The 57671-nt window shown below is 41.0% G+C and carries 55 protein-coding genes and 1 pseudogene (2 of these 56 only partly in view); 6 read left to right on the forward strand and 50 right to left on the reverse strand.

The features are described 5' to 3' along the window. From secA2 to AB1I63_04900, 34 genes are all read right to left on the reverse strand, one after another. Positions 1–789, reverse strand: the 5' portion of a protein-coding gene (gene secA2 / locus AB1I63_04735) for an accessory Sec system translocase SecA2 (protein MEW4354190.1). It extends 1611 nt beyond the left edge of the window; only the first 789 of its 2400 coding nucleotides appear in the window; the start codon lies at positions 787–789; its stop codon lies beyond the left edge, outside the window. Between the two features lie 18 nt (positions 790–807). Further along, a complete protein-coding gene (asp3, locus tag AB1I63_04740) occupies positions 808–1716 on the reverse strand; it encodes an accessory Sec system protein Asp3 (GenBank protein MEW4354191.1) in 909 nt (302 codons plus the stop codon). Next, positions 1706–3310: an accessory Sec system protein Asp2 gene (asp2, locus tag AB1I63_04745; GenBank protein MEW4354192.1), complete on the reverse strand. Its 1605-nt coding sequence runs from the start codon at positions 3308–3310 to the stop codon at positions 1706–1708. Before asp2 ends, asp3 begins: the two co-directional genes overlap by 11 nt. Beyond that, a complete protein-coding gene (gene asp1, locus AB1I63_04750; GenBank protein MEW4354193.1) occupies positions 3303–4853 on the reverse strand; it encodes an accessory Sec system protein Asp1 in 1551 nt (516 codons plus the stop codon). The genes asp2 and asp1 overlap by 8 nt, the downstream gene beginning before the upstream one ends. Positions 4854–4863: 10 nt before the next feature. Further along, a complete protein-coding gene (secY2, locus tag AB1I63_04755) occupies positions 4864–6087 on the reverse strand; it encodes an accessory Sec system protein translocase subunit SecY2 (GenBank protein MEW4354194.1) in 1224 nt (407 codons plus the stop codon). A gap of 170 nt (positions 6088–6257) precedes the next feature. Then, positions 6258–6437: a hypothetical protein gene (locus tag AB1I63_04760; GenBank protein ID MEW4354195.1), complete on the reverse strand. Its 180-nt coding sequence runs from the start codon at positions 6435–6437 to the stop codon at positions 6258–6260. 47 nt (positions 6438–6484) lie between these two features. After that, positions 6485–7177 (reverse strand): 5'-methylthioadenosine/adenosylhomocysteine nucleosidase, encoded by a 693-nt coding sequence (locus AB1I63_04765; GenBank protein ID MEW4354196.1) that lies wholly within the window; start codon positions 7175–7177, stop codon positions 6485–6487. 15 nt (positions 7178–7192) lie between these two features. Next, on the reverse strand, positions 7193–7501 hold the full coding sequence (gene macP, locus AB1I63_04770; protein ID MEW4354197.1) for a cell wall synthase accessory phosphoprotein MacP: 309 nt from the start codon (positions 7499–7501) through the stop codon (positions 7193–7195). Between the two features lie 12 nt (positions 7502–7513). Continuing rightward, on the reverse strand, positions 7514–8065 hold the full coding sequence (locus AB1I63_04775; GenBank protein MEW4354198.1) for an NUDIX hydrolase: 552 nt from the start codon (positions 8063–8065) through the stop codon (positions 7514–7516). A 6-nt stretch (positions 8066–8071) separates the two neighbouring features. Next, positions 8072–9451 (reverse strand): bifunctional UDP-N-acetylglucosamine diphosphorylase/glucosamine-1-phosphate N-acetyltransferase GlmU, encoded by a 1380-nt coding sequence (glmU, locus tag AB1I63_04780; GenBank protein ID MEW4354199.1) that lies wholly within the window; start codon positions 9449–9451, stop codon positions 8072–8074. A 220-nt stretch (positions 9452–9671) separates the two neighbouring features. After that, positions 9672–11219, reverse strand: coding sequence for a transporter (locus AB1I63_04785; GenBank protein MEW4354200.1), 1548 nt, complete (start codon positions 11217–11219; stop codon positions 9672–9674). After that, complete coding sequence (locus tag AB1I63_04790; GenBank protein MEW4354201.1) at positions 11209–12075, reverse strand: glycosyltransferase family 8 protein; 867 nt, start codon at positions 12073–12075, stop codon at positions 11209–11211. Before AB1I63_04790 ends, AB1I63_04785 begins: the two co-directional genes overlap by 11 nt. Continuing rightward, positions 12056–12916 (reverse strand): glycosyltransferase family 8 protein, encoded by an 861-nt coding sequence (locus AB1I63_04795; GenBank protein MEW4354202.1) that lies wholly within the window; start codon positions 12914–12916, stop codon positions 12056–12058. The genes AB1I63_04790 and AB1I63_04795 overlap by 20 nt, the downstream gene beginning before the upstream one ends. A gap of 24 nt (positions 12917–12940) precedes the next feature. Further along, entirely contained in the window at positions 12941–14050 is a 1110-nt protein-coding gene (locus AB1I63_04800; protein MEW4354203.1) for a glycosyltransferase family 1 protein, read from the reverse strand. Then, positions 14043–14456: a glycerol-3-phosphate cytidylyltransferase gene (tagD, locus tag AB1I63_04805; protein MEW4354204.1), complete on the reverse strand. Its 414-nt coding sequence runs from the start codon at positions 14454–14456 to the stop codon at positions 14043–14045. The genes AB1I63_04800 and tagD overlap by 8 nt, the downstream gene beginning before the upstream one ends. A gap of 19 nt (positions 14457–14475) precedes the next feature. Next, entirely contained in the window at positions 14476–15300 is an 825-nt protein-coding gene (locus AB1I63_04810) for a LicD family protein (GenBank protein ID MEW4354205.1), read from the reverse strand. Between the two features lie 44 nt (positions 15301–15344). After that, the gene (locus tag AB1I63_04815) at positions 15345–16355 is read right to left on the reverse strand and encodes an EpsG family protein (protein ID MEW4354206.1); all 1011 of its coding nucleotides are present in this window, start codon (positions 16353–16355) and stop codon (positions 15345–15347) included. Positions 16356–16446: 91 nt separating this feature from the next. Continuing rightward, complete coding sequence (locus tag AB1I63_04820) at positions 16447–17544, reverse strand: glycosyltransferase (protein ID MEW4354207.1); 1098 nt, start codon at positions 17542–17544, stop codon at positions 16447–16449. A 48-nt stretch (positions 17545–17592) separates the two neighbouring features. Then, entirely contained in the window at positions 17593–18414 is an 822-nt protein-coding gene (locus AB1I63_04825) for a glycosyltransferase (GenBank protein MEW4354208.1), read from the reverse strand. 17 nt (positions 18415–18431) lie between these two features. Beyond that, a complete protein-coding gene (locus tag AB1I63_04830) occupies positions 18432–19286 on the reverse strand; it encodes an NAD-dependent epimerase/dehydratase family protein (protein ID MEW4354209.1) in 855 nt (284 codons plus the stop codon). Next, positions 19283–19882 (reverse strand): sugar transferase, encoded by a 600-nt coding sequence (locus AB1I63_04835; protein ID MEW4354210.1) that lies wholly within the window; start codon positions 19880–19882, stop codon positions 19283–19285. Before AB1I63_04835 ends, AB1I63_04830 begins: the two co-directional genes overlap by 4 nt. Before the next feature lie 2 nt (positions 19883–19884). Further along, complete coding sequence (locus AB1I63_04840; protein ID MEW4354211.1) at positions 19885–21684, reverse strand: nucleoside-diphosphate sugar epimerase/dehydratase; 1800 nt, start codon at positions 21682–21684, stop codon at positions 19885–19887. Positions 21685–21989: 305 nt separating this feature from the next. Beyond that, on the reverse strand, positions 21990–22430 hold the full coding sequence (locus AB1I63_04845; GenBank protein ID MEW4354212.1) for an ASCH domain-containing protein: 441 nt from the start codon (positions 22428–22430) through the stop codon (positions 21990–21992). A gap of 9 nt (positions 22431–22439) precedes the next feature. After that, entirely contained in the window at positions 22440–23165 is a 726-nt protein-coding gene (locus AB1I63_04850; GenBank protein ID MEW4354213.1) for a pseudouridine synthase, read from the reverse strand. A 3-nt stretch (positions 23166–23168) separates the two neighbouring features. Next, on the reverse strand, positions 23169–23924 hold the full coding sequence (locus AB1I63_04855; GenBank protein ID MEW4354214.1) for a GNAT family N-acetyltransferase: 756 nt from the start codon (positions 23922–23924) through the stop codon (positions 23169–23171). Further along, positions 23921–24835, reverse strand: a complete 915-nt coding sequence (locus AB1I63_04860) for an alpha/beta hydrolase (GenBank protein ID MEW4354215.1) — start codon at positions 24833–24835, stop codon at positions 23921–23923. Before AB1I63_04860 ends, AB1I63_04855 begins: the two co-directional genes overlap by 4 nt. A 19-nt stretch (positions 24836–24854) precedes the next feature. Further along, positions 24855–25553, reverse strand: a complete 699-nt coding sequence (locus AB1I63_04865) for a 3-oxoacyl-ACP reductase (protein MEW4354216.1) — start codon at positions 25551–25553, stop codon at positions 24855–24857. Continuing rightward, complete coding sequence (locus tag AB1I63_04870; protein MEW4354217.1) at positions 25546–25782, reverse strand: DUF2829 domain-containing protein; 237 nt, start codon at positions 25780–25782, stop codon at positions 25546–25548. The genes AB1I63_04865 and AB1I63_04870 overlap by 8 nt, the downstream gene beginning before the upstream one ends. Then, positions 25779–26417, reverse strand: a complete 639-nt coding sequence (locus AB1I63_04875; GenBank protein ID MEW4354218.1) for an RpiB/LacA/LacB family sugar-phosphate isomerase — start codon at positions 26415–26417, stop codon at positions 25779–25781. Before AB1I63_04875 ends, AB1I63_04870 begins: the two co-directional genes overlap by 4 nt. Next, complete coding sequence (locus AB1I63_04880) at positions 26386–26850, reverse strand: GNAT family N-acetyltransferase (GenBank protein MEW4354219.1); 465 nt, start codon at positions 26848–26850, stop codon at positions 26386–26388. The genes AB1I63_04875 and AB1I63_04880 overlap by 32 nt, the downstream gene beginning before the upstream one ends. 80 nt (positions 26851–26930) lie before the next feature. Continuing rightward, the gene (locus AB1I63_04885; protein MEW4354220.1) at positions 26931–27896 is read right to left on the reverse strand and encodes a S41 family peptidase; all 966 of its coding nucleotides are present in this window, start codon (positions 27894–27896) and stop codon (positions 26931–26933) included. Positions 27897–28012: 116 nt separating this feature from the next. Further along, positions 28013–29413: an amino acid permease gene (locus AB1I63_04890; GenBank protein MEW4354221.1), complete on the reverse strand. Its 1401-nt coding sequence runs from the start codon at positions 29411–29413 to the stop codon at positions 28013–28015. Positions 29414–29625: 212 nt separating this feature from the next. Next, entirely contained in the window at positions 29626–30075 is a 450-nt protein-coding gene (locus tag AB1I63_04895) for a DUF2798 domain-containing protein (protein MEW4354222.1), read from the reverse strand. Between the two features lie 277 nt (positions 30076–30352). After that, on the reverse strand, positions 30353–31372 hold the full coding sequence (locus AB1I63_04900; GenBank protein MEW4354223.1) for an IS30 family transposase: 1020 nt from the start codon (positions 31370–31372) through the stop codon (positions 30353–30355). 193 nt (positions 31373–31565) lie between these two features. Here AB1I63_04900 and AB1I63_04905 point away from each other — a divergent pair, with 193 nt between their 5' ends. Continuing rightward, entirely contained in the window at positions 31566–31964 is a 399-nt protein-coding gene (locus tag AB1I63_04905; GenBank protein ID MEW4354224.1) for a hypothetical protein, read from the forward strand. Between the two features lie 109 nt (positions 31965–32073). Here the strand turns inward: AB1I63_04905 and AB1I63_04910 are convergent, their stop codons facing one another. From AB1I63_04910 to AB1I63_04935, 6 genes are all read right to left on the reverse strand, one after another. After that, positions 32074–34062 (reverse strand): ABC transporter permease, encoded by a 1989-nt coding sequence (locus tag AB1I63_04910; GenBank protein MEW4354225.1) that lies wholly within the window; start codon positions 34060–34062, stop codon positions 32074–32076. Continuing rightward, positions 34055–34822, reverse strand: a complete 768-nt coding sequence (locus AB1I63_04915; protein ID MEW4354226.1) for an ABC transporter ATP-binding protein — start codon at positions 34820–34822, stop codon at positions 34055–34057. Before AB1I63_04915 ends, AB1I63_04910 begins: the two co-directional genes overlap by 8 nt. 267 nt (positions 34823–35089) lie before the next feature. After that, positions 35090–37060 (reverse strand): FtsX-like permease family protein, encoded by a 1971-nt coding sequence (locus AB1I63_04920; GenBank protein ID MEW4354227.1) that lies wholly within the window; start codon positions 37058–37060, stop codon positions 35090–35092. A gap of 127 nt (positions 37061–37187) precedes the next feature. Next, the gene (locus AB1I63_04925; GenBank protein ID MEW4354228.1) at positions 37188–37916 is read right to left on the reverse strand and encodes a TraX family protein; all 729 of its coding nucleotides are present in this window, start codon (positions 37914–37916) and stop codon (positions 37188–37190) included. A 121-nt stretch (positions 37917–38037) separates the two neighbouring features. Beyond that, positions 38038–39018: a sensor histidine kinase gene (locus AB1I63_04930; GenBank protein ID MEW4354229.1), complete on the reverse strand. Its 981-nt coding sequence runs from the start codon at positions 39016–39018 to the stop codon at positions 38038–38040. Beyond that, the gene (locus AB1I63_04935; protein ID MEW4354230.1) at positions 39011–39688 is read right to left on the reverse strand and encodes a response regulator transcription factor; all 678 of its coding nucleotides are present in this window, start codon (positions 39686–39688) and stop codon (positions 39011–39013) included. The genes AB1I63_04930 and AB1I63_04935 overlap by 8 nt, the downstream gene beginning before the upstream one ends. A gap of 109 nt (positions 39689–39797) precedes the next feature. Here AB1I63_04935 and AB1I63_04940 point away from each other — a divergent pair, with 109 nt between their 5' ends. Then, positions 39798–40943 (forward strand): DUF2974 domain-containing protein, encoded by a 1146-nt coding sequence (locus tag AB1I63_04940; protein MEW4354231.1) that lies wholly within the window; start codon positions 39798–39800, stop codon positions 40941–40943. 78 nt (positions 40944–41021) lie between these two features. Further along, positions 41022–42215, forward strand: coding sequence for a ferric reductase-like transmembrane domain-containing protein (locus tag AB1I63_04945; protein MEW4354232.1), 1194 nt, complete (start codon positions 41022–41024; stop codon positions 42213–42215). A 38-nt stretch (positions 42216–42253) separates the two neighbouring features. Here the strand turns inward: AB1I63_04945 and AB1I63_04950 are convergent, their stop codons facing one another. The 5 genes from AB1I63_04950 to AB1I63_04970 all read right to left on the reverse strand — a co-directional run bounded on the left by AB1I63_04950 (position 42254) and on the right by AB1I63_04970 (position 49785). After that, complete coding sequence (locus AB1I63_04950) at positions 42254–44074, reverse strand: heavy metal translocating P-type ATPase (protein MEW4354233.1); 1821 nt, start codon at positions 44072–44074, stop codon at positions 42254–42256. Between the two features lie 580 nt (positions 44075–44654). Further along, positions 44655–45161, reverse strand: coding sequence for a DUF2785 domain-containing protein (locus AB1I63_04955; protein MEW4354234.1), 507 nt, complete (start codon positions 45159–45161; stop codon positions 44655–44657). Positions 45162–45222: 61 nt separating this feature from the next. Further along, positions 45223–47919, reverse strand: a complete 2697-nt coding sequence (locus tag AB1I63_04960; GenBank protein MEW4354235.1) for a cation-translocating P-type ATPase — start codon at positions 47917–47919, stop codon at positions 45223–45225. Between the two features lie 571 nt (positions 47920–48490). Next, positions 48491–48895: a DUF1934 domain-containing protein gene (locus AB1I63_04965; GenBank protein MEW4354236.1), complete on the reverse strand. Its 405-nt coding sequence runs from the start codon at positions 48893–48895 to the stop codon at positions 48491–48493. Then, positions 48892–49785, reverse strand: coding sequence for a sulfite exporter TauE/SafE family protein (locus AB1I63_04970; GenBank protein MEW4354237.1), 894 nt, complete (start codon positions 49783–49785; stop codon positions 48892–48894). Before AB1I63_04970 ends, AB1I63_04965 begins: the two co-directional genes overlap by 4 nt. Positions 49786–49888: 103 nt before the next feature. Between AB1I63_04970 and AB1I63_04975 the strand changes: the two genes are divergently transcribed. The 3 genes from AB1I63_04975 to AB1I63_04985 are packed head-to-tail and all read left to right on the forward strand — an operon-like array spanning position 49889 to position 53216. Beyond that, positions 49889–51217 (forward strand): HD domain-containing protein, encoded by a 1329-nt coding sequence (locus AB1I63_04975; GenBank protein MEW4354238.1) that lies wholly within the window; start codon positions 49889–49891, stop codon positions 51215–51217. Then, positions 51192–52001, forward strand: a complete 810-nt coding sequence (gene yidA / locus AB1I63_04980; protein MEW4354239.1) for a sugar-phosphatase — start codon at positions 51192–51194, stop codon at positions 51999–52001. The genes AB1I63_04975 and yidA overlap by 26 nt, the downstream gene beginning before the upstream one ends. Further along, positions 52002–53216 carry an aminoacyltransferase gene (locus AB1I63_04985; protein ID MEW4354240.1) on the forward strand — a complete coding sequence of 405 codons (1215 nt, stop codon included), beginning with the start codon at positions 52002–52004 and terminating at the stop codon, positions 53214–53216. 525 nt (positions 53217–53741) lie between these two features. Here the strand turns inward: AB1I63_04985 and tpiA are convergent. The 5 genes and pseudogenes from tpiA to AB1I63_05010 form a co-directional block, all read right to left on the reverse strand. Beyond that, a complete protein-coding gene (gene tpiA, locus AB1I63_04990) occupies positions 53742–54500 on the reverse strand; it encodes a triose-phosphate isomerase (protein MEW4354241.1) in 759 nt (252 codons plus the stop codon). Positions 54501–54674: 174 nt separating this feature from the next. Further along, positions 54675–55871: an elongation factor Tu gene (gene tuf, locus AB1I63_04995; protein ID MEW4354242.1), complete on the reverse strand. Its 1197-nt coding sequence runs from the start codon at positions 55869–55871 to the stop codon at positions 54675–54677. Positions 55872–55993: 122 nt separating this feature from the next. After that, positions 55994–56953 (reverse strand): anti sigma factor C-terminal domain-containing protein, encoded by a 960-nt coding sequence (locus AB1I63_05000; protein ID MEW4354243.1) that lies wholly within the window; start codon positions 56951–56953, stop codon positions 55994–55996. A 3-nt stretch (positions 56954–56956) separates the two neighbouring features. Beyond that, positions 56957–57427, reverse strand: a pseudogene (locus AB1I63_05005) (sigma-70 family RNA polymerase sigma factor). Positions 57428–57538: 111 nt separating this feature from the next. After that, positions 57539–57671, reverse strand: partial view of an anti sigma factor C-terminal domain-containing protein gene (locus tag AB1I63_05010; protein ID MEW4354244.1) — the 3' portion only. It continues 977 nt past the right edge of the window; 133 of the gene's 1110 nt are visible here — the last part of the coding sequence; its start codon lies beyond the right edge, outside the window — the gene reads right to left on this strand; the stop codon is at positions 57539–57541.

Genomic DNA, 57671 nt, shown 5'->3' on the forward strand with positions numbered 1-57671 from the left:
TTCCTTAGTTTCTTTTTCAACCTGATAATCTTCCCCCTGCACAAGACTTAAAATAAAATTGTCTGCAAAGGTATGAAGATTTGACTGCAAACGAGGCGATCCTGAGATAATTAGCGGCGTCTGCGCACTATCAAGAAGAACGCTATCGGCTTCATCTACAATGACATAGTGAAACTCTCGCATGTACTTGCCCTTGGTCGAGGTTGCTAGGTTATCAATCAAATAATCAAATCCTAGCGTTCCATTGGTGGTGTAGATAATGTCTGATTGATAGATTTCTCGTTTTTTCTTGATATTTGGCTTTTTAGGAGCTTTTGATTCTTCCTCTACGGCAATCCCGACAGTCAATCCTAGGAATTTATAGACATCTCCCATCTCTGTCCCATCGCGCTTTGCTAAGTAAGAACTGGTCGTCACTAGCATAGCTCCCTTACCTACCAAGGCATTGAGATACAAAGGCATGGTTGCCGTTAGGGTTTTCCCCTCACCTGTCTTCATCTCGGCTAGATTACCTTCATGAAGGACAATCGCTCCTAGCACTTGCACTTCATACGGAAACATCCCTAAAATGCGCTTATCTGCCTCACGCACAACGGCATAGGCTTCTGGAAGCAGTTGATCCAAGGTCTCTCCATTGTCTAAGCGTTTTTTAAACTCTAAGGTTTTCCCTTGCAATTCTACATCCGATAAGCTCTCCATGTAGGGCGCTAAACTGTTTATTTTTTGATAGATTTTTTTTAGTCTTTTTAAACGATAATAGTCTAACGAAAACCAATTATTCTTCATCATTGTCCGCCATATCTTTCTTTATTCCGTTTCTACTAATTGAAGAGCATAATCAACGCGATTGAGACTTCCTGCAATAAAAGCAAGAGATTCTTTTGTAGCTAGATCATCGTAAAAGCGAACCTTACTAGAATCCTCCGTCAAACCAACAAAGCGACGAATATCAACAGGATGTTGAAATAAATCATCTAGTTTACGCTGATACCAATCTGTTCCATAAAAATCAGTTGTCACATAAGCCTGACTCATGCTGACATAGGTTGCATAATAGACGGCTGCAAAATTACCAATCGGTCCACTTCCAATGAAATAAAGAGGAAAAGGTTCCGCTTGCTGGGCTAAAAACTCTTTAATCTCTTCTAAACACCGATCTGTCAAGTACAAATAGTCAGAGTTATCCGCAAATATCTTGACATTTGGCTGTCTCGCATACATACTTTCTTCCACTTCTTTTTGCTGATTTGGCTCTGCAAAAAAAATCTTTGCCCCTTTTATAGTTGAAACAGTAGGATTTAGTGCTTCTAATTCCAAATACTGAAAATGGAGATATACACATCCTGCATTCACAAGCTCAATATCATAGGAATAGGCGTCTAAAGGATAGGTAAATTGATCGTCAGCTGTTTTTAAAATGGTAAAAGCGATTGATTTTTGAAAACGATTATAAAAGTTAATCCGCACATAAATACTCGCTTGCGGTTTCATCTCTGCCAACAAGCCGATACGATAAGTTGCTCCGCGTGTCAATAATGGTAAAACAGCCTGATCACGCGCCGCTTGGTAATTGCGATTGGAAGACCAAATATGCATCCGTGCACCAGGAGATATGAGACTATTTTCTAAGATCATATCTGCTCCTTGCTTACGCAAACGCGTTCCTGCTAAATAACTATCTCGTCCAAAATTATTCCAATAGATTCTATGATACACGGTCATCTCCTCTTCCAAAGTCTGTGGCAAGGACTTTATAGTACTGGCTTAAAAACCATGGAACGGTTTCATTAGATCCATCCGTATGTCGACCTGTCCAGCCTTTTCCAACCACTTGTACATCCGTATCTGACAACTCATCCATAAGATCAAAAAAAGCTGTATGGTCGTAGTCATCGTTTTTCATATAAGCAACGAAAAATTTTGTATCCGTATATCGACCTGAAATGCACTTCTGCCAAAAACGTCTATCCAAACGTTCTTGTGCATCTTTTGACAAATCCTTCTCAAAATGAAGAAGAATATCAAGAGAAGTCGTAAACCCTTCAGGACGACTGGTCTTTTCAAAAGTTGCAACCCGTCCTAGATTAAAAACTGGCTTTGCCAAAATAATAGCATGAGGATCTAACTCAGCACCATAATAAGTAGCACCAAACGTTCCCATAGACATGCCTGATAAGATCAATTCCTTATTGGTAAAACCAAGAAAATCCAAGCAATGTTGAATCAGCTGCGGAATTTTTTGCTCAAATGCTTCTGTTCCTAGATAAAAAGAACCTCCCTCTAAACGAGGGTCACAGATCAAGAGCATAGGCACACCCATTTTTCTCATCATCCCATATCCCTCAAAGCCTTCGGCTGACCGAAAACCAGAGAAATACACGCATAAAGGTGGTTTAAAATCACCTGGATGAAAGAAATAGTGAAATTCCTGTCGATTGCTATCGCAGAAACGCTGCCCTCCTAAGGTGAATTGTCCAAACCCTCCTCGACTCCAGCGATAATGAAGAGGACCGATTTCAATACGACCTTTCCCTTTAATCAAAAGAGTCACTTGTAAGTTCCCAGAACCTGCACAGTCAATAACGGAAGGCTCAAGCATGTCTTTTTCGTCAAACTCAAACTCCTCAGCAATCTCTGATACCGCTCCCTCTGGTACTCGCTTGACCAGTAGTTTTATCTGGCAGCTATCATCCTTAACATATTCTTGCCAGAGCTCTAGTAAGTGTTGTTTGCGATAGTCAACCCCGTAAGCATAACTTCCTAAAACACGATAGTCCTCTCCAAAATCACCTTCAATGACGAAGGAGTGCTTGCCTTCATACGACATCTCTCCTTCAATATCTGGATTCACTAGAAAATGCTCCACAGCCATCTTCTGCCCAAATTGCCCTTTAAACAAGATTTTAGACAATAAATAGACACTACCTTCTCGGTCTTTGAAATTCATAGGCTGAGCCAAGGTCCGATTTAAAAAATGCTTGAAAAAGGCATCCTCAATCTCCAAATCCTTATCAAAAAAGACATGATAAGGCTCAATGACTTTTTCAAGAAGCGCAATATCAGAAGAATAAGCCTTATCTGTCAATACTACGGCGTCAAAGCTAAGACGCTTACGCTTGATTTTGGTATCCTTATCTGCTTTTTTATTTTTCTCTTGAAATTCATACTCTAATCGCTCCTCTTCTTCTTTGAGATAAGAGGCAATACGATGAGGAGGTAGAAAAATCCATTCTAGTCGACTCGGAATGGCAGTTGTTTCCTGCCAATTAGTCGAGCCGATTTGGATAATTTTCATCTTTTTTTCACTCATATGCTACACTATTCTTAATTTTTTCTACTAAACTTCCACTGGTATAGGCTACAATTTTCTGAGCTGCATACATCACAGACTCATTCCAATGACTAAGACCAGTGAGATAATAATCTAAAGCATCTGGTAAGTCCTTGATATCTGATAGAATATAGCCATTTTTCAAATGCTCAATAAATTCTGTTTCTACACGATTGATCTGAGGAATCCCTGTACTAATCCCTGCAATTTGAGTGTAGAGATCAGGATCATCAGATACATCTACAATAATCCGGCTTGTCTCTAAGGATTCCATAATCGCTAAATCAGAATACAAGAATTCTAAGGAAACTCGTTTTTCAATCCGTTCCTCATCTTCTTCCTCTTCCTCAAAATCGTCCGCTTCCTCTTCTTCTACAAAGTCGAAAAAGAGACTTTCAAATCCTTCTAGTAAAGAAGCTAACCAAGCTTTTTTCTCATCTTGCTGAGCCACATCTGTTTTATAACTAATGAGCTTTAAATGAATATGCTCATTTTCTGTCATGGCATGGAAAAAGATCTCTAAGACCTGGAGCAAGCTCTCCTCAGATAACGGATCAATCAATAAATAGACAAATAGCTCTCGGAAACGCTGGCTCTTTCCTAAACTTAACCGAGCATCAAAGAGGGACAAATGTTCAACTGAACTAGAAGCATGAGGAAGGAGTTTCTCCTGTGTCTTTCTGGTATCCGTCAGTACCAAATCAGCCTGTTTTAAATCTTGTTGAACAGCAGCTAAATCTCCCAATGGATAGCGATTTCCAAAATAAGACAAAATGACTTTTTTTCGTTGCTTTGCTGCTAAAATCAACGAATTGTGCTGTGGATGAGAAGCTGTGATCAAGATGTCTGTTGAAGGGATGCTTGAGACGTATTCCTCCACCTTCTCAGCAATCAATGCCTCCATAGAAGCATACTCGGCTTCTTTAAAACGATGACGAGCATTAGGATTCACTGTAATTTTTTGAGAAGAAATCGTCTCACGAATTTGCCACTCACCGACTAGGTTTAAATAATCTTGATAAGCTTCTCTACCGTCTTTGTCATAATATAAGATGCTGGATAAAAAACCTCTGTCATCAAAGATCAAACGTTTACTGGAGACTCCCTCTTCTAAAAAAGTAATGTGAATTAAATGAGCAGCCTCACCAAATTCAATATAGGCAAACGGCTCATTATTCTTTCTGACAGCTACTAAAAAGGGAGTATAGATAAATTCAACCCCTTTTGGCCACGCAAAAGCCTTGAAATCTAATAATGTTGTCTCAACATTTTCAATCTGTTGAATCTGATCAAACACGGACCATACAGGAACTTCAAACAAATCATAGCGATGTAAAAAATAACGAAGATTAGGCATATAATTCAACAGTACAAGAGAGGTTTGCTCTTCTACTTTTTGAAACATCTGCAACTGATTGATCGTATCATCTAAGGTAAAAGGAGACACACCACGATACCATGGCGTAGTCGCATCATACCATGGACGGTCAGTCTGATACCAAGCTGGAATAAAATGAAACATGGTTTTCTCCTTACTGTTTTATCTCAAAGAGTGGTCGGTATTGCTTTTTCAAGCGAGAAATACCCAGCTCTTCTCGAATCATGACAACCATCCCTACAATCATCATAAAAATACCTGTCAAAGGAGTCAAAGATTGTAACTCTGGCTCTCGCAAAACAAGAAAAAGAGGGGCACTGAGTAACATACTCATCATGAGACCACTAAAAATCCCAAAGAAACGAATATAAGAAGATAAATAATCTTTCGTTGGTTTTCCAGGACGAACACCTTCAATATAGTCACCACTTGCACGAAATGTCTTAGAAATCACAAGCGGATCCACATTCACAAAGGCAAAGCTATAAGAAAGCATGAGGACTAAGATCGTGTAGATCAAAATCCCGATTAAAGTATTTGTCGTAAAATAACTTCCATAAGCTAGAAGGCTTGTATCTTTAAACAAAAATGACAAGAAGATTAACAGATATTGCGGCAGGGCTAAAAACGTAAAGGCATACATAATCGCCATTCCATTGGAAGGATTAACTCGAATAGGAAGATAAGAGTTGTCCAACTCATTATGAATCGAAATCCTCTGAATGGGAATTCGATATTCAGCCTTGTCAAGCAATACAGTTACATACATACTAAAAAGAGTCCAAACCAAAATAAACCAAATATAGCTAGAGCGTGGTCCAGATAACTCTTCTATCAACACTGGGAACAAGGAGAATTGCGAGGCGACAATGCTCACAAACATAATGAGCGTTGGACCTCCAATCCCATAAGTAGCATTTAGATTGCCTAGCCACATCAAAATAAAAGAGCCTACAAGCAAAAGAAGGGTCGTTATCATCATGAGCGATACATGATTAAGCGCTAGTCCATCTTGATAAGTGATACTCAAAGCCAAGCTCAAGCCTTGAATCACCCCAACGATCAGCATGATAAAGAGTTTATTTTTTTCTTGAAGAAAACCTACCTCTGACTTTTGCTGCTGTCCCAATGAAAAGACACGCGATAATATAGAAGCATACATCCACGGTCCTAATCCCAACGAAAATAAACCAATTCGCGCTAAATTTCCACCAGTTAGAGCCGTTGCCACCGTCAAGGAGGAGGAAGTCGATTCACTTAAGGCACTGGTATCCACAGTTGGCAATGGGATATTTCGTCCTAATAAAAACAGGAAAATAATACCAGCTGAAAAAGCTAGTTTTCTCACAATTGGGTGCTTAAATAAAAAACTCCTCATGCTCTATATTCCTCGTTTCTTCCTGCTTGAAACTTGGTGACACTATCATATTCACTTGCAATTAGCATTGCCATTCTTTTTTCTACTTTCCTAAACTTTTTCTTTCTACTAAAAAGACAAGGCAAGGTCTGCCTCCATCTTTTACATTGTTCTGTTGAGTACCGATTTACTTATTTGAGAGCCTGAGATACCAATTGAATCAAGATGGAAATAAGGCCCAACCCCATAGAAAGAACGAGTAATAATTGAATAATGGAGATGGGCTTTTTTTCTTTCTTTTTCTCAGAAACCTGATACCGCTCTGCGGATAAGCGATCATCAATACTTTCCTTCAATGGATTTTTCGTCATTCTCTTCTCCCTTTCTAAACATCATGACGTGTGCATGATTTTTTAAGTTATATCACCTTTTGTAAAAAGGCAATCAACACATCTGCCGAGCGTTTTCCTGCTTCGATGATAAATTCATCAAAGGTGATATTGGCATCACCTTGTGCCGTATCGCTCATGGCACGAATGACCAAAAATGGTAAGCCGATACTATATGCTGCTTGGGCAATAGCTGCCCCTTCCATTTCAACAGCTAGCACATCTGGGAAATGCTTTTTAATAGCTGCAACCTTATCTTGTCCTGCGATAAAGCTATCTCCTGTTGCAATCAAACCAAGGTGAACCATTTGCCCACTCTCTGCTAAAACATCTTTCATCTCTGAAAGTAAATAGCGACTACTTTCAAAATACAAGGGTTGCGCTGCCATTTGACCATAGGCATAGCCAAAGGCTGTCACATCCACATCATGATAAGCTAGACGCTCTGCCACCACAATATCACCGACTGCTAGATCATTTGCCACAGCACCAGCAGAACCTGTATTGATCACGGCATCAACGCGAAAACGACTTGCTAATGTCGCTACGGTCATAGCAGACATGACTTTCCCAATCCCGCTTTCAACTAAGACCACTTCATGACGGCCGATGGTACCTGTGTGATAGACCCGACCCAAATGCAACTCTTTTTGAGCATTTTGAAGTTCTTCTACCAGGCGTTTTAATTCCTCTGGCATCGCAGCGATAATTCCGATTTTCATAATCTTCCTTTTCTATTACAATTTAAAGATAGCCACAAGCAAGGCAGCTAGTAAAAGGACAATCCATAAGAGGATTTTATTAAGTTTTGACTCAAACAATCCTCGCTTGGCATTTTCAATCCTGCGGCTTTTCACAACCGTAGGCTCAACCTTGATATCTAGTGTTTCTTGGCTAAAGCCATGACCGTTATGTGAAGCATAGCCAAAAGGACGATTGGTCTCAATAATCTTTGTTTCCTCATCATCATAGAGTCTAGGCCCTGTGAGCTTTTCACCACGATTGGTACGCTCAATCATCTCATCTGTCAATAAGGGCTTTCCCATAGCATCCACCTCCTAGCGCATCTGTCTTTCTAAAGCCCAATACTCTAAAGCTAAGAGGGTTTTAGCATCACAGATATCTCCACTTTGAACCAAGCTCTTTGCTTCTTCAAAGCTGACTTGATACAATTCCAAGGTTTCATCTTCATCTTGTGGTCTTGGATTTTCCACACGAACAAGATGACTCGCCTTATAGAGCTTGATTTTTTCATTACAAAAGCCAATAGCTGTGTAAAAATCATAGAGCAGCTCTAGCTCGCCTGTATAGCCTGTTTCTTCTTCTAATTCCCGTAATGCTGCCGCTAGCGGGTCTGCATTTTCCCCAATTTCTAGCTTTCCGGCTGGGATTTCGTAGCTAATCGCTTCAATCGCCTTGCGGTACTGCTTCACCAAGATTAACTTATCATCTGCCGTTACGGCAAGAACAGCCACAGCACCATTATGAAAGATAAGCTCACGCTTGGCTTGCCCTTTGCCGTCTGGCAATTCGACATCATCTTCTACCACTGTAATGACACGACCTTTAAAAATGTCTGTGCGCTTAATCGTTTTTTCTTCAAAATTCATGTCGAATTAGCCTTCCTTTGGATAATGCGGTAAACGCTTCGCATAATTTTCTTTATTTTCCTGACGGTTACGACCGATTGCGACTGCATCTTGTGGCACGTTTTTAGTAATGGTCGAGCCAGCCGCTGTTAGTGCATTATCACCAATCTCAAGCGGCGCAATCAAGGTCGAGTTAGACCCAACAAAGACATGATTGCCAATCTTAGTCGTGTATTTTTTCTGTCCGTCATAGTTAACGGTAATCGTTCCAGCACCAAAGTTGACATCACGTCCCACCTCAGCATTTCCAATATAGGTCAAATGACCTGCTTTGGTATTTTCACCGATACTAGAGCCTTTAACCTCGACAAAGTTTCCAATGTGAGCACCTTTTGCTAGGGTAGAGCCTGGACGGATATGAGCGAAAGGTCCCACCGTCACATCTTCTTCGATGCGGGATTCCTCAATCATAGAATTAGTCACAACCACGCGCTCCCCAATTTCTGAATCGACAATGTAAGTACCGTTCGTCAAGATACTTTCAGCACCAATTGAGGTCTTGCCTTTCAAGGTCACGTTGGCTTCAATCTGCACGTCTGGCGCAATCTCTACATCAATATCAATATAGGTCGCTGCTGGATTTGTAAAACTGACACCATTGACCATGTGAGCTTTGTTAATACGCTCACGCATTACTTCTTCTGCTCTTGCCAGTGCCACTCGGTCATTGACCCCAAGACTCTCATCAAAATCACGAAGAACGTAAGCACCGACCTTCTCGCCTGCTTCACGGAAAATGCTAATCACATCTGTTATATAGTATTCTCCTTGAGCATTGTTGGTGTTGATATTTTTCAAAGCCTCAAAAAGACGTGCATTGTCAAAGATATAGGTTCCTGTATTGATTTCCTTGATTTGCTTTTCAAAATCAGAAGCGTCCTTTTCTTCGACAATCTTGGTCACTTCACCGTGCTGATTGCGCACAATACGACCATAGCCAAAAGGATTGTCCGTTTCAGCTGTCAAAATGGTCGCCACATTTTTATGGTTAACGTGAAACTCGACCAAGTCTCTGAGACTGTCACCTGTAATCAAAGGCGTATCACCAGCAATAACCAAAGTCTGCCCACTGCACTCTTGAAGAACAGGCTCAGCCATCATGACTGCATGCCCTGTTCCTAGCTGCTCAGTTTGAGTGACAAAGTCAGTCTTTCCTGCCAACACTTCTTCTACCATTTCTGCCTTGTGTCCTACAACTGTCACCGTTTTTTGAGGAGCAATAGCAGAAACACTGCGAAAAACATGTTCTAGCATCGAAATCCCTGCCACCTTGTGCAAGACTTTCGGAAGATCCGATTTCATTCGAGTACCTTTACCTGCTGCTAAAATAATTGCGTAATTTGTCATTATTCTCATTCCATTCTAGTAGTTTCGTTCTTATTATAGCACATTTTTTAGTTCTAATAAAGTTCTGCTTCTTTCACCCCCCTAAATGTAGACATAAAGAAAAGGACTGCGATTTAATTGATTTCATAGAAATCAATTAAATCACTTCCTTATTGTTTAATCATATTATTTTAACTCTATAAATACCCTACAATCGTCCAACAGATAGATAACCTCTTATCTACCTGCTGACCAGCCGCACTATACTTACAATTTTCGCTGTGAGAAATTTCCACCACCATCGGAACTCAGGCGTTTTAAAAAAAGTAGCAATCAGAAGAAATAATAATGCTATTGTGAGCAACGCTGCCAAAGCAAACCACGACCAGAAAGTACTAGACATCAGTAAGCTATCCTTTAACCCAAAAATAACTGTTAAACTCACCAAAAACAGCCCCCACTGCTTGATATTGATCCATAGGTATTCTCTTATCGAACGCTTCAGACCGTATTTAAAAATGATATAGGGTTCAAACCAGGTATTGGTCAGAAGAGTCGAGCAAATTGTACCTAATAAGATACCTTCAATCCCCCATTTGAAAACAATCAAAAATAGCAAGGAAAAAACTAAGTTTAAAATCGCTTCTGCAATCGGCTTGTAGCGCGACTCCCAGTAGAGACCGTAGGCATTATAAAAGATGAACCCAGCATACCGATACATCTGTATAAACATATAGATACTGAGTAACATGACTGTCCATGAGGACAATAAATACTCTTCTCCCAGCCAAATCCTCAAGAATGGTTGTATTAAAGCATTGACCAACAAAGATAGTAAAAATGCAAGGACAAAATTCAAAAAATTATAGCGCTTGAAGATTTGATAGACCTTGTCACTATCTGCACTATGGACTAGATTTCCAACAGAAGCATTTTGAGAACTCATCAACTGTAACAACAGAGAGTCCAAGTTTTTCGTAATAATCGTATAGTTAGAATAAAGTCCAACTGCTGTCACACTGATAAAAGAGGACATTAAAATATTATCTGTACTAAAGACAATCACGCCCGCAATATTACCTGCCAAATTGCCAATGACATTTTTCTTTAAGCTGGATTTTTCAGCACTCGTCAACCCCTCTATTTTAGCATTTCCCAATGGATGGCGTTTATCCACCACCTGAGCAACAAAAAGATTCGATACAATCGTTGCTAAAACAATCATCACGAGCACCAGCAAATAGTTCTGCGTTCCCCAGAGTACGAGCCATTGCGCTATGCTCGATAGGATAAATATTCCAAAATCAATCCAGGAAATCACATAGTTTTCCTGATAGGCAACCAAGAGACTTCGCTTATAGGAAAATAAAAGATAGCCAATAACTGAATTAAGCAGAAACAGAAGGTAGATGGAAATCAACTCACCGGTTAGCCCTGTTTCTTGTAAAATCGTTGGCAGAAACGGTAAGACAAGTAGGCCCAAGAGGAAGATAACAAAGGCAATCAATCGATAAATCTTCCGATAGAGCTGCATATAAGCTGCAATTTTCCCTTGCCTATTTTCTGCAATCGGTTTATACAAGGCATAGATAATGGAAGTACCAATCCCTAACTCCGCTAGAGACAGCATACCTAAAATACTGGTAAAAATCCCATTTAGTCCCAGATAATAGACACCCAAGAAACGGAGAAAAATCATCCGATTGATAAATTGGAAAATAAAACGAAGAGAAAAAATTCCAATAGTGGAGACAGAATTATACCAAGCCTGTTGTGTTCTAGTTTTCACGGCGATTCTCCTGTACGATTTCATCCCATGATAATTGATGGACCTGATGCCAGTCATCGGCAAAAGGAACTTCATAAATATTTTTCAAATAAGTTTTGAGGGAAATCTCTTTTTTTCGCCAATGTTTGAAACCTGTTCGAATAAATATCCTTGCCTTGGTATAAGGTTTAGCCCTCGTTGTAAAGTGGAGAATCACGCCTCTGTAAAGTCCGTATTTCTTACCAATCCCTGGAAAAACAGCACAAACTTGCACATTATAGGTTGGGTCTAATTCCAGCCAATTATCTTTAAAGAGCATATTCAACACTGTCTGATCGGCATCCGGCAATTCTACCCTTGAATCTTGGTGGATGAGCAGAGCTTTCTCCAATACCCGCTCAGCCTTCCATTTACGATTATTGATGAGAAGGACACCAGCATTAAATTCCTTCTTCCCATGAAAATAACGGACACAGGTATCTGCCACGGCTCCTAGACCGTAATCCTCGATATCTGTTTCATATAATGAATCCAAACTACCCGTTACAATCAAGTCTGAATCAAGATATAAGACCTTGTCATAGGCTATTTCAGCAATATGATAGCGATAAAAGGTTGCTTCGGTTATATAGGAATAGGTTTTAAAATTTTGATAGTCCTTTACAGCAATCTTTTTATCCTCAATCTTGGATTGAAAGGGTAGCAATTCCTGATTGAGTCGGATAAACCACTCAGCAGGATAATCTTTATTGAGCAAGATGAAATGCACATTCTCATGATAGAGCATAATGGACTTAATCGTCGTCTCCACATATTTTCGGTAGTTATAATCAGAAGCCAAAACGATGGGGAGAAGCTTAGTTCTTGTGTGATTCATGCTGACTATTCCTCACTTCCGTCCAAGTCATTTGTGCTACTTGATTCCACTCATCTGCCAATGGAATCTTGTATAAATAGCGGATAAATTCTGATAGGGTAATCTTCCGATGCTTGATCAACAACGACACCATGCCCTTTAGCTTTTTATGAAATTTCGTAAAAGGTTTAACGGAAGTCGTATAGTGGATAATCGGGCTTTTTTTAGCTGGATTGTGCCGTCTAACGTAGGGAAACTCAGCAAAAACCTGATGATTGTAAGCATCTGAAAGCTCTAACCATTCCCCCTCAAATAAGATATTTAAGACGGTTTGGTCAGCATTTAGCAAGGTAATCTGAGAATCCCGATGAATTTCTAACGCTGCTTCTAAGACTTTTTTTTCACGCCATTTTTCTAAATTGATTAGCAATACACCAGCATTAAATTCGTTGATTCCATGCAAAAAAGGTGCCCCGACATCCAAAACGGCAGCTAGTCCGACCTCGCGAATATCTGTATCATAAAAGGGGCGAAGATTTTCAGTCACAATCAAATCCACATCCAAATAGAGAGCTTTTTCGCCCTCAATAAACTCGGGAATATGGTAGCGATAAAAAGTCGCTTCTGTTATATAGGCATTGGTTGAAAATTCTTTGTAGTAATCCGACTTAATTTTACAATCGACAATATCTGAGTCAAAATCTTGCAAATAGCGGTTCATTTCTTCAAACCACTCTGCTGAAAAATCTTTATTTAACAAAAAGAAGTGGATATTTCGATTATGGAGCATAATCGATTTCATCGCAACCTCTAATTGGTCTTTATAGTAAACATCTGCTGCCATAGCAATATTCATTGACATGGTAACTCCTTCTTTTTTTCGCTACTATTGGGCTATCTGTTTCAGAATCTCTTCTACCATTCCTACACTATAACGACTATCATAGCCCGCTTCTCGAATGGCTTGCCTCATATCACAACGTTCATAGGTCTTGAAATCAGCTAGGGCTTCAACCCAGGCTTCCTCTTTTAGAGGGAGAAATGTGGCATGATTCGTAATTTTAGCTTCTTTCGGAACAGTATCTGCTAGCAAACATTTCAGCCCTGCAGCCTGCGCTTCAATCGCTACAATTCCTAAGCCTTCATACAAGGATGGAAGAACAAATACATCCATTGCTTGTAAGAGCTGTGGGATATCTTTTCTCGCTCCTAAAAAGAGAACCTTGTCTGCAATCTTTAGCTCCTTGGCTAAATCCTCCATCTCTTGCTTTAAGTCTCCTTCCCCAACCGCAATGAGACGACTATTGGGACGGACACGCAGCAGTTTTTCAAACATAGATAACATGAAGACGTGGTTTTTTTGCTTATGAAAGCGTGCAATAGAGCCTAGTACAAAGGTATCCTCTGAAATAGACAATTCTGCTCGCATTTGTTTTCGAGTAGAATCATTGTAGACAAACTCTTCTACTTCAATGCCATTTTTGATGTCATGGACACCCGCAGTTGTTCCAAACATCCACAGAGCCGCTTCTTCAGAACAGGCTAATTTTTCAGTCACAAGCAAGGAGGACAACTTTCTACCAACTGCATCAATCCATTTTCGGAGGAAGCTTGGATTAAAGCTTGATGCATTGTGAGAATGAACGACAATCTTTTTCATTCCTGCCAAGCGACAAATCAAGGGATATTTCAGAATCGAAGCAGGTGCATCAAAATTGAAATAAGCAATGTCATACTCTCCACTTTTGGCTAAGCGATATAAGAACTTCATAGCCTGAAACCGATTTTTCCATTTATTCCGACTTCTTTCATAAACCAGAGGAATTTTTTTCCCGCCTAAGCTAGCTAATTCCTGGTCAAAAAATTCTTCTCGTTGTTGAAAGGTCACAATATCCAGATCAATCTCATCTTTATTGATATGTCTATATAAATGAATAGAATAAGCCTCTACTCCACCACTCCCTAGGGAATTTAGGTAATACAAGACCTTAGTCATCCATTTCCTCCTGTCCGCTGTTCAAATCTTCTTTTATCTGAGTGGTACTAATTTCAGGGGTACGTGGCAAATACACAACCTCCACTCCTTCATCTCGTAAAAAATCAAACTGACCTTCCCAGTCATTTCCCATAGCAAAAACATCGACATGGTATTTATGAACATCGCTTCTCTTTTGATCCCACGATTCTTCTGGAATGACCAAGTCAACATAGCGAATCGCTTCGACCAGTTTTTTACGCTGTTCGTAAGAAAAGTAACATGTTTTCTGCTTTTCCTGCCAATTAAAATCATCTGTCGATAGACAGACAATCAGATAGTCTCCTAATTCTTTTGCTCGTTTCAAAAGATTGATATGCCCATAATGCAATAAATCGAATGTTCCGTATGTAATTACTCGTTTCATATTTCCTCTTTCTTATTGCCTATTTGCCTGCTAGCCAAGACTTGTTCAAGTCAAATTCCATAAACTGATGATGGGACACCTGCTTTTCCTTTGGAGGAAGAGTTTTCCAATCTCCAAAAATATGGCTTAAATAAGCATCTGCGTGTTCTGGTCCTTGAACGATTATTCCCTCAAATTGGTAAGGAGTGGGTTTTCCTAAAAGCGTTTTCGGCATAATTTCTCGCTTTCGATAGGTACTGAAACAATTGCATACATAGCTTGAACTGTCAAAGTCTTTTGCTCTACTGAGACGATCCACTTTTCGAGCCAACTCCTTATTATTGACAATAGCAGAGGGAATCAGGTTGGCCAGTAGGATGGCTATATTTTTATACCATTTCCTTCTTGATTCAACCGCACAAAAACGTGTCGCTAGAAACATATGCCAGCGATCAATTTTCGTAAATCGTGACCTTGCTTCTGCTAGACTATCACCAAGTCCGTCTAAAGGAAAAATATCTAAAAAAATTCCTCTGCGACACGGAATCTTTCGCAATTCTGTCAATGTCGTCTCTGTATCGTATAATTTTGCGCACATATACAAGAAATCAGGGGCATCCGAATCAATTGTCTCTAATAGATAGCGCTGCTCTTTCTGCTGTCTTTTGGCAAAAAGGCTCATCAATCGTTCATAATCCGCTCTTGGCATCGCTACATCAATATCATCATCCCAAGGAATAAAACCTTGATGTCGAACGGCACCTAAAAAGGTCCCACCAATGACATAGTATCTCAAATTTTCCTTTTGACAGAAGTCATGAAAATAGGCAAGTATTGCTAATAATTTTTGTTGTAAATCTGTCATAATCTACCTTTCTATGCTTATTTCATATCACAATTCCACACATTCTACCTATCTTCTAACAACACGGTTTTATAGGGGTATATATGATTCCACCCGGGTCGATAAATATTGATGACTAAGAAGTAGGAAATACAAAATGCCATAATCGCTACAAATGTGATGACCTTATTCCTCCAATTTTTTAATAAATTTAAGGTATTTGGTATCAAGGTAATAATAAAGATCCAGTTAAAAGCCTGACAGCGATCTAGTAGACTAAAGCGCATCGAAATAATCATAATCAATAAGGAAATAAAAATCATATTGATTTGATAAATGAAGGTTTCTTGCTCCTTAACAGATAAATCCTTATCATGTGTCTTAAAGACATAGAGGGAGAAAATAAAGAAAATCAAACGAATGAGAATCCCGATAATCGAAGCCAGCTTCGCATCCTCTACCAGGTGCTTATCCGTTAAATAAACCTGAAAATATGGAACAACCATGGCCACAATGGCTAGAATTTTAGGGAGAAATAGCAAAACAGCTAATGACGTCGCGAGCAGAATTGTATAGATTCGTTTATCAATTTTTGGTGGAATAAAAAAGCTCAAAATATAAACAACAGCTATCCTCTGAAAGGAAATCGCAAGAATCATAAACAAGACTGTCTGCAACTTTTTTTTCTTACGAAAAGCGAGAAAAGCAAAAATAGCCATCGCTAGAGCCAGCTGCAAACGCAAAATATTAACCGTATGCCCCCAAAATCCTAGAATGAAAAATAAAAATACTGAGAATGCCGAATTTTCCGAATACTCCTCAATGAATTTATAGTAGGCATAGTAAATAATCGCAGTAACAATCGCTAAGAATACCCAAAAATTATCTGTTATATAGCTAATAGCTTGATTTAACCATAAATACCCTATTTCATAGCGATAAGACAGAGCATGCATATCAGGAGCCCTCGAGCCAGAAATAAAAGAAAACAGACTATAATAAACAATGGTATCATTCCCAATTTCTAAGGTCCGAAAAGTCGCTAAACAATAAAAGACAAATAATTTTAAGCCCATCTGCCATTTGGAGGGGAGTTTTTTAGCCCGATTCAAAGAAAAAGGAAGGAACAATAACACTAGTAAAGAATAAAAAATCATAGCCTCCCTTTCATATATTATTGATTAGTAATTCACGATAATGTTCTATCGTCTCTTTAGCCACCTTATCCCAAGAAAAATGCTCGACAATCATCCGAGCCGCCTGTCTTCCTTTATCAGCATAGCAGGCTTTTTCTTGAATCGCTTGCTCTAAAGTAGCTGCGATGCTCTCAGCATTGGTCTCTGCCTTCCAGCCTGCATTTGCTTGTTGAATCTGTTCTCCCAGAGTTGTTCCTTCTGTCACCAAGCAAGGAATACCATAACTTAGAGCCTCTAAAATCCCCATCGGCATTCCTTCAAATCGTGAGGTCTGAATGAAAAAATCACATTCAAGCATAGCTTTCTCTTTTTCCACTCCTACTATCGCATCTGAATGCTTGATTATATCTTTCACATCAGCCGTTTCTATCAATTTCTTCAAATAAGCTGCACGACCAGCATAATCTGGACCATAAATCTGAATCCTTACCTGATGTTTCCTAAGATAGCTAGCTTTGAGACGAATTGCCTCGACTAGCAAATCCAATCCCTTATGATAAGCATCAAGTCTACCGATATAGAGAATATTGATACCTGCCTTCTCTTTCCGAGAGTAGTCTTTTTGTTTTTTAGAAATATCCATTCCATTTCGGATGACCATCTTATTTGGAATTAGAAATAGAGTGTCCTCTTTTTCTTTCTGAGAGAGACAATGAAGAGCGCTAGCCTGATGGATAAACGAATGGAACAAGAGAAGATTAGCCACTTTTTTCTTGAGCCACTTTTTCCTCTGAGCCTCTCTTGTTAACCCACTGTGCGGAAAGATTATATAGGGAATCGATTTCTCTCGCAACTGCTTTGCAAGCTTGACATACTCTATCCTGTAAACTTCATGAAAAACGACTATATCTGGTATATCAAATGGAGCTTGTAAATCCTCTATTGAAAAATCAGGAGAATAGCTCATCTGATTGGTGACCGTCGGAATCTTTTCATTTCTGATATTTAATAAGCCAACCTCTGCATATTTTTCTTGCTCCTTGATGTGTCTTGGAACAACCACACATACACCTTTAAAAGGATCATCTGTAATACTGGCAATATGCAATATTACTAGATTTTTTCTCATCTACCAAACCTCGATACTCTTTTTGTTTAATATCCGTTATTCCTAACATTAGGAATGCAACTTCTCGTAAATCATTTTTCTTAAACCATTCGGCACTAGACACACAATCGCATGCGGAATAGAGCTAAAAAGATAATCCGACAGTCCTATCCACTTAACTTTAAACATCCACTGGTTAAACCTTAGTAAGTCTTTCGCATATCTCATGCCTCCACGGCGCTGATACAAATCTGCAGGTGTTCGCATCAGGACCAGCACCTCATCTACATTCGAGGCATAATAGCCTGCCTTTAATATCCGAACCCATAAATAATAGTCTTCAAATAAGGGATAGGTCTCATCATAACCACCGACTGCTTCTACAACAGACTTTTTAAACATCACTGCTGGATGATTGAAGGGATTTCTCCGCTTTGAAAAAGAGAGAATCTCCTGATACTCTTGAGGAACTGAGCGTCTTCCCCTAATCACTGACGGATCCTCTAAAAATTCCTCAATCGCACCACTAGACAAGACAAGATTGTCATTCTGATGAAATTGCTGCAACTGTTTTTCAAAGCGCTCATTCTTGCAGATATCATCCGTATCCATTCGACCAACAAGCTCATGTTTACAATGCCTCAAACCATAATTCAAGGCATGGCCCAGCCCTCTATTTTCAGGCAGCTGAAATACCCGAAAAATAGTTGGATAGCGGGTTAAAAAATCATCTATGACAGCCTGCAATTCTTGGGTAATCGGTCCGTCACATACCAAGACAAGATTATCTGTCACCACTGTCTGATGAAAGACACTTTCTAGTGCCTCTCTTAAAAATCGTGGATTTTCTTTGCTATAAACAGACATGAGTACAGAATAATGTGTATTCATTGCTGAATCCTTCCCTTTCAACCTAAATATTCTTCGGACTTTTGAACAGACTCTCGGAAAGAAACAACCTGATAATGGAAATTCTCTTGTGACAAATCTTGGCTATACACAAGGTTTCCAAAGAGTTTTTGAATTGGCTTAATCCCTCTTAAGCAATTGATAACTGGATTAAAAAAGCTAATCAAAAGAATTTCTTTGCCATGTGCTTGTCTAATTTCCTTTACAAGGGTACTCGTAGTGACATAGGCTTCATTTTGCGGAAAATGAAGACCGCCCAGTCGAGTATCGATGGCTTGCCTCACAAACTCTGATAGATTGTCGATATAAATCATACTACGCTGGTTCTTGATATGAGGAAAAATAGGCAAAATCTTAGAGAATTTTGACAAGCGAGTATAATTTCCTGTCGCATGTGGACCATAAACCATAGGCGGCCGAAGAATGGCTACCCTAAAGCTATCCATCTCAAGCCCTCTCAAGCCATGTTCTGCTTCTAGCTTTGAGCGACCATAATGCGTTTGAGGATTCTCAACAGTACGAGCCGTAATCACTTCTTCATCTGCTCCATACACGCTCATGGTACTGAGAAAAATAAACTGTCCGACACCAGCTTCCTTAGCCTTTTTAGCCACTTCAATAGGCAAATCCCTATTAACAGTATCATAAAGATTTGAATCAATCTTCTTTTCATTTTGATGAACAATGGCTGCTACATGAAAAATACTATCAAAAGAAGAAAAATCAGCTGTTCTCCAGCTAGGATCACGCATATCTAAAGTCTGAACCTCATACTCTTCCTCAGACTGCATCAACCATTTTTCCAATGAAGTTCCGATATAAGAATAAGCTCCTGCAATGAGTATTTTTTTCATTTTTTCTTACTCCTTGCTCCACCTTCTACTATCCCATCACCTTTTGCTACGCTGATAAAAGTTCCAAAGAAACACTTAATATCCATTAACAAATTCAGATGCTCTATATAATATCCATCAAGTTCAGCTTTCTCTTCAATTTCCAACTCATCTCGACCATTGATTTGAGCCCAGCCAGTCAAGCCGGGACGAATATCATTTGCATGATATTTATCACGCTCTTCAATCAAATCATATTGATTCCAAAGAGCTGGTCTAGGTCCGACAATCGCCATTTCCCCTTTTAAAATATTAAATAGTTGGGGTAATTCATCTAAGCTCGTCTTTCTCAAAAATGCTCCTACCTTGGTAATCATGACACTTGGATCTTGCAAAAGATGAGTCGGCATATCTGCAGGTGCATCGACGTACATGGATCTATATTTATAAATCATGAAATATTGTTTATCTTTACCGACTCGCTTCTGCTTGAATAAGACCGGACCTTTTGAATCCAGTTTAATTAACATCGCAATCACAAGTAAAACAGGACTTAATAAAAGAATTGCGACTCCTGAAATAAAAAAATCCAAGATTCTTTTTACTGTATGGTACATTCCTACTCCTGTCTCGCAAAATCTACTAATCTTTCTTTTAAGATTTTCGTATCACATTCATCAAGTTGTGAGATGAAGCTCATCACTTCTTCCCAAGGTTTTGTCACAACTTTTCCGACGAAAATTTTCTCATGAATCTGCTCACTCACTCGTTCGTCAGAAGTGAGTAATTCTTCATAGAGCTTTTCTCCCGGACGAATACCTGATTCTACAATCTTAATCTCCTCTTCAGTGTGACCGCTTAAGGTAATAACCTTTTTAGCCAAATCCACAATCTTGACAGGCTCTCCCATATCCAAGATGAAGATTTCCCCACCATGAGCCTGATAACCTGCTTGAATCACCAAGCGACTAGCCTCTGGAATCGTCATAAAATAGCGGGTCATTCGGAAATCTGTCACCGTTAGTGGACCACCTTTTGCGACCTGCTCTTTAAAGACTGGAACAACACTGCCACGACTGCCAAGGACATTCCCAAAACGAACTGCGACAAATTGTGTAGGTCCTTGTCCGTTCAAGCCAGTCACAATCATTTCTGCAATACGCTTAGTTGCGCCCATGACATTTGGCGGGTTGACCGCTTTGTCGGTCGAGATCATGACAAATTTTTCAACATTAGCTCTAGCTGCTGCCTCCGCTACATTTTTCGTTCCAAAAATGTTATTTTTCACTGCTTCACGTGGATTGTACTCCATCAGTGGCACATGCTTGTGCGCCGCTGCATGATAGACAAAGTGGGGGCGATAAGTTGCCGTCACTTCAAAGATAAGCTCCCGATCTTGAATATCAGCGATAATAGGAATAATCTCAAGTGCCTCTCCATACTTAGCTTTTAATTCTCGATGAATGAGATAGATTGAATTTTCACCGTGTCCTAGTAAAAGCAAGCGTTTTGGTGAGAAACGAGCAACCTGACGACAGATTTCTGAACCAATCGAGCCACCTGCTCCAGTCACTAAAACGGTTTTTCCATCAAAGAATTCCTGCAACTGACTTTGGTCTAGCACAACCTCATCACGCCCTAATAAATCTTCAATGTCAATATCCCGCAATTGTTGAGTAGAAATTTTTCCTGCAACAACATCTTCAACACTCGGCATATTATTCACTTTTACATCAACCTGATTACAAATTTCAACAATTTTTTCGCGTTCTTTTCCAGATAAGGAGGGAATCGCAATGGTTACTTGCCCCACTTCGTACTCTTTCACTAGATGTGGAATATCTTCTCGATTTCCCAATATCTTCACACCATGAATATACGTTCCTTTTTTATCTCTATCATCGTCTATAATACCTAGAAGTTCTATATCTGTTCCAGTATTTAAAATGGTACTGACAAATAAATTACCACCTGCTCCTGCACCTATGACAAGGGTGGGAACTTTCCTATTACTGGCTTTGTTTTTGTCTGAATGTAAATAACTATATAAACCACGCCAGGCTATCCTTGGAAAAATAATGAGCAATGTTGATATTAACCAAGAAAGAATCAAAAAACGATAGCTATAATCTAAAAAGCTAATCAATGAATACAAAAATAGAACAAAAAATGCTATCGAGTTCGCTATGAATAAATGAAATAGAACACGATAATCTGTATAACGATTCATTGTTGAAAATACTTTTAATGCACTAGCAACTAAAAAATAACAACTGAATACAATACTGTAAGAAATGATCGCTTGTAATGCTGAGATTGAGGCAAAGGAATCTACAAAAATCATTGAAAATTTCATGCCTGCCAGCAGCATAAGTCCATCTATAATAATGAGAATCATTCTCTTATTCGATCTGCTTATATATCTTATTGACAAGTATTGCCCCCCCCCCCTTAATTTTACTATGAGTTTTCATTATAACATAGAATAATTATGAATACTAGAATTAACATTCAAGCTATAATTTCACAAAAATATAGTTACTTAGTTTTGATTGAGTACGAGGTAACAAGTCGTAGGCATAACTGAAGTTAGGTAAGACGAGGTAACGACGTAATAAATCAAAACTAAATGACTATCAAACGAATCAAATGAGCTCATGCTATGTAACACCTTTATCAACTTATAAAAATCCCTCTCCAAAAAGGAAAGGGATTTCATGAAGTTCACAAAGGATAAACGACTTCAAATTCTTCTAACACAGCCAAACTCTCTGGTGAAAAATCTAGCCCTGCTTCTGCCAACCATTGAGTGAAAATTTCTTCATGTACCTGACGCCAGTAGGCAAGGGACTTATCGCCTTCTCCTTCTTTAAAGGCGTGTTCTGCTGATACTTGATTAAACGGAACAATTTCAACCTTGGTCGTTTCAATGATACAGACCGCTTCATTCTGACTATTTAAAACCACATCAAATTCCCCAACCTGAGGAAGAGCTTCCTTGTATATCTCATATAATTCATAGGCAGATGCTGTTGCTGTCTTTTCCCCGCACAAGACCAAGTCTGCGAGCAAATCTGGCTCAACACCAAACTGCCAAGCATCTATCTCATCTCCAATCTGGGGATTCAGCACACGATAAGCTGCCCACATTTCTTCTGCTGTCATCATTTCTCCTTACTTTTTTCTAAAATAATCCGTCAAATACTGCTTTTCTTGGCTTGTTAGCTCACGATAATGACCAGCTGGTAGATCCTCATCTAAGGTAAATTTTCCAAAAGCTATGCGTTTAAGGTAAGTAACTTTCACACCATAGGCTAGAAACATCTTTTTGACTTGATGGAATTTTCCTTCTGAAATGCGAATCCTAGCATGACTATGGGTAACATCTGCTGATAGAATCTCTAGTTCAGCCGGCTTACAAATCGTTCCATCTAAAAATCTTACCCCTCTAAGAAAAAAAGCAACTGCATCATCAGAAAGAAGTCCATTGACCACAACCTCATAGACCTTATCCACATGGTACTTGGGATGAAGCATCCGAAACCCCAAGGGGCCGTTATTGGTGATGAGTAAAAGCCCTTCTGTATCCCTGTCCAGACGCCCGATAGGATAGAGCCCTTCTCTTTTATCTTTTGACTCAATCAAGTCAATCACTGTCTGGTGCTTAGCGTCTGACACCGCAGACACCACGCCTTGCGGCTTATTCAGCAAATAATAGACAGAGCTCCCAAGCACCACCTTCTTTCCACTGACTTGAATCACCTGAAGACTGCTATCCACAAGCTGATTGCCACTTGTAATAGTCTCTCCATCGACCGTCACTTGCTGGCTTTTTAGCAATTTCTTAATCTGATTTCGCGAGCCAAATCCCGCTTTTTCCAAACATTTATCTAATCGCATACCTTATTTTACTATACTGCTACTTTCCTCATAGGCTGGATAGGCAGAAATCAAACGATAGCCTAGTTGTTCTGCTAAATTTTTCGAAGCTTTATTATGAGAATCCCACAAGGGAAAGACACCTTTCTTAACGGATTCCAAAATCATCTGAGCTGCAAGCGCACGAGCCAAGCCCTGCCGTTGATAGCTTGGAGCCGTTGCAATTTCAATTTCAATCGCTCCTTGATAAACCAAGCCAGTCGAAATTCCAGCACAAATCGTATCTCCTGACTCAATGACAAAGCCATAACCACCTGCTGCTTGAAAGTCTGAAAAGGTCTCCCAAGCGCCTCTTAAATCCTCAGACCAAGCCATCACTTGCAACCGCTGGTAGATTTCTCGGTCTATTGGTTTCATCTCGACATCCGGAGGAAGCGTATGGATAAGGTCAGCTAGATAGGCGGTATCAAATTCCGCAACATTCTCAAAAGCATAACGAGTAAAGCCTGTTAAATTTGCCGTTTGATCTAAAATCACCTTCCAGCTGACCTCTTCTGAGATGAGAATCTTATGCTCCAAACCATGGTGTTCAGTAAAAAATTGCAAAAACTCCCTTTGCCCCTCGCCTGCTAGAAAGAGGAAATTTCCCAAATCATAGAGAAAGCTCCGTTCGCTATCATCAGAAAATAGGCGTCCCAGACCTGAAACGAGCCCATAGCGGACCAAATTTTTCTTCCAGGATTGAAAGACAGGAATGGGTCTTACTGCATGTTCTTTCATGTCTCTACCACTTCATTTAGCCAAGTCACAATATCTTGCATGACCTCTTCTTTGTTCCATTCATTGAGGATTTCATGGCGGGCTTCTGGATACAAGGTCAAGCTAACCTGAGAAGCACCTGCCTTGAGGAGCTGGTCATAAAAACGCTTGACACCACGACCACAAGCACCCACAGGATCTTCCTGCCCTGAAATCACAAGTAGCGGCAGGTCCTTTGGAATCCTATCTATCCAAGCCGTCTGCGCAGCATAGTTGGCAAAGGTAAACAAAGCCTTGTACATGCTGAGGGTCGGTCTGAACTGGTGATGGGGATTGGTCAAGTATTTTTTTACCTCTTCTTCATCGCGTGTCAGCCAGTCTGCACTGGTCTTGGTCGGAGCAAAATGCTTGTTAAAACTGCCTGTACTCATGGCCTCAACCAATTTACTTCGATAGAGGGGCCCATGAATAGCGGTTAAGAAATCAACGAAGCCAATTCCTGCCCGAGTTTTCATGAGGGGCTCCTGCCCCGTTCCCATGAGAATGCTGGCTGTGACCTCTTGTCCATATTCAGCCAGATAAAGGCGCGTGATGTAAGACCCCATGGAATGTCCCATGATAATCAGAGGAAGGTCAGGATAACGCAGCTTGATGTCTTCTTGCAAGCTCTGCATATCGTCAATCAAGGCATGCCAGTCTTCTGGAAAGACACCGTAGTCTTCTTGCTTACGGGCGCTATCTCCATGTCCCACATGGTCGTGGCCGACCACCGCATAACCCGCATGATTGAGAAAACGGGCAAAGGCATCGTATCGCTCGATATGCTCAATCATGCCGTGCACAATTTGAACAATGGCTTTCGGTTCATCAATCGCCCATAGAATCGCACTGGTTTCACGTGGTCCAAAGCACCACCTTGTCACTTTTGTCATTCCTTTGTCCTCAGTTGTTTTATTTCAAACTCCAACCGCCATCGATTTTGAGAATCTCTCCCTGCATGGCGCCTGCTTTTCCACTTGCCAAAAAGAGGGTAACATCTGCAATCTCTTCTGGCGCAAGCCAACGCTTAATCGGTGTTTCTGCTGCCACCCAGTCTGCTAGACCACCCTCTTCAAAATCACTCGCCGTCATGGCTGTCTTGACCGCACCTGGCGCAAGCCCAAAGACCTGAATGCCCTTATCTGCATAATCGAGCGCTAACTGCTTGGTAAAGCCTGCGAGGGCATGCTTACTGGTGGTATAGGCTGCACCTCCACCCCCAGCTAGGAAACTGGCAATCGAGCACATGTTGATAATGATTCCTGCCTTCTTCTCCAACATCTTTGCCAGATAAAAGCGGGTAATCTGTATAGTGGCAAGTAGATTAATGGCCAAGATGTCCTCGATTTCTTCCTCGCTGATTTCTAAGAGAGGCTTATAATCGTCCAATTTTCCAGCGGTATTGCAGAGGATGTCCACTTCTTCTAACCAATCAAAGAGGGGAGCTAAATTGCCACGTAAATCCAGTTGCAAAAAATGAAAGGCGCCAGCCAACCGAGGATTTTCTCCCTTATCAACACCGTAGACGGTATAGCCCTTCTCCAAAAAGAGCTGAGCCTGAGCCCGTCCGATACCTGAGGATACCCCTGTTACAAGGACTTTCTTAGTCATGCACTTCCACCCAGTCTGTCGCTAGGACATCACACGGTGTTGGGCTCCACATAGAAAAGCCCTCTCCCTCACCTGATACATTGATTAAAAAGTAAGGTGTCACTTCAAGCGCCACACCGTTTTGCTCAATCGTGTCAAACAGTTGGACATAGTTCTCAGCCCCGCCCCAACCGGTCCGAACGTATTTCTTTTTGGCCTTTAGACCTGGTAAAATTTCTTCAAATGTCATCTTGTACCTCTTTTTTCTATTATTTTTTGAACGAGAGGAGTATTCGTCCCCTCTTGAATGATATGATTCACAACGTTGTCACGAGAAAGAAGCTTATGGAGCAAGTCTTCGTCTAGCTCATCTAGTAAACCAAGCCAAGAACGCTTAACTCTAGCCTGCAAATTAGCTAGTAAAGCTGTGTCTGTCCGTTTTCTTGCAGCGTCCTCTTCTGGATAGCCCACTCCAAAGTCACCATTGAATAACTTCTCTAAAATATAGCCCAAGGTCAAATCACCTTGCCAAGCTGTTCCTATCCCTAAAGGAAGTGAGGCGACATTTCCACCATTGATCCTGCCAAATAAAAAGGCATCCTGCGGAGTTGGAAGATAGCCACAGGAAAGAGATGGAAGGCTGTTACATGCCAGCATCATACCTTGACCCGAAGAACAGCCAGTCACCACAAAATCCACAGCGTCAGTCTCCACTAAAAGGCTAAGCCACATAGCTACCTCAACATATGAAACTGTCACATCCTCGCCTTCAAACACACCGAAATTGATCATCTCGTGCTGGTCTTTAGTAGCTGCTTTCGTGAGCTGAAACAAGGTCTGATTCAGCTCTTTTCTAGTCGTCGCTTGCAGTACTCCAATCTTCATTTGCTGTCTCCCATCGTAAGAAAAATCGTTTTTGGTCTGCTTTTTCTTCACAGCCGAGTTTACGGTAACATTCGTGAGCCCCTTCTCGTGCAATACCAGAATTAATCCGCAGCCCATGGTAACCTTCCCGTTGCCCAAGACTTTCTATTTCCTTGAGAAGCGCACGCGCATAGCCTTTTCCTCGTGCTTCTGTTTTAACTGCTAAGGCGAGCAAATTCAGTAAAGGCTCAAAATACAGACAATCATAGGATGCAGCATGGGCGTAGCCCACAACTTCTCCCTCCTCTTCACAGACAAGAATGATGTGGTCCTCACGTAAAAGTAGGTCAGCCAAGCGTTTTTGCGTTATTCCCAAGGGAAAATTGTATCCCAAACTGTCAGCATTGAGCAGCCAAATCGCTTTCCCATCTCTTTCCTGTGCTGGTCGAATCATAAACTCACCTCCAGTCTTTATTATAGCATAGAACGAAAGATTTTTGGGAAATGAAAAAGATGAGACTGGCTTGTCCCACCTCATTTCTCCATCTGCTCTTCTAACCATTTTTTCGCATCTTCCATGGGGTGTTCAGTTGCTACATTTGGCTGCAAGGATTGATTTTCATAGATTTGTCCCTTATAATCTCGGATTCGTCCTGTACTTAGGACCAATTCTGCTCCATCATACATAGGATAGGACATGTTAGACGTTGTATAGCCTGCTGTCGCTTGTCCAAAGGTCTTGACATTAGAGAGTTGTTGAAGAGTCAAAATCAAGATTTCAGCTGAGCTAGCTGTTCTTGCGCTAGTCAGGATGGCAATCGGCACTTCTTTCACCATCTGATCATGCTGCTTTCTGAGATTTTTGAGAGTATCAAGATCCACACTAGGAGAACTTAGATTAACGAATGTGATGCTAGAGATGTGCTCTTCATCATAGACAATCTCAAATAAAGTTTTGTCCTTGAGCCAAACACCGAAGCCTGAAACCATCGCATCTAGCCGACCTCCTTGATTATCCCACACATCAAGGACAATCCCTTTCACATCTGGCGATAGCCCCTCTGCCACTTTCTCCACATAAGCCTGTGTTTTTTGATCATCTCCTGAAAATGACGGCAAAGTTAGATAGAGAATTCCTCCTTCTTTTCGCACTTCAGGTAGCTGGCTCTCCTGTGTTCGTAGATGTTTGATTTCCTCTGGAGTGTAAAAGTGAGAATGCTTCCCACCAGCTTTCTGAGCTAATTCTTTCAGCAAGGGATAGGTCTCGTCATAGCTGGTCATCTTGCTGAATGCCTCTCGTGCAAGTTCTTTTTCTTGCTCAAATTTCTCATCTGCGTACAAGCCAAAATGCATCCGAGACAGAGCACTATCTGCATACTGCTCAGCACTTGGTGGCAAAATCGTCACCCCATAGCGAGGAGCTAGATAGAAAAATATTCCTAGTAAAGCTAAGCACAAAACCGCAATCACTACTAAACAGCCACCGCATCCTTTTTTCATGGTCCTACCTCCTTTTGCCTTGATTATAGCTTAAAAAGCAAGGGCATTCCATAACATGAACTTACATTTATTTAGGATTTCTTACAATTTTGTAAGAAAAAAGACCGAGCTTATGCTCAGTCATTTTCTTGATGGACTTCCGAATGATTGTAGCCATAAAAGGCATAAATCAGCGTTCCGATGATGAGGGCAAGCCCGAAAGCTAGCCAAGTATCTGCACTATATTGAGTCATGAAAGACAAGCAGATAACCATGGATAAAATCGGTAAGAACGGCACCAAAGGCGTGCGGAACTGTCCTTCCTTAGGCTCACCTTGATCTCGGCGGAGCTTGATAATCGCATAAGCCAGCATAATCAGATATGCTAAGGTACAGATGTTCAGAAAAGAAGCGATACTTGCAAGTGGGAAAATCCCTGCACAGATGGCAGACGCAACACCAACCAAAATCGTTGCATTTTTTGGAACCTTACTAGTCTTCGTCAATTGCTCAAAAGAACGAGGCAAAAGACCGTCGCGAGCCACACTGTAAATCATCCGAGACAGAGCGTAACTCATGGAAATGCAGACCGTAATTAAGGTCAAGACCGCAACCACAGAAATGTAGTTCGCCGCCCAATCAAGTCCTGCACTACGAAGGGCAAAAGCAACAGCATCTGGGACATTTAGCTTGCTATAATGCACAATCCCCGTCAAGACCAAGGTCACCAAAGCATACAGAATCGTTACAATGCTAAGCGACAAAACAATCCCTTTTGGAATGTTCTTCTGAGGCTCTTTAACTTCATCTACTGCCATTGAAATAGACTCAAAGCCTAAAAAGGCAAAGAACATAATGGACGCACCTCCCATAATACCAGTCTTACCACCATAGATTTGACCAAAGCCAAATGGCGCAAAGTCAGCCCAATTTTCTGGTTTGATGAAAAAGAGACCAGCGATGATAAAGAGGGCAAGAGCTGAAAACTTCAGCAATACCAAGACCGAATTAAAACGTAAGGTTGCTTTAGAATTAAGCAGAACGATACCTGTCACAAAAACCAAGACGAGAATAGGAAGTAAATCCACATAGGTCCCTGCTTGAGGATTAAAAGTACCATTTAAAGCAGTAGGCATGGTCATTCCAAAATTAGCCAACAAGCCTTTTAAATAAGCTGCCCAGCCTGAGGCAACCCCAGATACCGCCGTCATAAACTCCATCATGGTCAACCAAGCAGCTATCCAAGCAGGAAATTCCCCCAACACAGCATAGAGGTAAGAATAAGCACCACCCGTTGCTGGAATGCGTGAAGCAAATTCCGCAAAGAAGAGAGCGGAAATACTAACGCACAATGCGGAAATAATAATCGAGATAATCAGAGCTGGACCTGCATACTGAGCCGCCCCAATCCCTGTAATGGTGAAAATCCCCGTTCCCACCATGGCACCAATACCAAGCACAATCAAATCAAAAATCTTCAGATGTCGCTTCATCTCTGTCCGATCTTGACTGACATCCTTTTTTCTAAAAATATTCATATTCTTCTCCTTTATCGATACATCATTTTACCATAGTTTACGATTTTTGAAAACTAATTTATCTACATTTTTTTGAATAAATAAAAGAAAAATATGACATTTTACATTTTTTAACAGACATTTACAGAAACTCATTGCTACTCGACCTTATCTCTGATTACGCACATTCTTTCATATATAGGCAACTGCTCTATCTTCTTTAGTAAAGCCGTTTATAAATAGGGCAACAATTTTTCAAGTAACAAGCGAGAAATTGGTCCTGCTACAAGAAAGTTCAAGGGCAGAGCCATGACTGCATTGCTCAACCAAGCTCTCAAATAAGTTGCAAGACTTAGGCTGACACCATTAAAGAGTAGACCATAAAGGGACATGAAAGTCACCATAAAGAGCGCCATCGTTCCTGAAATCACAAGGATTTTCTGCCAAATTTTCACTGGTTGAGGCAAGCGATGAAGAAAACCAAAGGCTAATTTTTTCGCCACAGGCCCAACCACAAAGACATCTAAGAGAAAAGCCACGATAAAGGCAGGTACAAATCCAAGAAAGACATGCCCCCAAGAAAACTGACCGACCAAGGTCAAGTTCCAGATACTCATTCCAAACACCATGACACTACACATCAAGATAGTAAACACAATGGATTCTTTTTTCGTTTTCGGCATTGCCATCTCCTTTCTAATCCAAAGTCATGCTATTCTACCATATTTCAAATTTTCTCGTAAGCATTTTTTGAAAGAAAACGTTTTATTGCGTCCTAATACAACATACATTTTACAACAATAACAGTATAATATACAGAATTTTTATTCCTATTGTTGTATAAGTAGTTAAAGATGAAAATTATGATAGAAAGGAAAAAACGGAAACGATATTTTGTAATTTTGCCGAATTGTCAAGTTAAGTGCAACAGTGTCTATCTGATACAAAGTTTAGTGGGCATTAGGCTGCTTGGGCTAGCCCAAGCAGGGTTTTGGCAGACTGATAGCCTAATAATCTTCTTGGTCTCTGGTTGATGGCTGAGGTAGCCGTAGCTAAGCTCTCAGCTGTGATGAATTTGAGCGATTTACCTTTTGGGATAAACTCCCTAAGCAAGCCGTTAAAGTTCTCATTGGTGCCTCGTTCGTGTGAGGAATAGGCATGAGCATAGTACACCTGAACCCCTTCTAATTGACTCAGAGTCGCAAACTCCGCCCCGTTATCCGCTGTGATGGATTTGATGGGGTAATCCTTAAGGAGTTGAGACACGGCTTCGTTCACAAACTCCGCCTTCTTTCCAGCCAGATAGACGGTGATCGCGTAGCGTGTCTTGCGTTCAACCAGGGTCAGGATAGATGGCTCTCCAGCTGTTTTCAATCCAAGGACAGAGTCAATCTCCCAATGTCCAAACTCAGAACGATTATTGATTTCTTCTGGGCGTTCCTCAATGGAAGTCCCCAAATGCTTCTTAGTTGATGTACGCTTCTTGACCTTTGGTTTTAGTCGCACGGCACGAGGTAAGTCAATAGGCTTAACTGCCAGTAATCCTTGATGAATATAGGTGTACATGGTTTTAGTGCTGGGAACTAGCTCATCAGGATTGTCCTGCTTATAGGCATGAATAAAGGTATCGACACTATGAATTCTTGGCTTAGCCAACATGGCCTCCGTAAAGGCGGTTAGGAAAGACTCTGAGACCTTTTCAAGTTTCAGACAGTAAACAGCCTCCCGCCTCTTTTCAGCCAGATTTTGGGCTGTCTCATCGAAATAGTCCTGAAAATAAACGAGTTTACCATTGACTTTCTTGACTTGCTGGACAGAGCCACGCTTAATCTCGCGTGAGATGCTGGAACGGTGAACACCTATTCTACGAGCAATCTCAGCCATGGAATGACCATCAGACAACCAAGCCTGAATTTTCCCTCTCTGACCAGCTGTCAGATGCGTATAAGAACGTTTTGTGGTACAATCAGTAGTGGACATGTTTATCTATCTTTCTATACTTTGTTTAGCAACTTTAGTATATCAGATAAACATGTCTTTTTCTGTTGCACTTCATTTTACAACGGGGGATTTTGTAATTTTTATCTGCTCAATAGTCCTATTTTTATACCAACATCAAGTCAGTTTAAAATAGAAAAGGTGACCACCTGGTGATTAAAGAATAAAAAAACACATGAAACTTAGTATTCTCTTACTTGGCGTTCTCGCTTGTGTGTTTGCTATCCAGCCACTAAGTAGTGATGAACAAATTACTCAAGTAGGAAATCCTCACAGACACGCCCAAGAGATTTCCAATCGGACAGTCCGAGAATTTGCTCTCTTTTGTGAGGAGACCGATACTACTGTCCAAGAAATCTTAGAGTTGGAATACTTCCCACGAGATGGACAGCGGTTTGTCACTCTAGGAAAACATGAACCTCATAAAATTCCTGTCCTTGCTTTTTCTTCTCTTAGAAATAAAGGAATCGTTGCAAGTTTAGATGAAGAGACCTATGATACGAGTGATGAGGCAAACTCCTGTACCTATGAGGAACTCAAAGAACAGCTACTGGCTTGGGATCAAGAACGCTAACAACCATTAACCTGACCACACTTCATGTGATCAGGTTTTTCTTATGTCGTGAATTAAATCAGGGTTAGGCTATTCTTGAGCCTCTTTGATAAACTCTAAGTTCTATATCCTATAAGGCTACAATCTTATGATAGCTTCTTGAGGTGATGAGAAAGACAAAGAGATAGACCACAAAGAAGAATCCACAAGTTCCCACCGTAACAACAAGCATCAAACTGCTATCTAATACACCTAAGATTTGTAAGATCAGACTCAGCATGTGATAGGCAAAAGCCAAATGCACAAAAGCAAAGATGAGCGGGAGGAAAAAGACCGTCAAGACTTGCTTAGAAATGGTTTGTTTGATTTGTTTCTCATCCAAACCAACCTTTTGTAAGATAACAAAGCGTTCTCTATCCTCATAACCTTCAGAGATTTGCTTGTAGTAAATGACAAGTACTGTACCCAGCATAAAGACAAAGGATAAGAAGATACCGATAAAGAAGATACCGCCAATCAAACCATTGATTTGTTCTACTGCATCTGCCTTGACATTGCCATACATATAGGTATAGTCTGGAAGAGTTTGGTTGACTTGATCGATTTTCTCATTATAGGGAGCTGTTAAAGCTAGCTGAGTTTTTGTACTCGCATCGGTATTAAATCCTCCATAAAGATCACGATTCACACTTGCGGTTTCCATAATTGGCGCTAGGACTTGGCTTGGGTCTTGCACCACAAGATAAATCATTTTTTGTACAACAATCGAATATTGATCTGGGATATTTCCGATAATAAAATTGTCCGTTAAGCGCTCCTTAATCTCCAAATCCTGTCCTGCCAAGTTCAAAGACTGGCTATCATCAATTTGGACATTTTTTGTATAAACAGCTGCTTGGTACTTCTCCAAAGAAAGCACCTTTCCTGTCATTTTTTCGTAGTCTGCTGCTGAAATGACAAGTACTGCCTCTTGCGGCAGGGTATTCGTCTCTTCCTTTTTATAAACTTCTAGGTGATTGCCTTTTTGAGCGCGAATCCCCATGGTATAGCTTTCATAGACATCTTGCTTGGTGACAGAAAGATGATGCTCCTTGGCAAAGGCGGCTAAGGTTTCTGAGACCAAACTACGGTCTACTCCATGACCTGTGATGGCAAAATCACGCGGATTTAAGACTTTTTGGTAAAACTCACTACCTGCATAAATATTGATTCCCGCCGTTAAGGTAACCAAGACCATGGTGGATAAAATGGAGATGGTTGCAAGTCCTACCGCATTTTTCTTCATGCGATAGATGAGGTTGGATACTGAAATCATGTTATTGGGCTGATAATAATAATTTTTACGCTTTTTGAGAAACTCAAGGAAAATCGTAATCCCTGCATTAAAGAGGAGATAGGTTCCCAAAATGACTGCCAAAACGGCAAGGAAAAAGACAACAATCGCAGATACAGGATCTGTGACACTAAGAGCAAGGAAATAACCGATCCCAAGAGCGATCACACCAAGCACAGCTTGAAGACCAAGAAAGCGTCCTTTTTTCTCCCCACTAGCTGTTTCTTTAGATAACTGCAAAGGGTTGAAGCGCACCAAGCGCCAGCCATTGATGAGAATCAAAAGATCAAAAATGAGCGCATAGACAATGAATACGATGATGAAAACAGGTAATTGGAAGGTCGAAACCAACTCCACCTGAATTTTCATCAGTTTTAAGAGAAACGCGTAAATCAGCTGGTCAAAGAGAAGACCAATGCCAAGACCGAGAGAAAAGGTGACCACCCCAAAGAGAATCAACTCTTGTAAGGTCATGAGGAAAAGATGCCACTTGGTCATTCCAAGCATCCCATACACTCCCAACTCTTTAGCCCGATTTTTCATGACAAAGCTATTCGCATAAAGGACGATAATCGCCTCGGCAATGGTCACAACGATAATTCCCAGACTCAGCGTAAAGATAATGCTAGATGCTCCCGAAACATCTTGCAAATGAGGATTCAGTGCCAGAGAGATGAACAGATAAGATAATGCTACCGCCAAACAACTAGCTAGAGCAAAGGGATAATAGAGCTTGCGGTTTTTAATGAGATTCGATACCGCCAGCTTACTGGTTAATTTAAACACGATCCTTCACCTCGCTTGCCATCATGGTGAGAGTATCAGAGATTTCTTGGAACATCTGACGCTCGCTCTTTTCACCACGGAAGATTTGATTGTAAAGAATGCCATCTTTGATAAAGAGGACACGCTTCGCGCGGCTCGCTGCTGATGTCGAGTGCGTCACCATGAGAATGGTTTGCCCGCGTCCATTGATGTCATCAAAGACATCTAACAATGCAGCCGAAGATTTGGAATCAAGAGCCCCTGTCGGCTCATCTGCGAGCAGAATCTCTGGCTCTGTGATAATGGCACGCGCCACTGCCACCCGTTGTTTTTGCCCACCAGAGATTTCATAAGGAAATTTTTCTTGTAGGCTGTTAATGCCCAATTCATTGCAGACCACAACTAGCTTTTTCATCATTTCTGTAATCGGACGACGAGACAAAACGAGCGGTAACAGGATATTATCCTTCACAGACAAGGTATCTAATAGGTTAAAATCTTGAAAAACAAAGCCTAACTTTTCTCGACGAAAGCTGGACGCTTCGCTGTTTTTAATCGTGGACATATCGACTTGATTAAGATAAACTCGCCCTTCAGTTGGCTTATCGAGCATAGCTAGGATATTTAAAAGTGTGGATTTCCCAGACCCTGATTCCCCCATGATGGCGACGTATTCACCCTCTTCAATGGTAAAATGAATATCTTTCAAAGCCTCCACTTGATTTCCTTGGAAGCGAGTTTTGTAAATTTTCTTAACGTGTTGAACATCTAGTAATGACATATTTTTCTCCTATTTCTATTTATGAACGCTACATGACCTATTAGTGGCTATATTGCAACCAAAAGTAGTATTTGCTGGATTCATAGCCGAGCTTTAGTTTATCAATTTCTTTTTGAGTAATGGGCTTCTTCTCTTGTTTTCTAAAAAATTTCATGACCTGTCTCCTTTTATGTGATAAATAGCATGGGTGAGTTACCATTACATCCCTATTGTATAAGAAAGAGCAAACGGATTCCATAACTTAAACTTTCATTTTCCTTTTATTTCTTACATTTGTGAAAGAAAAGAACGAGACACAATCGCTTGGTAACTTTTTGAGGTGAGCCAAAAGACCAAGACATAAACAACAAAGAAAATAAGGCAGATAATGACAGTCGTTTGAGCAAGCAAAACTGTATTGGTCGCTCCTAAAGTTGCCACAATCAAGCGAATCATCTTAAAGGCAGCTGCCAAATGTAAAAAGGCAAAGAAAAGCGGTAAGAAGAAAACAGTCAAAATCTGCCGACGAATGGTTGCCTTGGTTACTTTCTCATCCAAGCCCACTTTTTGTAAAATGACAAAGTTTTCGCGGTCTTCATAGCCTTCAGAGATCTGCTTGTAGTAGATAACAACCACTGCTCCTAGTAAGAAAACGACGGATAAAAAGACACCGATAAAGAGAAGAGTACCAACTAAGCTACGACTTTCACGCTCGATTTCTGCGCGAACAGACACACCAAGTAAGGAGCTTTCCTCTCTATGAAGAGCAAGTTCTTCTAAAAAAGCTTGATTTTCCTTATCCTTGCTATCTACACTGATATAATGAATATCTCGAAAGCCTTCGCCTAAACTATCCAAATCCTTGACGACGAGCACCAAACTATGACCAAAATAAATCTTACTCTCATTATTTAACTTACCTTGTAAAATATCCTTGGAAGAAAGGGTTTTGATGGTCCAGTCTTTTTGATTGAAAACCAAAGGCTTAGAAGAATCAAGAGTAACGCCTTGTCCAAAGACGAGAACCTCATCATCTGCTAAGGAAGTGGTCTCTCCCGTCCAATCTTGGTAGTCACTTTCAGATACTGCTACGATCATAGCCTCAAAATCATTATCCCCGTTCAATTCACCTCCCACAGACAAGTGATTATCAGACATCTCTTTTAAACCAATCTGCTTGTAAAAAATAGAGGTAAACTGCGGATTTGCTAAATCTGCCTTTTTAGCACTCTCTTTTACAAGATCAAGAGAAAGCTGAGTTTGTTCTTTTGGTGCATCATAGTGGACGATATTGTAATCATGGGGATAGAGCGTATCCATATAGTCTTTTTGACCAACAAAAATGCTGATGGAGCCTGTCAGAGTGACCAAAAGCATGGTTGATACAATCGAAATCGTGGCAAGCCCTGCTGCATTTTTGCGCATCCGTGCTGTTAGATTCGATACCGAAATCATATGTGTCGGCTGAGCATAATAGGACTTGCGCTCTTTCAACCATTGTAAAAAGGTAATCGTTCCTGCATTAAAGAGGAGATAAGACGCTGCAATGACCAAAAGCACGGCTAAAAAGAAATAAGGAATAGCGACCACAGGCTTGGTCACCGTAAGAGCAATGAAGTAAGCTATCCCAAGTAAGAACAAACCAAGCACCGTCTGCACGCCCAAAAATCGCCCTTTCTTTTCCCCTGCCTTCTTTTCCTTTAGTAGAGCAAGCGAGCTATATCGAAAGAGTCGCAGGCTATTGATTCCCACAATGACCAAGAAAATCACACCTAAGGTGGCTAAGGTCGTTCGAACACTACTCCACTGAAAGACAGATACAATCACAACAGGCATCGCCATGATTTTCAGCAACAAGGCAAAGAGGAGCTTGTCCAACAGCAGTCCAAATCCTAATCCTATACCAACTGTCCCTAAGAAAAACAAGAACAATTCCACAAAAGTCATGATGAGCAAATGCTGTCGCTCCATGCCAAGAATGCTGTACAAACCAAGCTCTCTGGAGCGATTTTTCATGACAAAGCTATTGGCATAAACCACCAAGATTAAAACCGCTAGCTGAATGACCCAAATCCCAAATTGCAGGACCGCTCGAGCTGGAGCACCTCCATAGCTTTCCTCTAAACGTGGACTATAAGCCAAGGCGACAAATATATATAAAATAGCCGTCGCAATGATGGTTGCGCAGGCAAATGGCACATAAAGCTTGCGATTTTTAATGAGATTTGACACCGCTAGCTTACTGGTTAATGAAAACATAGGACTCCCTCACTTTCTAGCTCCTAAGCTTCTAAAACTATATAAATTTATTCTATAAAAAATGAAAGGATCTATCCATAACATATCCTTTCATTTTTCTATGAAATCTTACAATTTTGTAAGAAAGTTAAGAAACAAAGTAGGCAAGTAAGGCAATCAACCAGAGATGTAAGGGATAAAAGACGTAAAAGAAATACTTACTCCAAAAACTCACCTTGCCACGTTCTCCATTATACAAGTATAAAAATGGAAAAACACTGATAAAAGCCCAATCCGAATTATAAACCAACATTTGCAGCGTCTCTTGCCAAGTCGGATAAATCACGATACTCATACTGAACAAAACAACCGTTAACAAGAGATACCAAGCATTTCTCTTTTTTACATTGTTTCTACAAAGATAACTAATCAGCATAAATGGAATCAGAACTAAGCCGCCTTCTGTAAAGAGTAGTCCCACTACACATACTAAGATTCCTCCCACATAAGACCAAATGGTTGAAGAATCAAACCAGCATTTCAAAAGCAAGACACCACAAGCGAGGGTTAAGAAAATATTATTCTCAACAAGCAAGCCCTTGCTGACCAAGAATAGATTGAGCACACTATTTCCTGCCCACATCAAAGCTCCCCATGTGAGTAATCGCCGAATATAGAGCCAGCGATTTCGAGTATAGATAAAACCCTCTACTGCTGCAAAGGCAAACCAAGCAGCAACAGGACGGGTTAGAAGATGTAACAGTCCAGTCCAGTCGCTATTGACCAAACCTGGGATTGTCGTAATATGGTCAAAGACCATCAGAACAGCCATTCCTAATTTTAATTGCAAAGCATTCAAACCATATTTTTCTTGCATCATTCACTCCTTTAACGAGATTGGTTGCTTGAGCAACATCTTTAATATATCAAAAGTTAGAGAGTAAATCCATGCTTTTTTCTTACAATGTCTCTTCTTTTCTTACAATTTTGTAAGACAGTTAATCAAACACCAGACGATGTTTCGAAAAAGAAATCATGACCGTGGTTCCTTGACCAAGGCTTGATGTCAGATACAGTTCATGACCCAGGCTTTCTGCTATTTTCTTAGACAAATACAAACCCAAACCAGATGATTGTTGGGTCAAACGTCCATTATAGCCTGAAAATCCACGCTCAAAAACGCGTAAAATATCGCTGTTTTGAATACCAATCCCTGTATCTTTGAGGTATAAAATCCCATCCTCAAAATAAATCTCAATACCGCCTTCTCTGGTATATTTAAGGCTATTGGATAGTATTTGCTCCAAAATCACCACAAACCATTTTTTATCCGTCACCACACGCGCATCCAAGTCATGCAAATCAAGCGACAAGCCTTGTCGGATGAAAAAAAGAGCGTATTTTTTCACGACTTCCTTGACCATGGACTCTAAGTTTTCCTGCTCAACGACCAAATCATCATGAAAACTCTCTAAGCGTAAATATTGAAGCACCAAATTAGTATAAGAATCAATCTTAAACAACTCCTGCTCCATCTGAGCTTTCAAATCCCGATTGTCCATCGATTGGACTAAGAGCTGACTTGCCGCAATCGGCGTCTTAATCTGATGCACCCAAAGCGTATAGTAATCCAGTAAATCGCTTCGCTTTTTTTGCTCTTCAAGCTGAAGCAACTTTTTTTCTTCTTCGACATGAGTGAGTCTTTTAGACAACAAGGCTTCCATAGGGGAGGTTTCTTTCCATTCTTGATACAGAGCGTATTTGCGAAAACGCTGATAAGCATGCACCAAATCTACCAAGCCAAACATCACAAGTAAAACGGTTAGAATCAGCAACAGATAACCTAAAACATCTCTGCTATTTTCAAATAAATAGAGAAAAATCCCAAAGCTAACATAGACGAAGGCTAGATAGAGCGCTGCATGTCCACATTTTTTCAAATAGGCGTGAACAAAGAGCCGTCTTTCCTCTCTAGTCATGGCGAAGTCCGTATCCTATCCCTTTTTTGGTCTTAATAAACTGAGCTAGACCGTACTCTTCTAATTTCTTACGCAAGCGAGCAACATTGACTGATAAGGTATTGTCATCAATGAAAAAATCACTATTCCACAGCTCTTTCATCAAATCATCTCTAGCTACAATCTCTCCCCTGTGCTCAAATAACACGCGCAAAATATGAAATTCATTCTTGGTCAGCGAAATCGTCTCTCCCTCATAGACCATATCCATAGATTTAAGATTTAAAATCGCCCCCGCATACTCTAAAAGGCTCGTATCTTGTCCAAATTCATAAGAACGACGCAAAAGCCCTTGAACCTTTGCCAAGAGAACGTTCGTATCAAAAGGCTTGGTCACAAAGTCATCTGCTCCCATGTTAATCGCCATAACAATATCCATGGCTTGATCTCGTGAGGACAAAAACATAATCGGAACCTTAGAAATCTTGCGAATTTCCTGGCACCAATGATAGCCATTAAACAAAGGAAGACCGATATCCATCAAGACCAAATGGGGCTGTTCATTGACAAACATCGTCAATACCTCCATGAAATCTTCTACCGCAATCACTTCAAATCCCCACTGGGTGAGTATTTTCTTGACTTCTTGGCGAATGACGCCGTCATCTTCGACCAATAATATCTTATGCATGGCAATCCTCTTTCTTTTTTCTTCCTCTATTATAGCAAAGCAAAAAGGATTTATGCTATACTAAATAAAAAGTTTATCCTATTTATGGAGGAAGATGTAAAAAGATAGCATGAAAAATATTTTTAACTACCTAGAAGAGGTGCAATACGACCATATTTACGATTCAGAGTTCAACGCTCTTGACCTCTTGATTTTGACAGAATTATCCTACTTGGATTTGAAAGAGCTAGTTCCTAGCGAACTCGATAAAGAAATCCGCTTATCAGAGCTAAAGCATTACCAGCATGATGAAGCTTCTATTATTCAAACAAAAAACCGTGTGCAGTTGCTACAAACAGCAGCTAGGACCAAACGCTATAAAAATCTCAAACTCTTTGCCTTTGAAGAAGAGTCGGACATGGAAGCTGAGCAACAATTTGCAGCGCTGACCTACAAGATAAAAACAGATACTTTTGTCATTGCCTTTCGAGGAACAGATGATTCGATTATCGGCTGGAAAGAGGATTTCCACATGACCTACATGGAACAAGTCCCAGCTCAAAAGACCGCAACTAGCTATGTGGAAAAAATCATGGCAGCCTATCCACAAGGGCGTTTCATTCTCACTGGACACTCCAAGGGAGGAAACCTTGCCACCTATGCCGCAAGTCAAATTGCACCGTCCTTACAAGACAAAATCGACGCTATTTACAGCTTTGATGCCCCTGGGCTCAACCGCTCTGTTATCCAATCAAAAGGATACGAAGCCATTTCTCACCTCATCAAGCGCTATATTCCACAAGGTTCCTTGATAGGCATGATGTTAGAAGTCCCTGAGCAAGCACGCATTGTCAAAAGCAAAGCAATTGGTGGTATTGCTCAGCATGATACCTTTTCTTGGGTGGTGGAAGAACGGCAATTCCTACTCCTTGACACCCTCAATCCCGATAGTATCCAAATGGACCAAACTTTGAAAAATTGGGTTGACAGTGTCTCTGACGAAGAATTAAAGGCCTTTTTCGATGTCTTTTTCGGCTTAATTTTAGATGCAGATATCACTTCTATCGATCAGCTCTTTAAGGCTTCTGAACTAAAAAAGGTATCTCAAGTTCTTGAAAATGCCAAGGCCTTACCAGATGAGCAAAAAGAAATGTTAGAACGCCTGATTCAACTACTGATTTCCATGCGCTACCAAGCTTTCTTAGACTCCTTTAAATCTCTTACATTTCCTTCTTTCTTTGGAAAAGACGACAAAGAACAGTCATCATCAAATTGATACAAGCATGTCAGTTGACAGATTTTCTGCTTCTCTGTTAGAATAAAGAATATTACAATGAAGGAGTATTCTACCGTGATCAAATCACTCAACGGCATCGCCCTTATATTCTTTAGTCTTCTACTGACCATTCTAGCTTGGTTGAATGCTGGTTTTAGTCAGTTTCTCATTCCAGGACTTGCTTTGACCAGTCTTTCTCTGACCTTCTTGCTCTCGACTCGTGCAGCTTTTTTAGAAAAGCTCTTTCACGGGATTGAGAAGATGTACTTTTTCCACAAGGTCATGGCAACCTTTTCCCTACTTCTTTTAGTATTTCACAATCTAGCCATGGGTGGGCTTTGGGGCTCTCACTTGGCAGCTCAGTTGGGAAATATCGCTATTTATCTCTTTTTGAGCATTATTTTAGTGGCTTACTTTGGAAAATTTCTTAAATATGAAAGCTGGCGCATGATTCACCGCTTGGTTTATCTGGCTTATATCTTCGGGCTTTTACATGCCTACATGATTTTAGGAGGTGTTCTGCTACAACCTAGTTTTTTAGGCTTGGTCGTAGGTGGTTTTGCCCTCATCGGTCTTGCTTCTGGCTTTTACATCATGTTCCTCTACCAACAGATCGGCTTTAAATATAAAGGACACATCAAAGCTATTCACAAGCTCAATCATGACACCCTTGATATTCAAATCGAGCTTGATCAACCTTTTCATTACCACTATGGGCAATTCGCCTTTGTGAAAATCTTCCAAAAAGGCTTAGAAAAAGCGCCTCACCCATTTTCAATCTCTGGTGGAAGTGGCAATATTGTCTATTTCACTGTCAAAGCCTCTGGTGATTACACCAAGAAGTTATATAATCAGCTAGCACTGGGCACGCCTGTCAAAATCGACCGTGCTTATGGGCACATGAAACTAGACCAAGGTCGTAGCCAACACATCTGGGTTGCTGGTGGAATTGGGATCACCCCATTTCTATCGTACATTCGAGAAAATCCAACCCTCAAAAAGCCAGTCGCTCTCTACTATGCTTACACTGGAGCTGAAAATGCCGTTCATGTGGATTTGCTAAAGAGCTACCAAGCTAAAAATCCCCTCTTTGAACTTCATCTCGCAGATAGCAAAGTAGATGGGTACTTAGATTTCAGCAACCACAAGATTCCATCAAATACCACCATTTTCATGTGTGGTCCTGCTCCGATGATGGCAGTACTTGCCAAAACCTTCAAGCAAGTGAATCCTTTAGCTGAATTGGTCTATGAAGGCTTCAAATTCAAATAAACGAAAATACCTGTGGATAAATTTCCACAGGTATTTTTTCATCTCTTAAACGTTAGCAAGCGAAGACCGTTTACAATGACTAAAATCGTTGAGATTTCATGGAAAAAGACACCCTGCGTCAGATCAAGTAGCCCTAAGATATTCAACATAATCAAGGTCACAATCACAGCGATGGAAAAGAAGATATTCATGCGCGTGATTTTGCCGTACTCCTTACTGAGATGGTAGAGGAGTGAAATCTTTTCCAGATGATTGTGGGTGATAATGACATCACTCACATCCATCGCAATATCAACTCCACCACCCATAGCAATACTCAAATCAGCATGTGCCAAAATCGGTGCATCGTTAATCCCATCGCCAATCATCGCAACCACTGCTTGCTCTCCTTTCTCCTGATTCAAATAAGTCAGCTTATCTTCTGGCATACAGCCTGCCTGATAGTGCTGAATCCCTAGCTGTTGAGCTGCAAAAACAGCTGCATTTTCTCGATCTCCTGTCAACATCACCACCTTGACGCCTGCTTGTGCAAAATCCTGCACCATTCCTTTAGCATCTGGGCGAACAGTGTCCACCAGCTCTATATAGCCGACAATGGCTTGATGATGGGCAATAAATAAAAGTGTTCCTTGACTCTCTCTTTTCAAATAGCCATATTGATCCGTAAATTCCTTAACCAAGGCTTGATTGCCCACATATATCTCCTCCATGCGCAAGCCTTGTCCTGCGATTTCCTCCACAGTCTCAAAGAAGCCTTGATAAGCTTGATCACCTTCCTTAAAATGAGCCAATAAGGCTTTTGCCAATGGATGCGAGGATTGACGTTCCATATAGCAAATCATCGGCAGCAATTCAGGCTCATCTAAATGACATGCATAAACCTGAAACTCTCCCTTGGTCAGCGTTCCAGTCTTATCTGAGCATAGTACCGTCAGCTGACGCATCTTATCTAAGCTGTCTCCATTTTTGATGAGAATACCATTCTTTGCCCCAAAGCTCATAGAACTCAGCATCGCTGGCGTAATCGAAGCAATCAAGGCACAGGGACTTGCTACCGTGAGCAAAATCATTCCTCTGTAAAAGGCTTGGGAAAAGCTCAACTGCTGAAATAGCATGAGACAACTCACAAACACCACAACCGTTATCAGAACAGCAATCACATAAGCCTTTTGCATATGGTGAATCACTTGGTCGCGCTTGCTTCTTGTTTCAGTGGCTTCCTGTACTAAGTCTAAGATACGAGAAAAAACACTCTCATCACTGGTCTTTGTCACCTCATAGATACTTGCCTCACCTAGATTTAAAGTCCCCGCAAAAACCTCATCTCCAATTTCCTTAGAAACAGGGATACTTTCACCTGTCAACAGACTTTCATCGACTAACATGGCTTCCTTGGCGCATCCGTCAAGACTAATTTTCTCCCCCTTTTTCACGAGAATCGTCTCTCCTTTTTGAATCTCATCCAGAGCACAAACGACAGTTGCACCATCTTCTCTCACCACCGTTGCCTGCTGAGGTATTTGACTCATCAAACTTTCCATAGTTTTTAGAGATTTTTGATAGACATAGTCTTCTAAGATTTCTGAACCTGCAAAAATGAACAAGAGGATTGCTGCTTCATGAAAAGCCCCTATCAGCATCGCCCCAAGTGCAGATATAATCATCAAAAAATCCACCTGCAAATCCCTTGTCTCTAGCATTTCAAAGACAACATCTTTGGCAATAGGATAGCCTAATAAGAAAATGGATACAAAGAGAACAGAAACACTCCACACATTCTCAAAGTAATCCAACACCAAGCCCAGTCCCAATAAGAGACTACCTCCTACAAATAAGATTCCTTGTTTTGTCTTGAACATCTTCATTTTCTTTCTCCTTTCTGATGTTTATAGTCATTTAGTTTTAATTTATTACGCCGTTACCTCGTCTTGCCTAACTCCAATTATGCCTGCGACTCGTTGCCTCGTACTAAATCAAAACTAAACAACTATATTAACAAAAAAGAGCACACCTGTGGACAGTTCGTACTGTCTCACAGATATGCTCAGTAAATCCTAAACCATACTCTGCTGTCTAAACACTTATAGACCCGGCTACACAAATCTCTTTGCTACTTGTTCATATTCATCATTTGGTTACAATATTAGTATAACTAATTTTTTGTACTTTGTCAAGAATTTTTAAAACAAATATAAAAAATTCTGAGAAAAATCTCACCATAGCCAGACGAAATTCACCTTGAAAGCATCTGAACCCTGCTCTCTTACATGCCAATATGTTGAATGGTTGTTTTTAATACCTCTGAAAGTAATTGTTCCTTATCTAAGCATAGGTAGATTTCTAGTAAGCAAGACCGCATGGCTGAAAAACGGTAACAATCAAGATTGGTTTCGAGTGGAAAATAGAGCGATTCGATCCAATTGGATACACTTTTGTCATCTAAATGTCCACATTTGATTCCCTCATAGATGACGCGCGCCAAGCGCCATTCCTCATCGTCCACAAAACGCTGCGCTGAGGCAAACGCTTAAAAATTGCGGTCAGAAAGGGAAAAATCTGCTCCCAATCTTCTTGTTCAAAGTAGGGATGGCAGACCAGAGCTACCAACAAATCCGCCCCGTGAGCAACAGCATGAACCCAGCCATGGTCTTGTAAATAGCCTGTAAAATCCTGCTCCTTTGCTAGATAATCGTAGGTTTTCTGGCAAATCGTCTGATAGGCTTCCTTTGACAAGAGCTGAACATAAGGACTGTCCGGTAAGTTGCTGACTTCTACAAGATGTCCCAAGAGTAAGGCTGTAAAGGACCGCGTCAAAGTCGGAAGCCCAATCTCGTCTATCTTGTAGAGCAGAGAGTCCCTCCGCAAACTCTCCTCCAATAACAATTGAAATTGCTCCCTCGTAAACAAACCTTCAAACAAGCCCCGCCCTAGACTATTGTAAACCAAGCCATCTCGAATCTCACCTTAAGGAAAAGCCACCCTTTCAGGCGGCTTTTCAAAAAATTGTTTAAATCGCGTTCTTATCCATGCCTAATTTCCGTTGGACGAACTTGACAATTTCTACAATGATAATCATAGAGAAACTTCCGATGAGGACGACACCCCATTGGCTGAGGTCAAGATGGGTCACGTGGAAAATTGCTTCTAGTGGCTCAATCACAATCGTTGCAGCCAGAAGAATGAAGGATACAAGGATAGACCAGTTGAAGGTCTTAGACTTGAATGGACCAACTGTCAAGATTGACTGGTAAACAGACTTGACGTTGTAAGCATGGAAGAGCTGAATCAAGCCAAGGGTTGCAAATGCCATGGTAAGTGCGTCTGCATGAATGGCTTTCATATCACCCACATGGACTGGATTTGCAATAGCATAACCGTAGACTCCAAGTACCAAGGCACCTTGTAGCAGACCTTGATAAATGATAGAGCTCATGACACCGCCTGAGAAGAAGCTTGACTTGCGTCCACGAGGTTTGTGGCTCATGACACCAGGTTCAGCTGGCTCAACACCGAGCGCAATCGCTGGGAAGGTATCGGTTACCAAGTTAATCCACAAGAGGTGGACAGGCTGTAGTACATCCCAACCAAAGAGGGTCGCAAGGAAGATGGTCAAGACCTCAGCAGTATTTGCTGAAAGGAGGTATTGAATGGTTTTTTGGATATTAGAGAAGACCTTCCGTCCTTCTTCTACGGCTACGATAATGGTTGCAAAGTTGTCATCGGCAAGGACCATATCAGAGGCACCTTTTGATACTTCTGTACCTGTAATTCCCATACCGATACCGATGTCGGCTGTTTTCAGAGCTGGAGCGTCATTTACCCCGTCTCCTGTCATGGCAACGACCTTACCTTGGTTTTGCCATGCTTTGACGATACGCACCTTATGCTCAGGTGACACACGGGCATAAACAGAGTATTGACCAACGACTTTTTCAAATTCTTCATCGGATAAGTTGTTCAACTCCGCACCTGTCAAAACGTGGTCTTCTGTATCATTTGCTTCGATGATTCCAAGGCGCTTGGCAATCGCTTCTGCTGTATCTTGGTGGTCACCCGTAATCATGATTGGACGGATTCCTGCTTCTTTTGCGACACGAACAGCTTCAGCGGCCTCTGCACGTTCAGGGTCAATCATCCCAATCAAGCCTGTAAAGATCAAGTCGCTTTCAAGCGTTTCCGTCGTGAGTTCTGCTGGAATGCTATCCACAATCTTATAAGCACCAGCAAGGACACGGAGGGCTTGGTGGGCCATTTCAGAGTTGTTTGCTTTGATATCTGCAGCAATCTCATCTGTCATTGGAGTCACAACACCAACCATATCGACCATGGTTGAACGGTGTAAAAGTTGGTCCGGTGCTCCCTTCACTGCCACAAAGAATTTGCCGTCTGGCAATGGGTGAACGGTTGACATGAGCTTACGGTCTGAATCAAATGGCAACTCTGCCACACGGGGATATTGGGCTAGGAAGCCTTTCACATCGTATGCTTTATCAAGTGCGTATTGGATGAAGGCAGTCTCTGTCGGGTCCCCGATCAGTTTTCCATCCGCATCAATCTTGGTATCATTGGCAAGAACAACTGCACCGAGAAGTGGCAAGTCAAGTCCTGCTTCAATCACTTCCTTGGCGTCTGCCAAGTGACCGTTGTAATAAACTTTTTCCACGGTCATCTTGTTCATGGTCAAGGTACCCGTCTTGTCAGATGCGATAATCTCAGTAGAACCAAGTGTTTCCACCGCTGGCAACTTACGGACAATCGAATTACGTTTCGCAAGCACCTGAGTTCCAAGGGACAAGACAATGGTTACGATGGCTGGTAGTCCTTCTGGAATGGCAGCAACTGCAAGGGCAACTGAGGTCAAAAGACCTGTCAATGGATGCTCACCACGGATAAAGACCGCAACGGCAAAGGTGATCGCTGCAATGACCAAAATCACGTAGGTCAAGACTTTTGATAAATTGTTAAGGTTCTGCTTGAGCGGTGTATCGGTTTCATCCGCATCTTGGAGCATCCCTGCGATATGTCCAACTTCAGTAAACATACCCGTGTTTACGACCACACCAAGTCCACGACCGTAGGTCACATTAGAATTTTGGAAGGCCATATTGACACGGTCACCGATCCCTGCATCTTCGGCCAGTGTCACACGGACATCTTTTTCAACTGGTACAGACTCACCTGTCAGCGCTGCTTCTTCAATCTTCAAAGAGTTGGCTTCAAGCAAGCGCATATCTGCTGGTACCACATCCCCTGCCTCAAGGCTAACGATATCACCTGGCACTAATTCTTTGGAATCAATTTCCGTCATATGGCCATCACGCAAGACACGCGCAGCTGGACTAGACATAGATTTCAAAGCTTCGATGGCTTCTTCAGCTTTACCTTCTTGATAAACTCCAAAGATTGCATTAATGATGACCACGGCCAAGATGATAATGGCATCTGCAATATCCTCACCACCTGATGTCACAACGGATAAAATCGCTGCAATCAATAAGATGACAATCATCATATCCTTAAACTGGTCTAGGAATTTAGCGAGAAGCGAGCGTTTTTCGCCCTCTTCTAACTCGTTACGACCGTACGTTTCAAGCCGTTTCTTGGCTTCGCTGCTCGATAAACCTTTTTCGCTCGCATCTAACTCACGCAAGACAAGATCAGCATCTTGGGTGTAAAAAGCTTGTCGCTTTTGTTCTGTTGACATGTTTTTCTCCTTTTCGTCCCTTTTTGAAAACACAAAAAGAGACTTGTTTTATTCAAACAAGTCTCGCTATTTCATACAAGGCCGGAAATTTCTTTCGTATTGACGACCTTGTAACGGATACTTCCGTCAGCTACTCCCTTGATATGTTGACCATTATAGCAAAATTTTCTGGCTTTTGCAAGGAAGTTCTTTCAAATAATGATCTTCTTTACTGCTGAATATACTAATTGTATGTTGCTATTTTCTTAGATAGTGCTGACGCAAGCAACCTCCTATAATTGGATGAGAATCTTGCATATTCCTTGCAGTTTGAAGAAAAAGTCTTTTTAATGCCACAAGCCGTATGTACTTTCGGACATCAGCAACTTCTTTTGGACTAAAATAATCCAGTGGATTATTTTAGCCCAAGCCTAGAAACAAAAGAGCGAGGAAGAAACTAATGCATCCAACCTCGCTACATTTTATAGTTCTAACAGTTTGACGCAGTAGTTTTCTGGTTTGTAGAACGTTGATAAATCCACATTCTACAAACCTAGTCAACCTTGCGGGGGTGAGACGACAAAATCGATTTCTACGAAATACCGATTTTTTTCTCACTCCCCCATTTAATCTTCAAATGGTAACGGGCTAAGTCTTGCCCTGTTTGAGGAATTTGAAGCGCATAGCGAATGGTTACTTGGTTCCCCTCTTTTTGATAAGTATCCGTCACCACATGAAGAATTTGAATACCAACTGGAGTTGCAATTTGAGTCACAGTCGCCTCCTTATCCACAAACTGCATAACGGATTTAGGATTTGAAAAGCGGGTCATGGTACAATCGGTATCACGGATTTTTAAGACCACACATTCTTTTTCATCATTTTGATAGATCAGATAGAGAAAGTCCCCTTTTTCAACGACTTCCACATCACGGACTTCCTCTACGACCTCCATTTCACCATCAAGGTCGATTTCATTTTGAATGATGATTTTCATTTTTTCTCCTTTATTTGTGATACAAATGATGCACGCAGCAAGGTCAAGCCTGTGTAGGAAGCGATGAAGACGACAAGAATTTTCAAGTTATTGATATCTAAACTGCTCAAAAACTTGGCAGCTGTCAACACTCCAAAGACACCACCGACAATAATCCCAAGGACACCCGGCCAGTTGACACGCCCCGACTGGATAAATTGCTTGGCACCTGCTGTCATAATCATAGCCGCATTTAACATCATTACAGGAAGTGCAATGGCGGGACTAATCCCCATCAGCGAGAAGAAAATCAGCTCCGGTGCATAATTGCCTAATCCCATACTCATCAGCATCCCCACGATAAAGTCAAATACAATCCCAAGAAGCAGTTTCCAACCTGACAAGCCTCGCACATCATTGGTCAAGTCCGCTCCAGGATTAGTCACCATGCGATAGACCATAAAGAGCGCAGCAATGACCAGCAAAATCCCTAGAATCCGCTGAACCTTTTGGGTGTTCCAGTGCTGGGTGACTCTGGCTCCAACAAAAGCTCCAGAAAAAGCAGCCGTCGCCATAGCTACCAAGGTCACCAAGTCCACTTGGACAATGGTGATAAAGAGCAGCGCTTCTACCAAGACGGGAATGATATGGGCCGTTGTCATAGTTGCAGGAATCTTCCTGTCATCTTCCACTAGCTTAGTCGCTTTAAACAAGGTCGTAGTGGTCGCAAAGGTCCCGATGCCCAAGGTATCGAGCAAATCAGTAACAAAGCCAATCCCAAAACCGGTCCAAAAACGGTCACGCAGGTGAATCTGGTGCTTTTTCGCATAAGAAAAGATAGTCCAAGCTATCCACAAAATCAGCCCTACCAATAGGGCTTGAATAAGGTGTAAAATCATTTGTTCTGTCATAGTCTTATTATAATATGAAAACGGTCTTTCGTAAATAGATTTTGCTCATTATTCTCCTACTATCGACCAAGCATCTTTCACATTTTTTTGATATAATGGAAAAATGAATGAAAAAGTATTTCGCGATCCAATCCACAATTATGTCCATGTGGATCATCCTATTATTTACGAACTCATCAATTCCAAGGAATTTCAACGCTTGCGGCGAATCAAACAGCTAGGAACTTCTGGCTACACCTTTCACGGGGGAGAACATAGCCGATTCTCCCATTGCTTAGGGGCTTACGAGATTGCGCGGCGAATTGTCACTATTTTTGAAGAAAAATATCCTAACGAATGGGATAAGCATGAAAGTCTGTTAACCATGACAGCAGCCCTTCTTCATGATGTGGGACACGGGGCTTATTCTCACACCTTTGAGCGATTGTTTGATACAGATCACGAAGAGATCACACGGCAAATCATGACACAAGAAGGCACAGAAATCCACCAGATTCTAGCCCAAGTCGCACCGGATTTTCCTGATAAGGTCGCAAGTGTCATCCATCATACCTATCCCAATAAGCAAGTTGTTCAGCTGATTTCTAGTCAAATTGATGTCGATCGGATGGACTATCTTCTTCGTGACTCCTACTTTACAGGAGCTAATTATGGTCAGTTTGACCTGACTCGGATTCTAAGAGTCATTCGACCGATCAAAAATGGAATTGCCTTTCAAAGAAATGGCATGCATGCGGTCGAAGACTATGTCCTCAGCCGCTATCAGATGTATATGCAGGTCTATTTTCACCCCGCAAGCCACGCTATGGAAGTTCTACTTCAAAATCTCCTCAAACGAGCCAAAGTACTCTATCCGCAGCAAAAAGACTTCTTCTTGCAGTCTTCACCTCATCTCATTCCTTTTTTTGAAAAAGAGATGACGCTTGCAGATTATCTCGCCTTAGATGATGGGGTGATGAATACCTATTTCCAAAACTGGATGGCAAGCAGTGATAAAATCCTCTCTGACCTCGCCCAGCGCTTTATCAATCGCAAGGTCTTAAAATCCATTGTTTTCTCAAAAGACAAGGAAGAACACCTGCAAATTCTACGTGATTTAGTCAGTCAAGTAGGCTTTGAAGCGGATTATTATACCGCTATTCATCGAAATTTTGACCTACCGTATGATGTTTATCATCCAAATAGTGACAAACCACGCACGCAAATTGAGATTTTACAAAAAGATGGAGAACTAGCCGAACTCTCAAGTCTCTCTCCTTTAGTCAAGGCCTTAGCAGGTACCAGACACGGAGACAATCGTTTTTATTTCCCTAAGGAAATGCTGAGCCAAACAGGACTCTTTAGCGAAACCCATGAACAATTCATGTCCTACATTCACAACGAAACTTTTATCTATGGAGAATATCATGAACATTCAATTAGTCGCCGTTGACATTGACGGCACCCTTTTAACCAGTCAAAAAGAAATCACACCCGAAGTCTTTGATGCCATACAAGATGCTAAAGCAGCAGGTGTCAAGGTCGTCATTGCCACGGGTCGTCCCATCGCAGGAGTCAAGCAACTCCTCTCTGATCTCCACTTAAATGAGGAAGGAAACTTTGTCGTAACCTTTAATGGTGGTCTTGTCCAAGATACCGTGACAGGTCAGGAATTTGTCAAAGAAACCATGAGCTATGATGACTATTTAGATATTGAGGTTCTCAGCCGTAAACTAGGTGTCCACATGCACGCCATCACCAAGGATGGGATTTTTACAGCTAATCGCAATATCGGAAAATACACCGTGTACGAGTCAAGCCTTGTCAATATGCCCATTTTCTACCGCACTCCTGAAGAAATGAAGGACAAAGAAATTGTCAAAATGATGTATATTGATGAGCCAGAAATCCTCGATGCTGCCATCGCTCAATTACCAGCCGAACTCTATGAACGCTACAATCTCGTCAAATCTGCTCCGTTTTACTTAGAAATCTTGCCAAAAGCAACCAGTAAAGGAGCTGCTATCATGCACTTAGCTGAAAAGCTAGGATTTACAAAAGAGCAAGTCATGGCTATCGGCGACGAGGAAAATGACCGTTCGATGCTAGAAGCCGTAGGAAATCCTGTCGTCATGGAAAATGGCAATCCAGAAATCAAGAAAATCGCCAAGTACATCACCAAGTCAAATGATGAATCAGGTGTTGCCTATGCTATTAGAAAGTGGGTGCTCGCATAAATGTATCACTACAAACTAGGCATTAATGCCCAAGAACACGATAATTTTGTCATTGCAAGCCCTCAAACCAACTTGCTGCAAAGTAGCGCCTGGGCAAAAATCAAAGACAACTGGGGAAATGAACGAGTAGGATTTTACAAAGACGAGCAATTAGTCGCTGTGGCATCCATTCTCATCCGTCCGCTCCCACTTGGCTTTTCCATGTTTTATATCCCCCGTGGACCGATTATGGATTACACAGACCAAGAGCTCGCAGCCTTCGTTCTTAAATCCCTCAAAAAAATCGGAAAAGAAAAAAAAGCACTCTTTATCAAATTTGATCCTAGCCTATTTCTTACTAAAGCTGGCGTGGACCAAGAACGGACAGACCAAACAGAGACGCTCTCTATTATTGATACATTGACGCAACAAAGCGCTAAATGGGTAGGACGTACCGATCAGCTCGATGATACCATTCAACCCCGCTTTCACGCCAATCTCTACCGCGAACTCTTTGATGAAAGTCATTTTTCTAAAAATACCCGACAAACTATCCGCACTGCACGAAACAAAGATATTCAGATTCTTTTTGGGGCACTTGATTTACTGGATGATTTTGCCAATCTGATGAAAAAAACAGAAAATCGCAAAAGTATTCACTTGCGTGGCAAAGATTATTACCAAAAATTATTAGAAACTTATAAGGATTCTTCGTATATCACACTTGCTCGTCTCGATATTAACGAACGACTAAGCAAACTTCAAAAAGAACTTGAGAAAGCTCAAACTGAAGCAAGCCGTTTTACCGATAAAACCAAACCGGGAAAAATTGAAACTAACAAACAAAATCAAGAACGACTCCAAGAAGAAATAGAGTTTCTAACAGAAAAACAGCAACAAGGACTTCATATCATTCCTCTTGCTGGTACTTTAAGCTTAGAGTTTGGAGGAACTTCGGAAAATATCTACGCTGGTATGGACGAAGAATACCGCCGCTATCAGCCTGCCCTCCTCACTTGGTACGAAACAGCGCAACATGCCTTTGAGCGTGGCGCCACTTGGCAAAATATGGGGGGGATTGAAAATAACATGGACGGCGGACTCTATCACTTCAAATCCAAATTCCAACCCATCATCGAAGAATACGCTGGAGAATTTAATCTTCCGACCTCTCCACTATATGCGCTCTTTAACCTTGCCTATACCCTTCGTAAAAAGATGAAAAAGCGTTCCTAATTTTCCTTATAAAATAAATTTTTACATTCTTTACACGAAAAAACGGGAGTGAGACAAAATAAATTTTATCTCACTCCCGTTTTTCAATTTTTAAGCTTAGGTATGAACAGTCACTCCCCTGACTGTCCTCGCCTTCTCGTTTCCGAGCTTCAGGTATGAATAGTCCACTGGACTGTCCTCGCCTTCTCATTTTCAAGCTCAGGTATTAACAGTCCACTGGACTAGCCTCGCTTTTGAGTTTCCAAGCTCAGGTACTAACAGTCCAGTGGACTGTTAGTATCCCGCAAGTTGACGCTTTCATAATTAAAAATTGTAAAATGTTGGAAATAAAGCTAGCGAAGAATCATTCACTAGTGTCTTCTGATAGAATGGTGATTTATCAGCATTTTGGATAAATTACTCACACCTTTCTATTCTCTTAAATAGCCCACCTGAGCTGAGCACAGCAACAACCACTGCGGCAAGTTGCTAAATCTATAAAAGAAACGAGGCTGGACATTTTTGTCTCAGCCTCGTTTTTCTTTATTATTTTACAAAGTCAAGAAGTGCAAGGAAGCTATCTGCTTCAAGTGATGCACCACCGACAAGAGCTCCATCCACATCTGGACAAGCCATGTATTCTGCGATATTTTCTGGTTTTACAGAACCACCGTATTGAACGCGAACTTTATCCGCTACTTCTTGACCAAAGTCTGCTGCAACCACATCACGGACTGCTTTACACATTTTTTGTGCATCATCTTGAGTCGCTGATTTACCAGTACCGATTGCCCAGATTGGCTCGTAAGCAAGTACCAATGAAGAAACTTGTTCAGCAGACAAGCCTTTAAGTGCGGCAGATACTTGCGCACCTACAAATTCTTCTGCTTTACCAGCTTCGTAAGTTTCAAGAGACTCACCACAGCAGATGATTGGTGTCATACCATTTTTGAAAATCGCATGTGCTTTTTTGTTAATGTCTTCGTCTGTTTCATGGAAGTAGTCACGACGCTCTGAGTGACCGATGATAACATAATCCACTTCAAGCGCTGCAAGAGTTGCAGGACTATTTTCTCCTGTAAATGCTCCAAAATCTTCAAAGTAACAGTTTTGTGCTGCAACTTTCAATTCAGAATTGCGCACACCTTTTTTCATACCTTCAATAAACAAAGCTGGTGAACCGATAACAGTATCCACAAGTTCATTTGAAGGAATGTTCAATTTAACAGCTTCCACAAACTCACGAGCTTCTGCTGCTGTTTTGTTCATTTTCCAGTTTCCTGCGATAATTGGTTTCCGTGACATTTCACATACCTCTTCTAAAAATTTTTACATCTCTATTCTATCATATTTTAGAGAATAAGAAAAGTTTTTGTTGAATAAATCACAAGATGAAAACGTTATCCGAAAAAAGAACTCCACCTAAGTGGAGCTCTTTCAATGTCTGACTTTAATTGTTAATCTGGGAACTTAATTGAATTAAGCTTCGATTTCTGTAACCATACCTGAACCTACAGTACGTCCACCTTCACGGATAGAGAATGTAGTTCCTTGTTCTACGGCGATTGGGTGGATCAACTCAACGTCGATTGTCACGTTATCACCAGGCATTACCATTTCAGTACCTGCAGGAAGTTCGATTGAACCTGTTACGTCAGTTGTACGGAAGTAGAATTGTGGACGGTAGTTGTTGAAGAATGGAGTGTGACGTCCACCTTCTTCTTTAGTAAGGATGTAAACTTCACCTTTGAATTTAGTGTGTGGGTTGATTGAACCTGGTTTAGCAATAACTTGTCCACGTTCGATTTCGTCACGTTGTACACCACGAAGAAGAACCCCAACGTTATCTCCAGCAAGACCTTCGTCAAGTTGTTTACGGAACATTTCTACACCAGTAACAACTGCTTTAGAAGTTTCTTCTTTGATACCAACGATTTCGATTTCGTCGTTGACACGAACAGTACCACGGTCGATACGTCCTGATGCAACAGTACCACGTCCAGTGATTGAGAATACGTCCTCGACTGGAAGAAGCAATGGTTTGTCAGTATCGCGTTCTGGTTCTGGAATGTACTCATCAACAGTGTTCATCAATTCCATGATGATATCTTCAAATGCTGAGTCACCTTCAAGAGCTTTAAGAGCTGAACCTTGGATAACTGGAAGGTCATCACCTGGGAAATCGTATTCTGAAAGAAGGTCACGGATTTCCATTTCAACCAACTCAAGCAATTCTTCATCGTCAACCAAGTCAACTTTGTTCATGAAGACGATCAAGTGTTTAACACCAACCTGACGTGAAAGAAGGATGTGCTCACGAGTTTGTGGCATTGGTCCGTCAGTTGAAGCTACTACAAGGATAGCTCCGTCCATTTGAGCGGCACCAGTGATCATGTTTTTAACGTAGTCCGCGTGTCCTGGAGCGTCGATGTGCGCATAGTGACGTTTTTCAGTTTCGTACTCAACGTGTGCAGTGTTGATAGTGATTCCGCGTTCGCGTTCTTCTGGAGCAGCATCGATAGACGCATAGTCTTTTGGTTGGTTAACTGATGAAGGCAAGCGACGTGCCAATACAGTTGTGATAGCTGCAGTCAAAGTAGTTTTACCGTGGTCAACGTGTCCAATTGTACCAATGTTAACGTGTGGTTTACTACGATCGTATTTTTCTTTTGCCATTTGAGTAAAAGCCTCCAATAAAATATATTTTATAGATAGACAGTAGGCAATACAGTCTAACTTTCCTTACTATTTTATCAAATTCTAGTAAAATTGCAAGTGTTTTACATCTTTTTTCTTAATTATTCTTTTTCTAAGTGATAATAGGGCTGATTTGGGATGGAAGTCCCGATACTTGACGCAAAAATCCAGTCTTTTCCTTCGAGTTGAGCAAAGTTCTCTGCCTTGCCTGTGAGGATGACACCAGAAAACTTTGCTGTTTCTAATGTCGGATAATTCTTCTTAATATATTCTAAATCATCATAATTTGAAAAAGTGGTATCGCTCCCTCCATAAAAAGTTGTTATTTTATGACGTGGATCTTTCATAGCTTCTGCCACTTGTTGGATAAAGTAGGTATAATTCATCTCAAGCTCTTTCTGACGAAAACTGAGTCCATAAACATCTGCTAAATCATAGGCAAAATTTTGCTCTGGATTGATGGTTCCCATCCAAAACCAATTTTGTTTGAGATTCTCAGGTAGCATTTCCTGCAAATCTTGATAAGAGTATGGTTTATCAAAGGTAAGAGCAACTTCCACTAATTGACCGTCCATTTCTTTAGTGAGGGCTAGTTCTTGGCTCGGTTTTCCTGAAAACTCTTTCTTCCAATCCGCTTTGACATTGAAAAATGCGGGATTTCGATCCTTGCTTTGATTGCTATAAAAAGTATTTGTAGCTAAATCTCTAAAGGATTGGTAATCCACTGTATCTCCTGTAACATCAATATGCGTATCAAATAGATTTGCCGTCGCATTTAAAGGGGCATACGGTACTGAGACCCCATCAATATCTTTTATCCTTTCTAAATGATAGGTGGCTGAAAAGCGTCCATTGGGCTTTGAATTGCTTTTTACATAAATATTTGGATAAGCAATAGCGGCACGTTGAGTATAATAAGTCATCAAACGTCGAAAATTTCGATTGAGCAATTTTTCTGATGCAAACATCACCCCTGCATAGATCACAAAACAAGTGAACACAACAGCAATAGAAGTGAATAGAATCCGTCGTCCTGTGCGTTTTTTAGTTTTTTTGCCAATAGTTCAAATGTTTCCATGGTCATATCCTTTCTGTTTAAGGGCTGTCTTTAATTTTTGACGGCTGCGATGAAGCTTCACTTTGACTTTACTGACGGAGTAAGAGAGGAGCTCAGCTATTTCACAAATCGAAAAACCTTGAAAGTAAAATAAATCTAAGAGTAGGACCTCTTCCTGCCCAAGCTTTTCCACTTCTTCCATCAAAAAATCATAGTGATCATTTTCAAAAAGAGAAAGCTCTTCGTTTTGGAAAAATTCCTGCCGCAAGATTTCCATATAGCGCTTATCTCTGCGATACTTACCGATATAGCGGCGAATGGCAGAGCGATACATAAAGGCGCTGATCTTCTCACCCGGTATGGCAGCGGGCATCTCAAGCATCTTGATAAAAATATCTTACACCACATCCTCTGCCTGCTCTTTATTCACGCCTGATTTCATCAAATAATAGATAACATCTCTTGCAAAGTCAATCAAGACTTTTTCATAAGCATCTAGTTTAATCACTCTCCCCTCCCTTCCTTACTCATAAAACGAAACTAGGCCGTAAAAAGTTACAGACCTAGTTTTATTTTATTATATTAAGTGCTACTTTTGAGGGATAGCAGGGTCATGGCGTGTATCTAAATGATGGTAAGGTTCTATGTCAATGCTTTGTCCAATATTTGACCCAAAAATCCACTCAGCCTTTTCAAGCTGTGCAAAATTCTCAGCCTTACCC

The sequence above is a fragment of the Streptococcus pneumoniae genome, assembly GCA_040719455.1.
GTDB lineage: Bacteria > Bacillota > Bacilli > Lactobacillales > Streptococcaceae > Streptococcus > Streptococcus pneumoniae_G.

Excerpts from the sequence above, each read along its gene's own strand:
- AB1I63_04880 (MEW4354219.1), bottom strand. The coding sequence starts at position 26,850 with ATGATTCGACCAGCACAGGAAAGAGATGGGAAAGCGATTTGGCTGCTC.
- AB1I63_04825 (MEW4354208.1), bottom strand. The coding sequence starts at position 18,414 with ATGAATACACATTATTCTGTACTCATGTCTGTTTATAGCAAAGAAAAT.
- AB1I63_04890 (MEW4354221.1), bottom strand. The coding sequence starts at position 29,413 with ATGAATATTTTTAGAAAAAAGGATGTCAGTCAAGATCGGACAGAGATG.
- AB1I63_04950 (MEW4354233.1), bottom strand. The coding sequence starts at position 44,074 with ATGTTCAAGACAAAACAAGGAATCTTATTTGTAGGAGGTAGTCTCTTA.
- macP (MEW4354197.1), bottom strand. The coding sequence starts at position 7,501 with ATGGGAAAGCCCTTATTGACAGATGAGATGATTGAGCGTACCAATCGT.
- AB1I63_04875 (MEW4354218.1), bottom strand. The coding sequence starts at position 26,417 with ATGAAGATTGGAGTACTGCAAGCGACGACTAGAAAAGAGCTGAATCAG.
- AB1I63_04960 (MEW4354235.1), bottom strand. The coding sequence starts at position 47,919 with ATGTCAACAGAACAAAAGCGACAAGCTTTTTACACCCAAGATGCTGAT.
- AB1I63_04845 (MEW4354212.1), bottom strand. The coding sequence starts at position 22,430 with ATGACAGCAGAAGAAATGTGGGCAGCTTATCGTGTGCTGAATCCCCAG.
- AB1I63_04925 (MEW4354228.1), bottom strand. The coding sequence starts at position 37,916 with ATGCAAGAAAAATATGGTTTGAATGCTTTGCAATTAAAATTAGGAATG.
- asp2 (MEW4354192.1), bottom strand. The coding sequence starts at position 3,310 with ATGAGTGAAAAAAAGATGAAAATTATCCAAATCGGCTCGACTAATTGG.
- AB1I63_04905 (MEW4354224.1), top strand. The coding sequence starts at position 31,566 with ATGAAACTTAGTATTCTCTTACTTGGCGTTCTCGCTTGTGTGTTTGCT.
- AB1I63_04940 (MEW4354231.1), top strand. The coding sequence starts at position 39,798 with ATGAAAAATATTTTTAACTACCTAGAAGAGGTGCAATACGACCATATT.
- AB1I63_04830 (MEW4354209.1), bottom strand. The coding sequence starts at position 19,286 with ATGAAAAAAATACTCATTGCAGGAGCTTATTCTTATATCGGAACTTCA.
- secY2 (MEW4354194.1), bottom strand. The coding sequence starts at position 6,087 with ATGAGGAGTTTTTTATTTAAGCACCCAATTGTGAGAAAACTAGCTTTT.
- AB1I63_04850 (MEW4354213.1), bottom strand. The coding sequence starts at position 23,165 with ATGCGATTAGATAAATGTTTGGAAAAAGCGGGATTTGGCTCGCGAAAT.
- AB1I63_04935 (MEW4354230.1), bottom strand. The coding sequence starts at position 39,688 with ATGCATAAGATATTATTGGTCGAAGATGACGGCGTCATTCGCCAAGAA.
- AB1I63_04975 (MEW4354238.1), top strand. The coding sequence starts at position 49,889 with ATGAATGAAAAAGTATTTCGCGATCCAATCCACAATTATGTCCATGTG.
- AB1I63_04760 (MEW4354195.1), bottom strand. The coding sequence starts at position 6,437 with ATGACGAAAAATCCATTGAAGGAAAGTATTGATGATCGCTTATCCGCA.
- AB1I63_04765 (MEW4354196.1), bottom strand. The coding sequence starts at position 7,177 with ATGAAAATCGGAATTATCGCTGCGATGCCAGAGGAATTAAAACGCCTG.
- AB1I63_04915 (MEW4354226.1), bottom strand. The coding sequence starts at position 34,822 with ATGTCATTACTAGATGTTCAACACGTTAAGAAAATTTACAAAACTCGC.
- AB1I63_04970 (MEW4354237.1), bottom strand. The coding sequence starts at position 49,785 with ATGACAGAACAAATGATTTTACACCTTATTCAAGCCCTATTGGTAGGG.
- tagD (MEW4354204.1), bottom strand. The coding sequence starts at position 14,456 with ATGAAACGAGTAATTACATACGGAACATTCGATTTATTGCATTATGGG.
- AB1I63_04895 (MEW4354222.1), bottom strand. The coding sequence starts at position 30,075 with ATGCCGAAAACGAAAAAAGAATCCATTGTGTTTACTATCTTGATGTGT.
- AB1I63_04855 (MEW4354214.1), bottom strand. The coding sequence starts at position 23,924 with ATGAAAGAACATGCAGTAAGACCCATTCCTGTCTTTCAATCCTGGAAG.
- AB1I63_04930 (MEW4354229.1), bottom strand. The coding sequence starts at position 39,018 with ATGACTAGAGAGGAAAGACGGCTCTTTGTTCACGCCTATTTGAAAAAA.
- tuf (MEW4354242.1), bottom strand. The coding sequence starts at position 55,871 with ATGGCAAAAGAAAAATACGATCGTAGTAAACCACACGTTAACATTGGT.
- AB1I63_04920 (MEW4354227.1), bottom strand. The coding sequence starts at position 37,060 with ATGTTTTCATTAACCAGTAAGCTAGCGGTGTCAAATCTCATTAAAAAT.
- AB1I63_04900 (MEW4354223.1), bottom strand. The coding sequence starts at position 31,372 with ATGTCCACTACTGATTGTACCACAAAACGTTCTTATACGCATCTGACA.
- asp1 (MEW4354193.1), bottom strand. The coding sequence starts at position 4,853 with ATGTTTCATTTTATTCCAGCTTGGTATCAGACTGACCGTCCATGGTAT.
- AB1I63_04870 (MEW4354217.1), bottom strand. The coding sequence starts at position 25,782 with ATGACATTTGAAGAAATTTTACCAGGTCTAAAGGCCAAAAAGAAATAC.
- AB1I63_04835 (MEW4354210.1), bottom strand. The coding sequence starts at position 19,882 with ATGTACCATACAGTAAAAAGAATCTTGGATTTTTTTATTTCAGGAGTC.
- glmU (MEW4354199.1), bottom strand. The coding sequence starts at position 9,451 with ATGACAAATTACGCAATTATTTTAGCAGCAGGTAAAGGTACTCGAATG.
- AB1I63_04965 (MEW4354236.1), bottom strand. The coding sequence starts at position 48,895 with ATGAAAATCATCATTCAAAATGAAATCGACCTTGATGGTGAAATGGAG.
- AB1I63_04815 (MEW4354206.1), bottom strand. The coding sequence starts at position 16,355 with ATGGGCTTAAAATTATTTGTCTTTTATTGTTTAGCGACTTTTCGGACC.
- AB1I63_04820 (MEW4354207.1), bottom strand. The coding sequence starts at position 17,544 with ATGAGAAAAAATCTAGTAATATTGCATATTGCCAGTATTACAGATGAT.
- yidA (MEW4354239.1), top strand. The coding sequence starts at position 51,192 with ATGAACATTCAATTAGTCGCCGTTGACATTGACGGCACCCTTTTAACC.
- AB1I63_04985 (MEW4354240.1), top strand. The coding sequence starts at position 52,002 with ATGTATCACTACAAACTAGGCATTAATGCCCAAGAACACGATAATTTT.
- AB1I63_04775 (MEW4354198.1), bottom strand. The coding sequence starts at position 8,065 with ATGAATTTTGAAGAAAAAACGATTAAGCGCACAGACATTTTTAAAGGT.
- AB1I63_04795 (MEW4354202.1), bottom strand. The coding sequence starts at position 12,916 with ATGTCAATGAATATTGCTATGGCAGCAGATGTTTACTATAAAGACCAA.
- AB1I63_04885 (MEW4354220.1), bottom strand. The coding sequence starts at position 27,896 with ATGAAAAAAGGATGCGGTGGCTGTTTAGTAGTGATTGCGGTTTTGTGC.
- tpiA (MEW4354241.1), bottom strand. The coding sequence starts at position 54,500 with ATGTCACGGAAACCAATTATCGCAGGAAACTGGAAAATGAACAAAACA.
- AB1I63_04865 (MEW4354216.1), bottom strand. The coding sequence starts at position 25,553 with ATGACTAAGAAAGTCCTTGTAACAGGGGTATCCTCAGGTATCGGACGG.
- AB1I63_04810 (MEW4354205.1), bottom strand. The coding sequence starts at position 15,300 with ATGACAGATTTACAACAAAAATTATTAGCAATACTTGCCTATTTTCAT.
- AB1I63_04790 (MEW4354201.1), bottom strand. The coding sequence starts at position 12,075 with ATGAATCACACAAGAACTAAGCTTCTCCCCATCGTTTTGGCTTCTGAT.
- AB1I63_04860 (MEW4354215.1), bottom strand. The coding sequence starts at position 24,835 with ATGACAAAAGTGACAAGGTGGTGCTTTGGACCACGTGAAACCAGTGCG.
- AB1I63_04800 (MEW4354203.1), bottom strand. The coding sequence starts at position 14,050 with ATGACTAAGGTCTTGTATTACCTAAATTCCCTAGGGAGTGGTGGAGTA.